50 protein-coding genes (2 of these 50 only partly in view) are annotated in these 57,118 nt (G+C 63.4%); 27 read left to right on the forward strand and 23 right to left on the reverse strand.

The window, feature by feature from the left end:
- The 6 genes from GYH35_RS31965 to mgtE form a co-directional block, all read left to right on the forward strand.
- Positions 1-631: the 3' portion of an LptA/OstA family protein gene (locus GYH35_RS31965; protein ID WP_161815597.1), read on the forward strand. It extends 125 nt beyond the left edge of the window; 631 of the gene's 756 nt are visible here — the last part of the coding sequence; its start codon lies beyond the left edge, outside the window; its stop codon occupies positions 629-631.
- Entirely contained in the window at positions 628-1,353 is a 726-nt protein-coding gene (gene lptB / locus GYH35_RS31970) for an LPS export ABC transporter ATP-binding protein (RefSeq protein WP_161815598.1), read from the forward strand. Before GYH35_RS31965 ends, lptB begins: the two co-directional genes overlap by 4 nt.
- Before the next feature lie 58 nt (positions 1,354-1,411).
- Positions 1,412-2,926 (forward strand): RNA polymerase factor sigma-54, encoded by a 1,515-nt coding sequence (locus GYH35_RS31975; protein WP_161815599.1) that lies wholly within the window; start codon positions 1,412-1,414, stop codon positions 2,924-2,926.
- Between the two features lie 36 nt (positions 2,927-2,962).
- Entirely contained in the window at positions 2,963-3,283 is a 321-nt protein-coding gene (hpf, locus tag GYH35_RS31980) for a ribosome hibernation-promoting factor, HPF/YfiA family (protein WP_161830492.1), read from the forward strand.
- 167 nt (positions 3,284-3,450) lie between these two features.
- The gene (gene rapZ / locus GYH35_RS31985) at positions 3,451-4,323 is read left to right on the forward strand and encodes an RNase adapter RapZ (RefSeq protein ID WP_161815600.1); all 873 of its coding nucleotides are present in this window, start codon (positions 3,451-3,453) and stop codon (positions 4,321-4,323) included.
- A gap of 45 nt (positions 4,324-4,368) precedes the next feature.
- Positions 4,369-5,721: a magnesium transporter gene (gene mgtE / locus GYH35_RS31990; protein WP_161815601.1), complete on the forward strand. Its 1,353-nt coding sequence runs from the start codon at positions 4,369-4,371 to the stop codon at positions 5,719-5,721.
- Here the strand turns inward: mgtE and GYH35_RS31995 are convergent.
- The gene (locus GYH35_RS31995) at positions 5,686-6,936 is read right to left on the reverse strand and encodes a patatin-like phospholipase family protein (protein ID WP_161815602.1); all 1,251 of its coding nucleotides are present in this window, start codon (positions 6,934-6,936) and stop codon (positions 5,686-5,688) included. The genes mgtE and GYH35_RS31995 overlap by 36 nt on opposite strands.
- 191 nt (positions 6,937-7,127) lie before the next feature.
- Between GYH35_RS31995 and GYH35_RS32000 the strand changes: the two genes are divergently transcribed.
- On the forward strand, positions 7,128-7,700 hold the full coding sequence (locus tag GYH35_RS32000) for a peroxiredoxin (RefSeq protein ID WP_202624921.1): 573 nt from the start codon (positions 7,128-7,130) through the stop codon (positions 7,698-7,700).
- 212 nt (positions 7,701-7,912) lie between these two features.
- On the opposite strand, the gene GYH35_RS32005 is transcribed toward GYH35_RS32000, so the two are convergent.
- The 7 genes from GYH35_RS32005 to tkt form a co-directional block, all read right to left on the reverse strand.
- Positions 7,913-9,088 carry a vWA domain-containing protein gene (locus GYH35_RS32005; protein ID WP_161830493.1) on the reverse strand — a complete coding sequence of 392 codons (1,176 nt, stop codon included), beginning with the start codon at positions 9,086-9,088 and terminating at the stop codon, positions 7,913-7,915.
- A gap of 9 nt (positions 9,089-9,097) precedes the next feature.
- Positions 9,098-9,949, reverse strand: coding sequence for an AAA family ATPase (locus tag GYH35_RS32010; RefSeq protein ID WP_161830494.1), 852 nt, complete (start codon positions 9,947-9,949; stop codon positions 9,098-9,100).
- Between the two features lie 78 nt (positions 9,950-10,027).
- Positions 10,028-12,433 (reverse strand): penicillin acylase family protein, encoded by a 2,406-nt coding sequence (locus GYH35_RS32015; protein WP_161830495.1) that lies wholly within the window; start codon positions 12,431-12,433, stop codon positions 10,028-10,030.
- 12 nt (positions 12,434-12,445) lie between these two features.
- Positions 12,446-13,879, reverse strand: coding sequence for a pyruvate kinase (gene pyk, locus GYH35_RS32020; protein ID WP_161815606.1), 1,434 nt, complete (start codon positions 13,877-13,879; stop codon positions 12,446-12,448).
- A 12-nt stretch (positions 13,880-13,891) separates the two neighbouring features.
- Positions 13,892-15,070 carry a phosphoglycerate kinase gene (locus tag GYH35_RS32025; RefSeq protein ID WP_161815607.1) on the reverse strand — a complete coding sequence of 393 codons (1,179 nt, stop codon included), beginning with the start codon at positions 15,068-15,070 and terminating at the stop codon, positions 13,892-13,894.
- A gap of 2 nt (positions 15,071-15,072) precedes the next feature.
- Entirely contained in the window at positions 15,073-16,086 is a 1,014-nt protein-coding gene (gene gap / locus GYH35_RS32030; protein ID WP_161815608.1) for a type I glyceraldehyde-3-phosphate dehydrogenase, read from the reverse strand.
- Between the two features lie 19 nt (positions 16,087-16,105).
- Positions 16,106-18,109, reverse strand: a complete 2,004-nt coding sequence (gene tkt / locus GYH35_RS32035; RefSeq protein WP_161830496.1) for a transketolase — start codon at positions 18,107-18,109, stop codon at positions 16,106-16,108.
- A gap of 364 nt (positions 18,110-18,473) precedes the next feature.
- Here tkt and GYH35_RS32040 point away from each other — a divergent pair, with 364 nt between their 5' ends.
- Both GYH35_RS32040 and GYH35_RS32045 read left to right on the forward strand, forming a co-directional pair.
- Positions 18,474-19,247: a metallophosphoesterase gene (locus GYH35_RS32040; protein WP_161815610.1), complete on the forward strand. Its 774-nt coding sequence runs from the start codon at positions 18,474-18,476 to the stop codon at positions 19,245-19,247.
- 47 nt (positions 19,248-19,294) lie between these two features.
- Positions 19,295-20,158 carry a TraB/GumN family protein gene (locus GYH35_RS32045; protein ID WP_161815611.1) on the forward strand — a complete coding sequence of 288 codons (864 nt, stop codon included), beginning with the start codon at positions 19,295-19,297 and terminating at the stop codon, positions 20,156-20,158.
- A gap of 113 nt (positions 20,159-20,271) precedes the next feature.
- Here GYH35_RS32045 and GYH35_RS32050 read toward each other — a convergent pair whose 3' ends face one another.
- Entirely contained in the window at positions 20,272-20,436 is a 165-nt protein-coding gene (locus tag GYH35_RS32050; RefSeq protein WP_116810406.1) for a rubredoxin, read from the reverse strand.
- Between the two features lie 138 nt (positions 20,437-20,574).
- Between GYH35_RS32050 and hemL the strand changes: the two genes are divergently transcribed.
- Both hemL and GYH35_RS32060 read left to right on the forward strand, forming a co-directional pair.
- The gene (gene hemL / locus GYH35_RS32055) at positions 20,575-21,843 is read left to right on the forward strand and encodes a glutamate-1-semialdehyde 2,1-aminomutase (RefSeq protein WP_202624923.1); all 1,269 of its coding nucleotides are present in this window, start codon (positions 20,575-20,577) and stop codon (positions 21,841-21,843) included.
- A 23-nt stretch (positions 21,844-21,866) separates the two neighbouring features.
- Complete coding sequence (locus GYH35_RS32060; protein ID WP_161830497.1) at positions 21,867-22,628, forward strand: glycosyltransferase; 762 nt, start codon at positions 21,867-21,869, stop codon at positions 22,626-22,628.
- A 4-nt stretch (positions 22,629-22,632) separates the two neighbouring features.
- Here the strand turns inward: GYH35_RS32060 and GYH35_RS32065 are convergent, their stop codons facing one another.
- On the reverse strand, positions 22,633-24,630 hold the full coding sequence (locus GYH35_RS32065) for a capsule assembly Wzi family protein (protein ID WP_161830498.1): 1,998 nt from the start codon (positions 24,628-24,630) through the stop codon (positions 22,633-22,635).
- Between the two features lie 13 nt (positions 24,631-24,643).
- Complete coding sequence (locus tag GYH35_RS32070; RefSeq protein WP_161815614.1) at positions 24,644-25,555, reverse strand: galactosyltransferase-related protein; 912 nt, start codon at positions 25,553-25,555, stop codon at positions 24,644-24,646.
- 232 nt (positions 25,556-25,787) lie between these two features.
- Here GYH35_RS32070 and GYH35_RS32075 point away from each other — a divergent pair, with 232 nt between their 5' ends.
- Both GYH35_RS32075 and GYH35_RS32080 read left to right on the forward strand, forming a co-directional pair.
- The gene (locus GYH35_RS32075) at positions 25,788-25,994 is read left to right on the forward strand and encodes a hypothetical protein (protein WP_161815615.1); all 207 of its coding nucleotides are present in this window, start codon (positions 25,788-25,790) and stop codon (positions 25,992-25,994) included.
- On the forward strand, positions 25,991-27,748 hold the full coding sequence (locus GYH35_RS32080; RefSeq protein WP_161815616.1) for a glycosyltransferase family protein: 1,758 nt from the start codon (positions 25,991-25,993) through the stop codon (positions 27,746-27,748). Before GYH35_RS32075 ends, GYH35_RS32080 begins: the two co-directional genes overlap by 4 nt.
- A gap of 49 nt (positions 27,749-27,797) precedes the next feature.
- Here GYH35_RS32080 and GYH35_RS32085 read toward each other — a convergent pair whose 3' ends face one another.
- Positions 27,798-28,208 (reverse strand): hypothetical protein, encoded by a 411-nt coding sequence (locus tag GYH35_RS32085; RefSeq protein WP_161815617.1) that lies wholly within the window; start codon positions 28,206-28,208, stop codon positions 27,798-27,800.
- Between the two features lie 187 nt (positions 28,209-28,395).
- Between GYH35_RS32085 and GYH35_RS32090 the strand changes: the two genes are divergently transcribed.
- Positions 28,396-29,265 carry a CPBP family intramembrane glutamic endopeptidase gene (locus tag GYH35_RS32090; protein WP_161815618.1) on the forward strand — a complete coding sequence of 290 codons (870 nt, stop codon included), beginning with the start codon at positions 28,396-28,398 and terminating at the stop codon, positions 29,263-29,265.
- A gap of 11 nt (positions 29,266-29,276) precedes the next feature.
- On the opposite strand, the gene GYH35_RS32095 is transcribed toward GYH35_RS32090, so the two are convergent.
- The 3 genes from GYH35_RS32095 to GYH35_RS32105 are packed head-to-tail and all read right to left on the reverse strand — an operon-like array spanning position 29,277 to position 31,783.
- Positions 29,277-29,858 (reverse strand): LON peptidase substrate-binding domain-containing protein, encoded by a 582-nt coding sequence (locus GYH35_RS32095; RefSeq protein WP_161830499.1) that lies wholly within the window; start codon positions 29,856-29,858, stop codon positions 29,277-29,279.
- Between the two features lie 17 nt (positions 29,859-29,875).
- A complete protein-coding gene (mpl, locus tag GYH35_RS32100) occupies positions 29,876-31,246 on the reverse strand; it encodes a UDP-N-acetylmuramate:L-alanyl-gamma-D-glutamyl-meso-diaminopimelate ligase (protein WP_161815620.1) in 1,371 nt (456 codons plus the stop codon).
- Between the two features lie 21 nt (positions 31,247-31,267).
- Positions 31,268-31,783, reverse strand: coding sequence for a hypothetical protein (locus tag GYH35_RS32105; RefSeq protein WP_161815621.1), 516 nt, complete (start codon positions 31,781-31,783; stop codon positions 31,268-31,270).
- 77 nt (positions 31,784-31,860) lie between these two features.
- Between GYH35_RS32105 and rnd the strand changes: the two genes are divergently transcribed.
- Complete coding sequence (gene rnd / locus GYH35_RS32110) at positions 31,861-32,991, forward strand: ribonuclease D (RefSeq protein WP_161830500.1); 1,131 nt, start codon at positions 31,861-31,863, stop codon at positions 32,989-32,991.
- 49 nt (positions 32,992-33,040) lie between these two features.
- Here the strand turns inward: rnd and GYH35_RS32115 are convergent, their stop codons facing one another.
- On the reverse strand, positions 33,041-34,009 hold the full coding sequence (locus GYH35_RS32115) for an adenylate kinase (RefSeq protein WP_235936896.1): 969 nt from the start codon (positions 34,007-34,009) through the stop codon (positions 33,041-33,043).
- 104 nt (positions 34,010-34,113) lie between these two features.
- Between GYH35_RS32115 and GYH35_RS32120 the strand changes: the two genes are divergently transcribed.
- The 3 genes from GYH35_RS32120 to GYH35_RS32130 all read left to right on the forward strand — a co-directional run bounded on the left by GYH35_RS32120 (position 34,114) and on the right by GYH35_RS32130 (position 38,205).
- Positions 34,114-35,421, forward strand: coding sequence for a 6-phosphofructokinase (locus tag GYH35_RS32120; protein WP_161830501.1), 1,308 nt, complete (start codon positions 34,114-34,116; stop codon positions 35,419-35,421).
- Between the two features lie 252 nt (positions 35,422-35,673).
- Positions 35,674-37,722, forward strand: coding sequence for a sodium-translocating pyrophosphatase (locus GYH35_RS32125; RefSeq protein ID WP_161815624.1), 2,049 nt, complete (start codon positions 35,674-35,676; stop codon positions 37,720-37,722).
- Positions 37,723-37,797: 75 nt separating this feature from the next.
- Positions 37,798-38,205 (forward strand): YbaN family protein, encoded by a 408-nt coding sequence (locus GYH35_RS32130; protein ID WP_161815625.1) that lies wholly within the window; start codon positions 37,798-37,800, stop codon positions 38,203-38,205.
- On the opposite strand, the gene GYH35_RS32135 is transcribed toward GYH35_RS32130, so the two are convergent.
- On the reverse strand, positions 38,202-40,514 hold the full coding sequence (locus GYH35_RS32135; RefSeq protein ID WP_161815626.1) for a bifunctional diguanylate cyclase/phosphodiesterase: 2,313 nt from the start codon (positions 40,512-40,514) through the stop codon (positions 38,202-38,204). The two genes, GYH35_RS32130 and GYH35_RS32135, sit on opposite strands and share 4 nt — an antisense overlap.
- Positions 40,515-40,706: 192 nt before the next feature.
- On the opposite strand from GYH35_RS32135, the gene GYH35_RS32140 reads away from it, so the two are divergent.
- The 6 genes from GYH35_RS32140 (at position 40,707) to GYH35_RS32165 (ending at position 47,439) form a co-directional block, all read left to right on the forward strand.
- A complete protein-coding gene (locus GYH35_RS32140) occupies positions 40,707-41,516 on the forward strand; it encodes a protein-L-isoaspartate O-methyltransferase family protein (RefSeq protein WP_202624925.1) in 810 nt (269 codons plus the stop codon).
- 19 nt (positions 41,517-41,535) lie between these two features.
- The gene (locus GYH35_RS32145) at positions 41,536-41,874 is read left to right on the forward strand and encodes a rhodanese-like domain-containing protein (protein WP_161815627.1); all 339 of its coding nucleotides are present in this window, start codon (positions 41,536-41,538) and stop codon (positions 41,872-41,874) included.
- A gap of 177 nt (positions 41,875-42,051) precedes the next feature.
- A complete protein-coding gene (locus GYH35_RS32150) occupies positions 42,052-43,470 on the forward strand; it encodes a TolC family outer membrane protein (protein ID WP_161815628.1) in 1,419 nt (472 codons plus the stop codon).
- Positions 43,471-43,559: 89 nt separating this feature from the next.
- Positions 43,560-44,099, forward strand: coding sequence for a (2Fe-2S)-binding protein (locus tag GYH35_RS32155; RefSeq protein ID WP_161830502.1), 540 nt, complete (start codon positions 43,560-43,562; stop codon positions 44,097-44,099).
- Positions 44,096-46,471 (forward strand): xanthine dehydrogenase family protein molybdopterin-binding subunit, encoded by a 2,376-nt coding sequence (locus GYH35_RS32160; protein ID WP_161830503.1) that lies wholly within the window; start codon positions 44,096-44,098, stop codon positions 46,469-46,471. The genes GYH35_RS32155 and GYH35_RS32160 overlap by 4 nt, the downstream gene beginning before the upstream one ends.
- 2 nt (positions 46,472-46,473) lie before the next feature.
- A complete protein-coding gene (locus GYH35_RS32165) occupies positions 46,474-47,439 on the forward strand; it encodes an FAD binding domain-containing protein (RefSeq protein ID WP_161830504.1) in 966 nt (321 codons plus the stop codon).
- A 4-nt stretch (positions 47,440-47,443) separates the two neighbouring features.
- On the opposite strand, the gene GYH35_RS32170 is transcribed toward GYH35_RS32165, so the two are convergent.
- Entirely contained in the window at positions 47,444-47,647 is a 204-nt protein-coding gene (locus GYH35_RS32170; protein ID WP_161815632.1) for a hypothetical protein, read from the reverse strand.
- Between the two features lie 94 nt (positions 47,648-47,741).
- Positions 47,742-49,004, reverse strand: coding sequence for an acyl-CoA dehydrogenase family protein (locus GYH35_RS32175; protein WP_161815633.1), 1,263 nt, complete (start codon positions 49,002-49,004; stop codon positions 47,742-47,744).
- Between the two features lie 174 nt (positions 49,005-49,178).
- Here GYH35_RS32175 and GYH35_RS32180 point away from each other — a divergent pair, with 174 nt between their 5' ends.
- Positions 49,179-50,123: a LysR family transcriptional regulator gene (locus GYH35_RS32180; protein ID WP_161815634.1), complete on the forward strand. Its 945-nt coding sequence runs from the start codon at positions 49,179-49,181 to the stop codon at positions 50,121-50,123.
- Here the strand turns inward: GYH35_RS32180 and GYH35_RS32185 are convergent.
- On the reverse strand, positions 50,075-50,680 hold the full coding sequence (locus GYH35_RS32185) for an ATP-dependent Clp protease proteolytic subunit (protein ID WP_161815635.1): 606 nt from the start codon (positions 50,678-50,680) through the stop codon (positions 50,075-50,077). The two genes, GYH35_RS32180 and GYH35_RS32185, sit on opposite strands and share 49 nt — an antisense overlap.
- Before the next feature lie 44 nt (positions 50,681-50,724).
- Positions 50,725-51,144, reverse strand: a complete 420-nt coding sequence (locus tag GYH35_RS32190; RefSeq protein WP_161815636.1) for a VOC family protein — start codon at positions 51,142-51,144, stop codon at positions 50,725-50,727.
- A gap of 120 nt (positions 51,145-51,264) precedes the next feature.
- Here GYH35_RS32190 and GYH35_RS32195 point away from each other — a divergent pair, with 120 nt between their 5' ends.
- Together GYH35_RS32195 and GYH35_RS35290 are read left to right on the forward strand one after the other, a co-directional pair.
- Positions 51,265-52,602, forward strand: a complete 1,338-nt coding sequence (locus GYH35_RS32195) for a hypothetical protein (protein WP_161815637.1) — start codon at positions 51,265-51,267, stop codon at positions 52,600-52,602.
- Between the two features lie 138 nt (positions 52,603-52,740).
- Positions 52,741-54,468 carry a methyl-accepting chemotaxis protein gene (locus tag GYH35_RS35290; RefSeq protein WP_161830505.1) on the forward strand — a complete coding sequence of 576 codons (1,728 nt, stop codon included), beginning with the start codon at positions 52,741-52,743 and terminating at the stop codon, positions 54,466-54,468.
- Between the two features lie 209 nt (positions 54,469-54,677).
- Here the strand turns inward: GYH35_RS35290 and gnd are convergent, their stop codons facing one another.
- Positions 54,678-56,132 carry a decarboxylating NADP(+)-dependent phosphogluconate dehydrogenase gene (gene gnd / locus GYH35_RS32205; RefSeq protein WP_161815639.1) on the reverse strand — a complete coding sequence of 485 codons (1,455 nt, stop codon included), beginning with the start codon at positions 56,130-56,132 and terminating at the stop codon, positions 54,678-54,680.
- Between the two features lie 83 nt (positions 56,133-56,215).
- A protein-coding gene (locus tag GYH35_RS32210; RefSeq protein WP_161830506.1) for a hypothetical protein crosses the window boundary here: on the reverse strand, positions 56,216-57,118 show its end. 1,539 nt of this gene lie beyond the right edge of the window; only the last 903 of its 2,442 coding nucleotides appear in the window; the start codon falls outside the window, past its right edge; the stop codon is at positions 56,216-56,218.

A 57,118-nucleotide genomic window follows, 5' to 3' on the forward strand; every position in this document is an offset into this window, starting at 1 on the left:
CTTTAGCGCCGATGTGGTCAGCACCGACTTTCGTAACGATACAGTCGATCTTTCCGGCAATGTGCGCGCGGCACAGGGGCCCATGTCCATCGAATCGCAGACGGCAAAGGCGCGCGACTTCCGCGCCCCCAACAGCCGATGGACCTTCGAGCAGGCCGTGCGCATCCGTAGTGCCGAGGCGGACCTGCAATCCAATCTCGCCACCGCCGCGTTCAACAACGGCGAGCTGTCCGATGTGCGCATCGAAGGCACGCCGGCGCGCTTCGAGCAGATCGGGGCCACGAACAACCGTCAGGTGCGCGGCCGGGCGGGCGTGATCGAATACGATATCAACACCGGCATCGTGAAACTCACCAACCAGGTGTGGTTCAGCAACGGCAAGGACGAGTTCCGGGGTGACGTGGTGATCTATAACGTTCGCGACGAGCGCGTGCAGATCAATCCGGGCGGCTCCTCGAACCGGGTGCGCGGCATCATCCGCCCGAATCAGGACAAGTCGCAGACCACCGGCAGCAACCCGGGCGCCGCGGCCATTGTCGAACCGACCTTCAATGAGAACGGCGATGCGCTTGAGCAAGAGCGTCTCGAGCCGAAGTTCGCCACCCAAAACAACCCCGGCGGCGGCGCATGACCCGGCTGCGCGTCGAGGGTCTCGCCAAAAAGTATCGCTCGCGGCAGGTCGTCAAAAGCCTGTCACTGGAAGTATCGAGCGGTGAAGTCGTCGGTCTGCTCGGCCCGAACGGCGCGGGCAAGACCACCGCGTTCTACATGATCGTCGGCCTGGTCCCCACGGACGCGGGCCGCATCCTCATCGACGAGCAGGACATCTCCAAGTTGCCGGTGCATCGGCGCGCGCGTCTCGGCGTGGGGTACCTCCCGCAGGAAGCGTCGGTGTTCCGCAAGCTCTCGGTCGAGGACAACATCCGCGCGATTCTCGAAGTGCGCCCCGAGCTGAGCCGCGACAAGCGCGACGAGATGCTCGAGTCGCTGCTCGACGAGCTGCATATCGGCCACATCCGCAACAGCGTCGGCCAGAGCCTGTCGGGCGGTGAGCGCCGGCGCGTGGAGATCGCACGTGCGCTAGCCGCGGAGCCCGAGTTCATGCTGCTGGACGAGCCGTTCGCGGGCGTCGATCCGATCTCGGTGCTGGACATCCAGCGCATCATCCGGCACCTCAGCGCACGCAACATCGGTGTCTTGATTACCGATCATAACGTGCGGGAAACCTTAGGAATTTGCGGCCGTGCCTACATTGTCAGCGGAGGCAGCGTGATCGCCGAGGGGACTGCGGAAGAGATCCTTGCAAATCAGCAGGTCCGTGAGGTGTACTTGGGTCAGGATTTCCGGCTTTAGGCATCCTGCTTGCAGGAGCGCCCGCCCGCCGGCCCGTTGACGACCACAAGCGAGACGAATGCTCAAGCCCGCCCTGCAGCTCCGACTCGGCCAGCAGCTGACCATGACTCCCCAGCTGCAACAGGCCATCCGCCTTTTGCAGCTGCCCGTGCTGGAGCTCCAGGCGCAGATCCGCGAGGCGTTGGAAAGCAACGTCATGCTGGAAGCCGAGGACGAATCCGGCAGCCTGGAAACCGGCGAGTCCGCGCTCGAGCCGCAATACGAGTCGACCTACGAATCGCCCGCGCCCAGCGCCGAGGCCAGCGCCAGCAACGAGCACAGCGAACATACCGAGCACACCGATAACGAGCGGGCCGAGTCCGCCGAGGCCGAGCAGCCGCTCGACATTGTCGAGGATCAGGACTGGAGCGACACGCCGGTCACGGGTCAATCCGACACGCCCTGGTCGGGCGATGACGATCATTCGCAGGATTTTTCCGACGCCCGCGGCGAGACCCTGCAGGAACATCTGACCTGGCAGCTCGAGATGTCGCGCCTCAACGAGCGCGAGATGCGCATCGGCGCGGCCATCATCGATGCGATCAACGACGACGGCTACGTCATCGAGCCGCTCGACGAGATCGCGCGCAATTTACAGCCTGAGCTGGTCGTCGCCACTGCGGAAGTCGAGCGCGTGCTCACGCATGTGCAAGCGATGGATCCTGCGGGCGTCGGCGCGCGCTCGGTCAGCGAGTGCATCGAGCTGCAGCTTCGTCAGCTGGACCCAGATACGCCGGGCCGCGACACCGCGCTGGCGATCGCCGCCGGTTATCTCGATCAAGTCGCCGAGCAGCAGTACGCACTGTTACGCCGACAGCTGCGCGTCACCGAAGAGGAATTGGAAAACGCGCTGGTGCTGGTCCGCGCGTGTCAGCCGCGCCCTGGCTCGAGCGTGCACTCCGTGCCCGCCGAGTACATCGTGCCCGATGTGTTCGTGCGCCGGACCGAGCGAGGCTGGGCGGTCGACATCAATCCCGCCAGCCTCCCGCGCATTCGCGTGAATCAAAGTTACGCGGGCCTCATCGGCCGTTCCGCCGATCACGCCATGCTCAGGACTCAACTGCAGGAAGCGCGCTGGCTGATCCGCAGCCTGGAGATCCGCAACGAGACGCTGTTGAAGGTGGCCCGCTGCATCGTGCAGCGTCAGTCCGCGTTCCTGGAGAACGGCGACGAATACATGCAGCCGATGATTCTCAAGGACGTGGCCGAAGCCGTGCAGATGCACGAGTCGACCATCTCCCGCGTGACGACTAACAAGTACATGCACACGCATCGTGGCGTGTTCGAGTTTCGTTACTTCTTTTCCAGCCATGTCGCCGCCAGCGATGGCACGGAGATGTCCTCCACCGCCATCCGCGCCAAGATCCGCAAGCTGGTGGCCGCGGAGGAGCCAGACAAGCCGCTTTCCGACAGCCGTATCGCAGAGATCCTGTCGCGCGAGGGCGTGCTGGTCGCACGGCGTACCGTCGCGAAATACCGCGAAGCGCTAGGTATACCTCCGTCCAGCGAACGCAAGCGAGTTTCGGTGAGATAGCCAGCAGTTCCCGTCCACCTCTGATAGGAGGCTTCCATGCAACTGAACGTCACTGGTCACCACGTCGATGTCACCACTTCCATGAAGGGCTACGTCGAAAAGAAGCTGGACCGCATCGTCAGGCACTCCGACCACATCATTGACGTTCACTGCATCCTTACCGTGGAAAAACTGCGCCACAAAGCCGAAGCCAAGGTCCTGCTGAACCGGGCCATGGTGTACGCCGACGCCGTCGACATGGACATGTACGCCGCCATCGACGCGCTGGCCGACAAGCTCGACCGCCGCGTGAAGAAGCACAAAGAGAAGCTGGCCGATCACCACGCGCTGGAAGTCCAGAAAGTCCGGCCTTCCTAGTCGGTCACCGCTGCCGGAAAACCACCGAACGGTTCACAAATCCGTCGGCGATCGGGCACATGGAGCGTGCCCCGTTGCGATACACGCCCGACTCGTTGCCGCCCGCGCGCCGCTCGCTGTAGTCTTTGCAGCTGCAGCCCCTACCAGCGCGTTTTCTGTTCGTACCCATGCGTCTCGTCATCGTCAGTGGCCTGTCCGGATCCGGCAAGAGCGTGGCGCTGCACATGCTCGAAGATCTCGACTATTACTGCGTGGACAACATTCCCGCGGGTCTGTTGCCGATGTTCATTTCCCATACCGTCCGCTCGCGCGAGTCGACGTATGGGTACACGGCGGTGGGCGTCGATGCGCGCAACCGGCCCGCGGAAATCGCCTCGGTGCCGAAGCTGGTCGCCGACCTGAAGCGCAGCGGGGTCGCCTGTGAAGTGCTGTTCCTGCGCGCCGACCAGGAAGTCCTGCTGAAACGCTATAGCGAGACCCGGCGACGCCACCCGTTGAGCCGCGACGGTCTGGGCCTGGCCGAGGCCATCAGCCAGGAGCAGTCCCTGCTCGAGCCGATCGCGGATGCGGCCGATCTGATCATCGATACCACGCGCACCAGCGTGCACGAGCTGCGCGAATTGATCCGCGACCGGGTCGGCGCGCGCGTCGAAGGACGCATGTCGATCCTGTTCGAATCGTTCGCATTCCGTCACGGCGTGCCGGGCGATGCGGACTTCGTGTTCGATGTGCGCAGCCTGCCGAATCCCTATTGGGAGCCCGGGCTCGCGCGGTTCACCGGCCGCGATCCCGCCGTGGTGGAATATCTCGAACGGCATCCGCAGGTGACCAAGATGTTCGACGATATCGTCGGCTTCCTGGAGCACTGGATTCCCGAGCTGGTACGCACCAATCGCAGCTATCTGACCATCGCCATCGGCTGCACCGGCGGCCAGCATCGCTCCGTGTATCTCGTGGAGCGACTGGCGCGACATTTCTCGGCAAAATTCCCGCAGGTCCACGCGCGCCATCAGGTCGCCGCCACCCACCGCGCCAGCTAATAACAACTTCGCGTGCGCGCCGCTCGCCGTTACACTGCGCGCGCCATGACCGAAGCCCAGGAACAAAAGCAGAGCCGACTCGCCGCGCTACGTAGCGCGCTCGAGCAGGGTTCGCTGCGCCATGGGCATCGGCTCATCAACAGCCTGCACCCGGCGGAAATCGCGTCGCTGATCGAATCGCTGCCGCCGGCCCGTCGCGAGATCGTTTGGGAATTCGTCGATCCGGAAGTCGAAGGCGACGTGCTGATCGAGCTCAACGAGGAAGTGCGCGCCGAGCTGATCGGCGGCATGGATGCCGAGGAGCTGATCGCGGCCACCGAGGGCATGGAAGTCGACGACCTCGCCGACTTGATCGGCGACCTGCCCGAGACGCTCAACGAGCGCGTGCTCCATTCCATGGACGCGCAGGACCGCGAGCGGCTATCGGCGATCTTGCAGTTCGAGCAGGACAGCGCCGGCGGTCTGATGAATCTCGACGCGGTCACCGTGCGCGCCGACGTGACGCTCGAAGTGGTGTTGCGCTACCTGCGCATGCGCGGCGAATTGCCGGCGCGCACCGACCAGCTGTTCGTCGTCAATCGCAACGACAAGTACCGCGGCGCTCTCGACATAACGCGCTTGCTCACCGAAGACCCCGAAAAGACCGTGGGCGAAGTGATGGACTCGGGCGTCGAGGGCATCCCGCCCGAAACGCCGGCGCGCGAGGTCGCGAAGCTATTCGAAGACCGCGACCTGGTCTCCGCCGCGGTGGTCACCAGCGACGGCAGATTGCTCGGCCGTATCACCATCGATGACGTCGTCGACGTGATCCGCGAGGAAGCCGATCACTCGGTCATGAGCATGGCCGGTCTCGGCGAGGACGAGGATATGTTCGCCGGCGTCCTCACCAGCGCGCGCCGTCGCGCCATCTGGCTGAGCGTCAACCTCGCGACCGCGTTCCTGGCCGCGAACGTCGTCGGCCTGTTCGAAGCCACTATCGAAAAGGTCGTGGCGCTCGCGGTGCTGATGCCCATCGTCGCCAGCATGGGCGGCATCGCGGGCAGCCAGACGCTGGTGCTGATCATCCGCGGTATCGCGCTCGGTCAGGTCGAACAGGCCAACGCGCGCTGGCTGTTGATTCGAGAAATCTCGGTGGGCCTGCTCAATGGCATCGCGGTCGCCAGCATGGTGGGAATCGCCGCCGGCATCTGGTTCGAGACCTGGACGCTCGGCGCCATCATCTTCGCCGCGCTGATGATCAATCTGGTCGCCGCGGCGCTGGCCGGCGTCGGGGTGCCGCTGATTTTGAAACGTTTGGGAATCGATCCTGCCCTGGCCGGGGGCGTGGTGCTCACCACGGTCACAGATACCGTGGGCTTCGCCTCACTTCTGGGCCTCGGCACGTTGTTCCTTACGTGAGTCCAGCCGCCGCAGGATGGCGGTAGCCCCCGTCGACGCAACTGAATAGCCCGCGAGGAACGACATCAGGTCGTCGGCCCGCTTCATCGCATCCTGGTAGCCGAGCGCAATCAACTCGCGCGTGTATGTGTCCTGGAACAGCAGGTAGCTCATCAGCTGGCCGCCGCCGGTATTCATCGCACCCAACGTTCTCAACAGCACGCGCAAAGTCCGCGGCAACGATTCGACGTGATGCCGCGCGATCTCCGATAGATCGCGGCTCGGCAGAATCACCAGCATGTCGATGCGTCGCAAATGAACGGCGCCGTCCGGATTGCTCACGGTGATGGGGCCCACCTTGTCGACGATTTGATTCAGCTGCGTGAGCCGCTCCAGGTCCGAATACATGCCGTCGCTGAACAGCGAATCCAGCATGTAGCCGAAGATCTGGCCGAACGTGGGACACAGCGGCGGCACCGCCATGGTCGGCGACACTTCGTTGCGTGTACCGATGACCAACAAGCGCTGCGCACCGAGATGAATGGCCGCGCTGAATGGATTCGCCTCGCGCATCGCGCCGTCGCCGTAGTACTCGTCGCCGAGCAATACCGGCGGAAACAAGAACGGCACGGCGACGCTCGCCATCAAATGCTCGACCGAGAGCTCCGTCGGCTCGCCCGCACGGCGCGTGCGCTTCCACGGCGCGCAGCCTGGTTTGGCTTCAAAGAAGGAGACGGAGCGTGTGCTGCCGTAGCCGGCGGTCGACATGGCGATGGCGTCGAGATGACCGTCGGCGATGGAGCGGCTGATGCGGCTGAAGTCGAACTGTTGCTTGAGCAGCTCGCGCAGCGGCGAGTTATCGAACAACGATTTCGGCGGCGGCAGCAACCAGCCGCCGGACAGCATCGCGAACAGCCAATGCAGACTGGCGCGCAGCATGCTGGCGGTATCGGCGCGAAACACCTGCCCGACCTGAAAATTGCGCCAGACGCGCTCGAGATTTCCAACCGCGACGCGGAAACGATCGGCGTGGACCGCGATGGCGGTGGCATTCACTGCCCCCGCCGAGGTTCCGGACACCACCGGAAAAGGGTTGATGGCCCGCGCCGGCAATAGATCCGAAATCGCCCGCAGGACGCCCACTTGATAGGCCGCCCGCGCGCCGCCGCCCGGCAGCACCAATCCCACCTTGGGTGGTCCAACCGAAGGCGCAGATGTCGGAGTGCGCTCGCTCATATGTTGAATCCGTGCCGTTATCGTTGGCGAAATTCCCGACGCTGTTGAATTGATCCGGGCGCTCGCCGCTGAGCGATTAGTATGGCACAGTGCCTCGGAACGCCCCGTGACACGCGTGTTATACGGCGTCGCGGACCGCCTCACCGGGTCCAGCACCTCGCGGCCGGACCGTAAGCTTCGAGGATTTGCCTATGCATCTGCGTCTCTCCCGCCTGAACATGCAAGCCTGGATGCGCTCCTGGGCGCTGGCTGTCACCTTTACCTGGCTCGCCGCCAACATCGCCGAAGCCGCCGCCGAAGGCCCGGCCGTGGGCAGCGCGGCGCCCGAATTCAAGCTGCAGGACCAAGCCGGCAAATGGCATGAGCTGAAGGACTATCGCGGCAAGTGGGTAGCGCTGTATTTCTATCCCAAGGATAAAACGCCCGGCTGCACCACCCAGGCGTGCGAGTTCCGCGACAACGTGTTTGCATTCCGCGACGCCAACGCGGTCATTCTCGGCGTGAGCGTCGATGACGTCGAATCTCACAAGGAATTTTCCGAGAAGCACGGCCTGCCATTTCCCATCCTCGCCGACGACAAGAAAGTCGTTGCGAAGGAATACGGCGTGCTGAAGCGCTTCCTCGGCGCGTTCGAGCTGGCCAAGCGAGATACGTTTCTGATCGACCCGCAAGGCAAGATCGTGCGGCACTACGCGGATGTCGATCCGAAGGGTCATTCGCAGATCGTGTTGAAGGACATCAAGGATCTGCAGGCAAAGAGCTGAGCGGGTTTTTGATTTCCGCTAAAGAAGACCCTCACCCCCTGGCCCCCTCTCCCGTTGGGAGAGGGGGAAAGTGTTTTTTATTTTTTGTCCTGCGGACGGCCTAAAAGGCAATGATCTGAGCGCAGGCGAACTCCGCTGTGATATCGGGCGGCGTCAGGGCGCTGCCTAGCCACCGACGCCTCCGATTCCGGCTCCGATTCCGATTCCGGGGTTCAGTGCAGCGCCTTGATCGCCTGCTCCAGTCCGCCCAGCGTCAATGGAAACATCCTGTTCTCGATCAGTTCCCGAGTGACCTGCACGGACGGCGTGTAATCCCAGCGCTGCTCCGGCTCCGGGTTCAACCAAACATGGTGCGGCCAGGTTTTCGCGAGGCGCTGCATCCACACCGATCCCGCCTCTTCGTTCCAATGCTCGATGCTGCCGCCGGGCTGCACGATTTCGTACGGGCTCATGGTCGCATCACCGACCACGATGAGTTTGTAGTCGTGGCCGTAAGTGCGCATCACTTCCATCGTCGGAATCTTCTCCGCGTGGCGGCGGCGGTTGTCCTTCCAGACGTGCTCGTACACAAAATTATGGAAGTAGAAATATTCCAGGTGCTTGAACTCCGAGCGGGCCGCCGAGAACAGCTCCTCGCAGACGCGGACGTGATAATCCATCGAGCCGCCCACATCGAGGAACAACAAGACCTTGATGGCGTTGTGCCGCTCGGGCACGAACTTCAGATCGAGCAGGCCGGCATTGCGAGCAGTCGCGTCGATGGTGTCATCCAAATCCAAGAGCTCGGCCGCGCCTTCGCGGGCGAACTTGCGCAGCTTGCGTAGGGCGATCTTGATGTTGCGCGTGCCGATCTCGACCGTGTCGTCGAGATTCTTGAACTCGCGCTGATCCCACACCTTCACCGCGCTCTTGTTGCGGGACTCGTCCTGGCCGATGCGAATGCCTTCCGGGTTGTAACCGTACGCACCGAACGGCGACGTGCCGCCGGTGCCGATCCACTTGTTGCCGCCCTGGTGACGCTCTTTCTGTTCGGCGAGACGCTGCTTCAAGGTTTCGATCAGTTTGTCCCAGCCGCCGAGCGCTTTGATCTGCGCCTTCTCTTCATCGCTGAGCGTGCGCTCGCCCATGCGCTTGAGCCATTCCTCGGGAATGGCCTTCATCATGGCTTCGAACAGTTCTTCGGCGCCCTTGAAGTGCGCGGCGAAGGCGCGATCGAAACGGTCGAAGTGACGCTCGTCCTTCACCAGGCAGGCGCGCGACAGATAATAAAAATCCTCCGCGCTGGCGCTCGCGACGCGGGCCTGCAAGGCCTGCAGCAGCGACAGGAACTCGGTGATGGACACCGGCACCCCGCCCTCGCGCAGCTTGAAGAAGAATGGCACCAGCATGATCGCCGCTCAGCGCCCGCCGCGACGGTTCAAGAACACCAGCTGCTCGAACAAGTGCACGTCCTGCTCGTTCTTCAGCAGCGCGCCGTGCAGCGGCGGAATGGATTTCTTCGGATCTTCGCTGCGCAAAGCCTCCGGCGGAATGTCTTCGGCGACCAGTAGCTTGATCCAGTCCAGCAGCTCCGACGTGGAGGGCTTCTTCTTCAGCCCGGGCATCTCGCGCACTTTGAAGAACGCGGTCAACGCCTCCGACAGCAACTCCTTCTTCAACGTCGGATAGTGCACGCCGACGATGCGCTCCATGGTCGTTGCATCGGGGAAACGGATGTAATGGAAGAAACACCGGCGCAGGAACGCATCCGGCAGCTCCTTCTCGTTGTTGCTGGTGATGATGATGATGGGACGATGGTGCGCCTTGATCCATTGGCGCGTCTCGTACACGTAGAATTCCATACGATCCAGCTCGTGCAACAGATCGTTCGGGAATTCGATGTCGGCCTTGTCGATCTCATCGACCAGCAGCACCGGCTGCACGTCGCTTTCGAACGCTTCCCACAAGCGTCCTTTGACGATGTAGTTGCCGATGTCGTGCACCTTGGCCTCGCCGAGCTGCGAGTCGCGCAGGCGGGACACGGCGTCGTATTCATACAAGCCCTGCTGGGCCTTGGTCGTCGACTTGATATGCCAGCGATACAGCGGGCGATTCAGCGAGCGCGCCACTTCTTCGGCGAGCTGCGTCTTGCCGGTGCCCGGCTCGCCCTTGACCAGCAGCGGACGGCCCAGCACGACGGCCGCGTTGACGGCCATCATCAGATCTTCAGTGGCGACGTAGTTGTCCGTGCCGGCGAAACGTGACGACATGAATACCCCGAGCGGAAGTCCAGCGAGACGCAACACCATACCACCGGCGGCCGGCGCTGCTAAATGACTTCCGGGGCTTCAGTTGGCCGCAGGCGACAATTTGAGGATGTATTTCGGCTCGCCCGGCAGCAGCGGCCGGGGCTCGCCGCGGGCCCAGGCTTTATGGCCCGCTCCGTAGAACGGCGACATCGGGTGGTCGACCGGCCCACCGGGCATCTGGAAATATCCCTGCGCTTCCCGTCCTGGCGACACCACCATGCGCTCGGACGCACCGAACGAAGGCCCCTGAACGCGCGGCATGAACGAATCGCCCGACAGCGGCTGCGCCGGCATGTCGAGCCAGTTCCCCACGAACGCCGGCATGACTTGCGACAGTGGATGTCTCATAGCGAGTGTGTTCTGCGCGCCCCAGGTGCACTGGCTCAGCGAGCCACACTCCTGCACCAGTTCCTTCAGCGCCGCATCGACCGACGCCAGCAACGCTGCATCCCAACTCGGATAACGCGGATCCAGCATATGCGCCGGCTGTCGCGTGACCAATTGCCACAGCGGACCTTCGAACTGCGCCGACGGCGAGAATTTGCTATCCGGATATTTGAGACGGGCCGCGGCGGTCAGCGATTCGAAAACGCTCTGACGTATCTGCAGGCGCATCGCTCGCACCAGTCGATAACCGACGTCCTCGGCCGCCGCTCGCGCCGACCAGTCTTCCAGGAATTTTCTGGCCTCGGCCCGCAGCGGCTGGCCTTGCACGGCATCCTCATCGAGCAGCTCGAGCAGGAAATCGCGCCAGCGAACCAGAAACAAAGCGCGGTCGTCCAACTGAATGTTGACCATGTCCGCCGGCGTCGCATTCTCGAGCGCCAACAGATCGTCACGGATCTGCGCGGCACGCGCGCCGTTGTCGTACATGCCATCGCCCATGAAGGACAACCACGTTTCGACATCGACCGTGCGCGCATTCGCCGTCCACAATCGGCCGGCCGTAGGATCGACGATGCGCGGATATTCCTCCGGCTTGCGCCAGCCGTTCCAACCCGCTTCCGGCGTGTTCCATAGATAAGGCATGGTCGAGTCGTAGTTGCCACGCACCGGCACCTGTCCCATCAGCGTCCAGCCGATGCGGCCATTCGCATCGACCGCCACGAAGTTCTGCACCGGCACGCCCGAACGATTCGCCACCAGCAACGCCTGCTCGACACTGTCGACGCGCTCCAGATCGAGCATTCGGAAATTGGTTGCTCGCGCATGGTGCGCGGTCCAGGCCAGCGCGAGCGGCCGATTCGAGGTGTCCTCGCGCACCACCGGGCCCCAACGCGTGCCAATCACGGTGAGCTTCTCGTCCTCGCCGTCTTTGACCTTGAGCACTTCCTCGTGCACGACGAACGGCTCGGAGCCTTCGGGTGTGAGATAGCGCGCGGCGTCCTGCGGATCGCGCTCGACGATGACCAGGTCGGTCCAGTCGCCGAAGCTGTTGGTGAACCCCCAGGCCACACGACCGTTGCTGCCAACGATCAGCACGGGCAATCCAGGCAGCGTGACGCCGACCAGATCGCGACGCGCATCGCCTTCGGCATCGACGATCATGCGCGCGCGATACCAAACATGCGGCAGGCGCAGGCCGAGGTGCATATCGTTGGCTAGCAAAGCGCCCTTATCGGCAGTGTGACTGCCGGCGACCGCCCAGCTGTTGCTGCCGACGTACACCTTTTCTTCCATCGTACCGGCCGTGCGAGGCGCCGACAGGGCCGCGGCTCGTGAAGCACCCTCACGCAGATCGAACACATCCGGCCCCGGAATCGTCGCGGAGCGAATCGTGCCGCCGGCAATGGGCGCGTCCCATTCGGTGCCCAGCGGCGCGATGAACGCAAACATCGCCGGCGGCAATGCATCCCGCAGCTGCAGGCGCGTCACTTCTTCGCTGCCGCTCGAATCGTTCAAATTGAGATACATGGAGAACGCGGCCAGCACCGAATCTTCGGGTAGCCAGGGCGCGGGCTCCGCGCCCAACAGCAAATATTCCCAAGGCTTGGCCGCTGCTTGCGACAGCGCGAAGTTCACGCCCGCCGAATAGGCATCCAGCAGGGCAACATCGCTGGCTGTCGCAGCGGCGACGACTTCGCGAGCGACCCGACGGAAGCCATGCACACGCAACTTGCGGTCGGTGTCGAGCACGGATGCGCCGAGCAACTCGGCCAACTCGCCGGCGGCCGCGCGCCGCATCAGGTCCATCTGGAAATAGCGGTCCTGTGCGTGCGCGAAGCCAGTGGCGAATGCGAGGTCGGCGCGAGTGCGGGCACGCAGCACCGGCGTGCCCTCGGCGTCACGCTCTATGGCGGCCGGCGCCGAGATGCGAGCGTCGGAAATATTGCCATCGAGCTTCGGCAGGCTGGCGCGGAGTGCCCAGTATCCGATCAGCCCGCCGACGACGAGAACGATCAGTAAGGCAAGGCCAACAACGCGCAGCGGCCGAAGCAAACGCATCTTGAATGGCGTTTAAACGCGCACCTCGAGAATCTTCATGGCATTGGTCTTGCCCGAAACGCCGGACAGCTCACCCTTGGTGAGGATGATGCGATCGCCCATCTCCACCATGCCCTGCTTGAGCATGAGCTTGAAAATGTCCGCGTACAACAGCTGTGCGTTGGCGTGAGTGATATCGAACGTCACCGGATACACACCGCGATACAACATCACGCGACGACGCGTCTCTTCGTGCCGGGTGAACGCATAGATCGGAATGTCGGCGCGAATACGCGACATCCACAGCGGCGTCGAGCCCGACTCGGTCAACGCCACGATGGCCTTCACCTTCAGATGATTGGCCGTGTACATCACCGCCATGGCGATGGCTTCGTCGGTCTTCTCGAAAATGCCGTGCTCGCTGCGCGCACGCACCGGCGTATGCGAGCTTTCGTACTTCTCCGCACCGAGGATGACCTGAGCCATCGTCGCCACGGCTTTGACCGGATACTTACCGACGGCGCTCTCGCCCGAGAGCATCACCGCGTCGGTGCCGTCCATCACGGCATTGGCGATATCCGAAACTTCGGCGCGCGTCGGCACCGGGTTGTGAATCATCGATTCCATCATCTGCGTCGCCGTGATGGCGACACGATTGCGCTTACGGCACGCGGAGATGATGTGCTTTTGCAGACCCGTCAGCTCGGCGTAACCGACTTCGACGCCGAGGTCGCCACGCGCCACCATGACGGCGTCGCTGGCTTGAATGATGCGATCGAGGTTCACCAGCGCTTCGCTGCGCTCGATCTTCGCGACCAGGTGCCCATGGCCACCCGCCGCGCGCAACAGCTGGCGCGCTTCCTCCATATCGTGACCGTCGCGAGCAAACGAAACGGCGAGATAGTCGACGCCCAGCTCGGCCGCGAGCTTGATGTGCTCGCGGTCCTTGTCCGTCAGCGCGCCCGCCGACAGGCCGCCGCCCTGCTTGTTGATGCCCTTGTTGTTCGACAGCTCACCGCCCACCACGACTTTCGTCTTGATGCGCGGACCGTCGACATCGTTCACTTCCAGGACGATCAGGCCGTCGTTCAACAACAGCGTGTCGCCCGCGCGGACGTCTCTGGGCAAGTTCTTATAAGCCACACCGACGGTCTGAGCTGTGCCCGCCGAGGAGTCCAGCGACACGTCGAGGACGAACGGCTCGCCCTCGTTCAAGAACACTTTGCCTTCGACGAAGCGATCGATACGGATCTTCGGGCCCTGCAGGTCGCCGAGCACGGCGACCCACTTGCCGACCTGCTCCGCCACTTCGCGCACCATCTTGACGCGATTGGCATGGGCCGCCGCCTCGCCGTGCGAGAAGTTCACTCGCACGACGTCGGCGCCGGCCCGCAGCATCTCACCAAGCACCTTTGGGTTGTCGGTGGCCGGCCCGAGGGTGGTCAGGATCTTGGTGCGACGGAGCATGGAAACCTCGTGTTAAGTGCGACTACGTTCTTCCAGAACCGCAACCGCTGGCAGCTTTTTGCCTTCCAGGAATTCCAGGAACGCACCGCCGCCGGTCGAGATATAGGAAATGTCGTCTTCTACACGATATTTCTCGATGGCCGCTAGAGTATCGCCCCCTCCGGCGATGGAGAAAGCCGATGATTTGGCTATCGCTTGCGCTAATGTCCGCGTGCCTTCGCCGAACTGATCGAACTCGAACACGCCGACCGGCCCGTTCCAGACGATGGTGCCGGCGCTCGCGAACGTGCGTGCAAACTTTTCCGCCGTGTCCGGACCGATGTCCAGGATCATCTCGTCGGCTTCCACTTTGTTCACCGGCTTCACGTCCGCTTCCGCCTTGGCCGAGAACTCGGTGGCCACCACCACATCCGTGGGCAGCGGAATGTTCACCTTCAACTCGGCCGAGCGCTTCAGCAGGCTCTTGGCGATGTCGATCATCTCCGCCTCGTGCAGCGACTTGCCGACCGGCAAGCCCTGCGCGGCGAGGAACGTGTTGGCGATGCCGCCGCCGACGATCAGCGTGTCCACCTTGGACAGCAGGCTCTCCAGCACCGTGAGCTTGGTCGAGACCTTGGAGCCCGCGACGATGGCGATCAACGGCCGCTTGGGTTTTTCCAGCGCGGTCTCGAGCGCCACCAGCTCGTTCATCAACAACGGGCCGGCGCAGGCGATCTTGGCGAACTTCGCCACGCCGTGCGTGCTGGCTTCGGCGCGATGCGCCGTGCCGAACGCGTCCATCACGAACACGTCGCACAGCTCCGCCATCTTCCTGGCGAGATCTTCCTTGTCCTTCTTCTCGCCCTTGTTGAAGCGCACGTTCTCGAGCAGCACCACTTCGCCCGGCGCGCATTCCACGCCATCCAGCCAGTGCTTCTCGAAGCGCACTTTGAAGCCCAGCAGCTCGGACAAGCGCTGCGCGACCGGCGCGAGCGAAAACTCTTCGTCGTACACGCCCTCTTCCGGGCGTCCCAGGTGCGACATGACGAGGACGCGCGCGCCCTTTTCCTTCGCCGCCTGGATCGTCGGCAGCGACGCGCGGATACGCGCGTCGCTGGTCACAACTCCACCCTGCACCGGCACGTTCAGATCCTCACGGATCAGCACGCGCTTGTCGCGCAGGTCTAAATCGACCATCCGCAGGACAGCCATGATCAGCCCGCCTTCGACCAGGCCACCGTGGTGTCGAGCATACGGTTCGAGAAGCCCCACTCGTTGTCGTACCACGCGCAGACCTTCACCAGCGTGCCGTCGATGACCTTGGTCATGGTGGCGTCGTAGGACGAGGAATGTGGATCGTGGTTGAAGTCCACCGACACCAGCGGGCCGTCGGTATAGGCCAGGATGCCCTTGAACGCGCCGTTGGCGGCTTCCTTCATCACGCTGTTGATCTCTTCGATCGACGTCGCGCGCTTGGCGACGAAGCTCAGATCGACCAGCGACACGTTGATGGTCGGCACGCGCACCGAGAAGCCATCGAGCTTGCCGTTCAGTTCCGGCAACACCAGGCCGACCGCGGCAGCCGCGCCCGTCTTGGTCGGAATCATCGACTGAGTGGCCGAGCGCGCGCGGCGCAGGTCCTTGTGGAACACGTCGGTGAGCACCTGGTCGTTGGTGTAAGAGTGGATCGTGTTCATCACGCCGGAGACGATGCCGATCTTTTCGTGCAGCACCTTGGCGAGCGGCGCCAGGCAGTTGGTCGTGCACGACGCGTTGGAGATCACGGTGTGGCTGGCCTTCAGCGTGTTGTGGTTCACGCCGTAGACGACGGTGGCATCGACGTCCTTCTCGCCGGGCGCCGAGATCACGACCTTCTTCGCGCCGCCCTGGATGTGCAGGCCCGCCTTCGCCTTGCTGGTGAACAGGCCGGTGCATTCGAACACGTAATCGACGCCGAGCTGGCCCCAGGGCAGCTTGGCCGGATCGCGCTCGGCGAGCACTTTGATGCGGTCGCCGTTGATGACCAGCGAGTCGCCGTCGACTTTCACGTCGCCGTTGAACTTGCCGTGCACCGTGTCGTAGCGCGTGAGATGCGCGTTGGTCTGCGCGTCGCCGAGGTCGTTGAGCGCGACGATCTGAATCTCTTTTTGACGATTCGCTTCGTACAGCGCGCGCAGGATGTTGCGGCCGATGCGGCCGTAGCCATTGATACCAACTTTGATGGGCATTCTGTTTACCTCGTTAGAATCACTGCAGCAGCTTCTGCACGGTGCGGACAACATTGTCCGCCGTGAAGCCGAAGTGCTTGAACAAATCCTTGGCCACACCGGACGCGCCGAACGTGGTCATGCCGATGATGGCGCCGCGCATACCGACGTAGCGGTACCACGTATCCGTCGCGGCAGCTTCGATAGCAACGCGGACTTCGACACCGCGCGGCAGTACCTGTTCGCGATACGCCTCGTCCTGCGCATCGAACACATTCGTGCTCGGCATGGAGACTACGCGCACTCGCTTGCCGTTCTGTTGCAACAGGCCGGCCGCTTCGACCGCGACGGCGACTTCCGAGCCGGTCGCGATCAGGATCACTTCGGGCGTGCCCTCCGAATCCTTCAGCACGTAACCGCCGCGGCGGATGTTCGCGATCTGCTGGTCGGTGCGAGACTGGGGCGGCAGCGCCTGACGGGTGAGCGCCAGCGTCGACGGGCCGTTGCGCCGCTCGATCGAATCCGCCCAGGCGAGGGCGGTCTCGGTGCTGTCGCAAGGACGCCAGACCGTCATGTTCGGGATGATGCGCAGGCTCGGCAGATGTTCCACCGGCTGATGCGTCGGGCCGTCCTCGCCCAGGCCGATGGAGTCGTGGGTCATGACGTAGATGACCCGCTGTTTCATCAGCGCCGACATGCGCATGGCGTTGCGCGCGTAATCGGAGAACACCAGGAAGGTGCCGCCGTAAGGAATCAGGCCGCCGTGCAAGGCCATGCCATTCATGATCGCGGACATGCCGAACTCGCGCACGCCGTAATGAATGTAGTTGCCGGAAGCGTCCGTGCCGGTGATGGAGCGCGAGTCCTTGCGATTGGTGTTGTTCGAGCCGGTGAGATCGGCCGAACCGCCCAGCAATTCCGGCAAGCCCGGGCCGTAAGCGTTCAACGAGGCTTGCGAGCTCTGGCGAGTCGCCAGCGGCTTGCTCTCCTTGGCAACGTCGGCGACGTACTTAGTGACCACATCGCGCCACGACGACGGCAGCTCGCCCGCATAACGACGCTCGTATTCGGCGGCGAGCTCCGGGAACTTCGACTTGTATGAGTTGAAGCGCTGTTGCCACTCGCCTTCGCGCTTCGCGCCTTGCGCTTTCGCATCCCAACCTTTGCGAATTTCCTCGGGGATGACGAACGGCTCGTACTCCCACCCGAGGTTCTTGCGCGTGGCCGCGACTTCGTCGGCGCCGAGCGCCGCGCCGTGCGTGGCTTCGGTGCCCTGCTTGTTCGGCGAGCCCCAGCCGATGATGGTCTTGCAGCAGATCAGCGAAGGCTTGTCCGCTTGCGCGACCGATTCGGCGATCGCCTTCTCGATGGCCGCCGGATCGTGGCCGTCGACATTCGGCACCACGTGCCAGCCGTACGCCTCGAAGCGCTTCGGCGTGTCATCGGTGAACCAGCCGTGGACTTCGCCGTCGATGGAGATGCCGTTGTCGTCGTAGAACGCGATCAGCTTGCCGAGCCCAAGCGTGCCGGCGAGCGAGCAGGCCTCGTGCGACACACCTTCCATGAGGCAGCCGTCGCCGAGGAACACCCAGGTGCGATGGTCGACGATGTCGTGCCCCGGGCGATTGAACTCGCTGGCGAGATGCTTTTCCGCGAGCGCCATGCCGACGGCGTTGGCCAGGCCCTGGCCGAGCGGACCGGTCGTGGTCTCGATGCCGAGGTGCGAATCGTGCTCGGGATGGCCGGCGGTGTGCGAGCCGAGCTGCCGGAATTTCTGCAGATCTTCGATCTTCAGCGGATAACCGGTCAGGTGCAGCAGCGAGTACAGCAGCATCGAGCCGTGGCCGTTCGAAACCACGAACCGATCGCGGTCCGACCACAGCGGATTACCGGGATTGTGCTTGAGGTGATCGTTCCACAAGACTTCGGCGATGTCGGCCATGCCCATGGGCATGCCCGGATGGCCGGAGTTGGCCTTCTGCACGGCGTCCATCGCCAGGGCACGGATGGCGTTGGCAAGCTGCCGGCGGTGCGATGTCTGCATCAGAAAATATCTCGAAAAGTGCGTGGAATGGCTGGCCGAAGCGTGATCGCGCGCGCCGCGGAAGGCCGCGCATTTTGGACTACTAGGCGAGGTGGGGCAATGCAGGCTGGGGACGGTCAGGGAACGAAACGCCGCTTCGCCAGTCGGAACCGGAACCGCGACGGCACGTTGTTGCGCTATGGGTCGTTCCGTTGCGACACCTGGAGTTTGTGAGACGAAGCGCAAAACTCGCGCTCGCAACGCCTGCGAGCCATGCGATTAGACACTGGTCACCTTTTCGCCCCGCCCTCGTTGCTACGATGATTGTGGCTATTTTGCCCCATTATGTCGCGCGCCCCAGGGTCAAGATTCGAAGACAGTAACGATGCAATCGGTCCGCCTCATTCAGTTCAGCGATCTGCACCTGTTCGGTGAAGCGGGCGGGCGCCTGCGTGGCGTTGCGTGCTTGCCGGCACTGCAGGCCGCGGTCGCCGATGCCCAGCGTCGCAGCCATCGGGCTGACGGCGTGTTGCTGACAGGCGACTTGGTGCAGGACGACCCAGAAGGCTATCGCTGGGTGCGCCACGTGTTCGGCGGCTCGCGGGTGCCGGTGCTATGCCTCGCGGGCAACCACGATCTTCCCGATCACATGCGCGCGGCCTTGCGCGGCGGGCCGTTCAAAGTCGGCGGTCACACCGAATTCGGCCGCTGGCTGGTGGTCATGCTGGATTCCTGGGTGGCCAACGACGCCGGCGGACGCGTCGGCGCCGAGCAGCTGGACTATCTGCGCGAGGTGCTGCGCACCCATCGCAATCATCACGTGCTGGTGTGCCTGCATCATCACCCGATCTCGATCCGCAGCCAGTGGCTGGATCAGGTCGGCCTGTATGACGCCGATGAGCTCATGACCATCGTGCGCGAGCACTCGAACGTGCGCGGCGTGCTCTGGGGCCACGTACATCAGTCCTTGGACAGCTTCATTCATGGCGTGCGCTTCATGGCGACGCCGGCCACCTGCGCGCAGTTCGTGCCAGGCAGCGTCGATTTCGCCATCGACGACCGCCCGCCCGGTTACCGCGTGCTGGAGCTGATGCCCGATGGCTCGATCGCGACCGAAGTCTGCTGGCTGGAAGCCTACGCTCAAAGCAGCGTCGCCTGAGGTGCGGTAGTCTTGCCCGCGACGGCTCGAGCCGCTGGGGACAAGGAATGAAGAAAATACTCATGGCGCTGTGCGCGCTCTGGCTCAGCGCGGGTGCCTGCGCCGCCGAACAGCACCACAGCCTGTGGTCGCTCCAGGGCAAGACCAATACCGTTTATCTGCTCGGCTCGGTGCATTTCCTCAACGAGTCCGAACAGCTGCCGGCGGCGCTCGACCAAGCCTATAAAGACGCCGAAGTGCTGCTGATGGAGATCGACATGGACGATCTCGATCCGGCCGAGACCCAGCAGGTCACGCTCGAGCTGGGCATGCTGCCCGCCGGCGAATCGCTCGAACAACAGCTCGGCAAGCCCACCTACTCCAAACTGAGCACGCGCGCGCAGGAAGTCGGCATCGATCCGCTGCTGCTCAATCGCTTCAAGCCCTGGTTCGCGGCCATGACCCTGGTCCAGCTGCAGCTGGTGAAGATGGGGCTCGCGCCGACGTCGGGCATCGAGCAGCGCTTCACGACGCGCGCGGTTGCGGACAAAAAGCCCATCCACGGCCTGGAAACATTGCGCGAGCAGTTGGGCATGCTGGCCGGATTGCCGGAGCGCCAGCAACGTGAGTTCCTGCTCTACAGCATCGAGGACACGGATCGGATTGCGGAGGAGATCGACGAGCTGCTGTCAGCCTGGCGCCGTGGCGACAGCAAGGCGCTGGCCGAGTTGCTGGCCGAAGGGTTCGAGCAATATCCCGATCTGTACCGGCCGCTGACCACCGACCGCAACCGCCGCTGGCTGGGCCAGGTGGAGCGACTGCTCGACGATCGCGACGATTATCTGGTGATCGTCGGGACGCTGCACCTGGTGGGCAAGGACAGCCTGATCGATCTACTGGAAAACAAGGGACACAAAGTCACTCAACATTGACGAGGGATCGGGCATCCTGCCACGACCCTCGTGCGAGTCGGCAAAAGGCGTGACTTTTGCCGCTCGCTCGCCGCCTGTGGCGGCGGGGTACATCCATGTACCCGACATTTCTATCAGACTTCCACCATCTCGAAGTCTTCCTTGCCGGCGCCGCAGTCCGGGCAGCGCCACGACAGCGGCACATCGTCCCAGCGCGTGCCGGCCGCGATGCCGGATGCGGGATCGCCTTTTTCTTCTTCGTAGACGTAACCGCAGATCACGCACATGTAGGCTTTCATTTCGCAGCGCCGACCGAACCTAGGTGAGACAAGGGGCCGGATTATAGGGAACTGCAGCCGGCGATGGGAGGCCGCTCGGGCCGTCGCGCCGGCGCTGGGTGATACACTTGCGCGTCCGAGATCATCCGGAGCTCTCCCGTGTCGTTATTTTCCGATGCCAGCCGCTACATTCCCGGCGGCGTGAACTCTCCCGTCCGTGCGTTCCGCGGCGTCGGCGGCGAGCCTGTTTTCATCGAGCGCGCCGCCGGCTCGCGGGTGTTCGATCAGAACGACCGAGGTTACATCGACTACGTCGGCTCCTGGGGCCCGATGATCCTGGGCCACGCGCATCCCGACGTGATCCGCGCCGTGCAGGAGCGCGCCGCGCTGGGCCTGTCGTTCGGCGCCCCGACGCGGATCGAGACCCAGGTCGCCCGGAAGATCTGCGAGATCATGCCGTCGATCGAGCTGGTGCGCATGGTGAGCTCCGGCACCGAAGCGACCATGAGCGCGATCCGCCTGGCGCGCGGCTTCACCGGCCGCGACAAGATCGTGAAATTCGAAGGCTGCTATCACGGCCATTCCGACTCGTTGCTGGTGAAAGCGGGCTCGGGCGCCCTCACCTTCGGCGTGCCGACGTCGCCGGGCGTGCCGAAGGAATTCGCGGCGCAGACCATCACGCTCAACTACAACGATATCGCTCAGGTGCAGCAGCTGTTCAACGACAGCGGCAACGAGATCGCCTGCATCATCGTCGAGCCCATCGCCGGCAATATGAATTGCGTGCCGCCAGTGCCCGGCTTTCTGGAAGCATTGCGCGCGGTATGCGATCAGCACGGCAGCGTGTTGATCTTCGACGAAGTGATGACCGGCTTCCGCGTCGCGCGCGGCGGCGCTCAGGCGCTTTATAACATCCGTCCGGACCTGACGACGCTCGGCAAGATCGTCGGCGGCGGCATGCCGGTCGGCGCGTTCGGCGGACGCCGCGACATCATGGAAAAGATCGCGCCGCTCGGGCCGGTGTATCAAGCCGGCACGCTCTCGGGCAATCCGGTCGCGATGGCCGCGGGCCTTGCGACACTGGAGCTGCTCGATCAGCCGCAGTTCTACGAACAGATCGCCGCGCGCACCACGCAGTTGATGGAAGGTCTGCAGCACGCCGCGAAGCTGGCGAACATTCCGCTCTCGACCAACCATGCATGCGGCATGTTCGGCTTGTTCTTCACCGACAAGACGCCGGTGCGGTATTTCCGCGAAGTGATGGCGTGCGACGTGGAGCGCTTCAAGCGTTTCTTCCACGGCATGCTGGATGAAGGCGTCTATCTGGCGCCGTCGGCATTCGAAGCGGGCTTCGTCTCGGCAGCGCACACGCCAGCTGACATCGACGCTACGATTGCGGCAGCGAAGAAAGTGTTCGCGACGCTGTGAGCCGCCTGCTGCCGGAGGTTCACATGTTCTGGCACGGGCCGCCGTTATCGCGGCTCGAGCAACTGTGCATGCGCTCGTTCGTCGCGAACGGCCATCGGGTGTCGCTGCATGTTTACGAGCCTCCCGCAAACGTTCCGAGCGGCGTGACGCTGGCCGATGCGAGCAAGATCCTGCCGCGCGACCGATTGTTCAAACACGCCAAGACCGGCTCGTTCGCGATGTTCGCCGACTGCTTCCGTTATCGGCTGCTGCTGGAGCACGGCGGCCTTTGGGTCGACAGCGACGTGGTGTGCTTGAAGCCGTTCGACTTCCCGACCACGGAAATCTACGGCTGGCAGGACGAGCGCGCCATCAACAACGCCGTGCTCGGGCTACCGAAAGGACATCGGCTCGCGCAATGGATGAACGATGTTTGCGAGCGGCCGAATCGCACGCTGCCCTATGACTCGATGAAGATGCGCCGACGCAAGCTGCTGCGCCGGTGGCTGCCGAACAGCCGCAGTCGCATGACCTGGGGTGAAACGGGGCCAGACGGACTCACCGAAGCTGCGCGACACTTGCATTGCACGGGCGCGGCCATGCCGTTCTGGTATTTCTATGCCATCGGCTACACGAACTGGCACACCGTGTTCGACTCGAGCCTGCGCGACAATCCCGGCCTCGTCGCAGGCGGCTATGGGTTGCATCTGTGGAACGAGATGGCGCGCCGCAGCCGGGGCTTCGACAAGAATGGGCAGTTTCCGGCCGACTCGCTGTTCGAACAACTGTGCGCGCGCTACCTCTGACGCGTCAGAAGCGATAGCTGGCCGATAGCGTATAGCTCGTGATGTCGTAGAAGCTGTCCGGCCGCGGCGTGGAGCCCGGATCGGTGGGCAGCAACTTGTCACGTGCGACCTTGTCGGCGTAACGCAGATCCAACCCCACATCCACGTTCGGCAGAAGGTTCTGCCACTGCACACCCGCGCCGAGGTAATAACCGTAGGCCGGCGTCGCCAGGTCATAGCGCGCCGCGCCGAGGAATCCCGAGAACGCGAGCGGCCCCCTGGTGCGATACCGGTAATCGAGCGCGCGCACCGCCAGGAACATGTGATCGTCGATGCGATCGAATTCCATGCGCACACCCAGATCGCTTCGCGACGACACCGCGCGCCGCGCGCCGATGCCGATGTGCGGAGTCAGCTCCATCGAGGTCGTCTCATTGGGGCTGCCATCGCCGAGATTGATCCTGACTTTCGACGCCGCGACGCCGGCATCGACGAACAGCTGCGCGCCGTTCGGCCTGCGGACCTCGCTGCCCCAGTCGCCGCTGGCGCCGCCCGAATCCCACTCATCGCCGAAACGGACGAAGCCGGCAATGCGGCTGAAACTATCGCCGAACGCATCCTGGCCGCCGGTGATCTCGGCGCCGGCCGTCACTCCCATCAGCGTGCGCGAGTAACTCAAGGAAACATCGTAGCCCCGCTCATAGTCCACGCCGCTATAGGATTCGTTCTCGACGGTGCGCGCCCGCAGTTGCATCAGGCCGCCGAAACCGGGCTCCCATCCCAAGCGCGCCATGAACGACTGCGCCCCCACCGCGTCGCCGAAAACACGCTGATCGGCGCCCCAGTGGCCGAGCACACGGCCGTTCTCGGTGAGACCGTCGCCGTACGCGTTGCTCACATACCATGCGTTCTGCCACTCCGACGCTTCGACCGTCAGGTCGAAATGTTTCCACAGCCGCGGAAAGTGCAGGCCGATGGACAGCGCGGAATTGCCCAGCCGATAGTTGCCAGAGAAGGAAGTATCTTCGCCGGCGTATTCCAGATACGCGGAGAAAGGCGTCGCGCCTGGAAAGATGAAACGAGTGGTGAACGAGGCCACCTGGTTGCCGAACTGGGTCTGCTGAGTGACGCCTTCGCCGACGTTGTCATATTGCCGCGGCTGCCACATCGCACGCAGGAAATCCGTGAACGAGCTTTCCCGTTCGCCGCCACCGAATTGCAGCAACCGATTGGCGCTGACCGACCAACCCGGCACGGGAGCGATGCCGATGCGCATGCCGCCGAGACGCGGCTTGCCTTCGGTGCACGTTTCTCCCTCCTGCGGCGGCGCAGCCACATTGCAGTTGTCGCCGAACTGGATTCGATCGCTAAATTCCATCTCCGCCATGAACAGCTCGTAGGTGAGCCCGAGACCGGTCATCGGTTTGTAATTCGACAGCGTGATCGAAGGCAGCGTCTGCGCTTCGGTGCTGATCAACATGGCGCTGTCGGTGAAAGGGGAATACCAGCGCGGTCGATAGCCCACGTCGACCTGCGCATATTCGGTGCCGAAACTCACCATCGAGCCGACCGGCGCAGCCTCTTCGTCGTCGGCGACGCCGCCCAGACTGACGATCAGGTAGCTGCTCGGCTGCCAGTGCGCGCTCGCCGAGACCTGGAACTCGCTTTCGTTCGCCATGCCATAGCGATTCGGCAAGGGCGTGGTCGAACCGTCGGCGACCGCGCCTTCGATGCTGGCGTGATCGACGCCGAGCTTGCGCATGTAACCATTCAGATAAGCGCGCACCCGTGTACACAGAGCCTTATCGACACGACACGCCTGCGGCAGGGCGTCCAGCACGGTGGCCGCGGCGATCGGCCGCGACATGATGGGCCGATCGGCCAGAATCATCACACGCTCGATCTGTCGCTCCATTTCCGGAGACAGGTTCAAGGGCAGATAGGGACTGACGCCACGCGCGCTTGCCAGCGGCGCCAGCAACGCGAGACCCACCGCGAACGCGGGCAACGAAGTGCGATTCAAAAGCTTTCGATCCTTACCAGCGGATGCGGATTTTTTCGTATGCCGGACCGTACTCGGCCGATCCGCCGCGCTCGACGACTTCATAGCGCAGGGTGTTCAGACCGTCGTCGGCGGGATCCACCAGGCCTCGCAGCAACAGACTGCGCCGCTGGCGGTTGCGCCGGACATGCGCCGGCGTCCACGGGTAACGGCGATGCACCTGCTGATGGGGCGGATTGGGCAAATCCTGATAGGTCCCTTCCAGATCGTAGTAGCACAGCAATTCGGTCAACAGCAGGCGGAAAAAGAAATCGTCGTCTTCCTTGCCCCAGCCCCAGTATTCGTTGGAGAAGCCGTTCGCGGCCTGCACCTGGTCCTTGCGGATCGAAACGGCGCCGGAGAAATAATGATCATTGTGCCGGCTCTTACCCTGCAAGCCAATGAGCTTGTTCACCAGACGCAACGGCTGCGACGGGCAGGCGTAGTTCGCGACGATGGGGACCGCGTCGACGTCGTGCAAACAGTAATAATCGGTCAGGTCCGCCGCGTAATGGATGCCGGCGTTCAGCAGCCGGCCGCGGTTGAATTTCGAACCGCTCTCCTGCTCCACCACCAGGATGCGATAATCGAGCCGCTGCTCGCGCAGCTTTTCCTGCAACACCGGCATCAGCTGGCGCAGATGCTGCTCGCGATCCCGATAAGGTATGACCACGGTGAGCCGACGGTCCTCGGCGAACGTAAGCGGCCGCGCGATGCGCGTGCTGAGCAGACTGCGGGCCACGCTGGGAATGAGCTTCCAGTTGGCGATGCTGACCGGCACGTAGCGCCCGTCCACTCGGAGCTGTTGCAACGGATCCAGGCGCAGGCGAACGCTGGGCCACCAGCGATTCAGCCAACGCCGGCGTCGCCTCAGTTCCTTGGGGGCGAACAGATACGAGACGGACAAATTTCACTCCTGCATGTCGGGCGGCGCCCGTCAGTCTACCGAAAGCCTCAACGCCGGCGCGAGGCTGCGGCACTTGGAATATTATCCCGTTTCATGCGCTCCAGCCTGTTCATCACGACCCTTGACCGGCCCCAGCCGACGCGGATCGGCGCCCGGACATACTGCTACTGCATGCCTGACCGGACGATGAAGGATTCGACGGGCACGTTCACGCAATCGCACCATCGCGAGCATGGACTACATAGTGTTGGTGGACGGCGACATGGTGTTGCACACTCCGGCGGGTGGACCCGCAGACCTGCAGCACCGCGCCCCTGCCAGGCCGCTGGAGAAGCTGCTGCAGGAAACTCTGGCGGCGCGTACGATCCGCTGCGATAAGGGCGCCATGGCCCGACTGCCCGGCCCGGTGGACGGCTCCGTGAGCGTGCCAGTTACATGACAAGCAAATTCATTCTGGTCGACCATTCCATGAGGGACCTTGGCGGGCATTACTACACGTATGCCAGCTGTGTGTTGCCCGCGGCCGAACGCGCCGGGTTGCAGCCGGTACTGGCCATGCATCGAGAATTTCGCGACCTCGCCGCGTTGCCGCCGAGCTGGCAATCGCACGCCATCTTTCGCAACAAGAGTTATTCCCAACGTTATATAGAGACTGGCGCCGGCAACGGCGCATTCGGCGGCTGGTGGTCGCGCACAAGAAACAAATGGCGCGCTCGCGAACGCCAGCGGATCGCGGCAAGCTTCGCCGAGGATTGCGCCACGCTGTGGCGCAAGGTGGCGCTCGAGGAAGGCGACCACGTGTTCTTCGCGTCCGCGTCGGAAATCGATCTGGAAGGCCTGACGATGTTTCTTGAGGACGCGCCCGCGGAGTACCGGCGCGTCCACTGGCATCTGCAATTTCACCTCGGCATCTTCGAAGGCCGCGATCCCGATTACGCGGAGCAGCGCCCGCGCCGGGAGTTCATGCGAGAAATCTTCCGGCATGCGCTGGCGCGGGCGCCCGACCATCACATTCATTTGTATTGCACGACACGTGAGCTGAGCGCGCAGTACGAATATCTCGACGTGGCGCCGTTCCATACGTTGCCCTATCCGGTGCATCCCTTGTTTCTTTTGCCAACGCCGCCGAAGTCGTCGAACGACAGCGTCCGCATCGCCTGCCTCGGGCACAGCCGGCGCGAGAAGGGCTACCGGGAGCTGCCCATCGTGGTCCGCAAATTGTGGAACGAATATTTGAGCAAGGGCCGCGCACAACTCGTGATGCAAACTCGCCGCCGTGACTTGATGCGCGCGCTCGACTCGACCGTGAACGATCTCGGCCCGCACAGCGCCACGCCGCCGATCGTGTACGCGCCCTTCCCGTTGGATCTGGAGCGTTACGCCGAACTCGTGCGCAGCTCCGATATCGGCCTGCTGCTCTATGACAGCACCCGTTACTACTCCCGCTGCAGCGGCGTGTTGCTCGAGATGCTCAGCGCCGGTGTCCCGGTGATCGTGCCGGGCGGCTGTTGGCTCTCGGAACAGATTCACACAGAGAACCAACGTCATCTGCGTGACATCGCCGCGCACGGCACGCCATTGAAACAAATCGGCAGTGACTCGCTCGTCTGGCAGTCCGGCGCCAGTGCCAACGGCTCGCCGGTTTCGTTCACAAACGTCCCCGCATCCTGTGAGTTCGATCTGGTTGCCGACGCTCGCTCATTGTTACTTCGCCTGCAGTGGCTGAAGCCGTCGACGCACGGCACATATGCGCATCTCGAGCTGGAGCAATTGGATGCGCAGGGTAAACAACTGTCGACATTCGCAGCGATCCTCGGTCCCGGCAGCGATCCCTCGGCGGTGTATTCGCTGTTCCATCTGCACGAGAACGCGCGCCGCGCGAGATTCCAGTGGCGCAATGCCTGGGACAACGGAGTGATTACCGTGGACGGCGTCGAATGCCGCTTGTTCAGCGAACATTTCCCAGCCGGCTCGGTCGGCCTCACCGCGGCCAACATGGACCAGAGCGGCGAATTGCTGGGCGACGTTCTGCTACACATGGATCATTACCGCCAACGCTCCGGAGCATTTGCCGCACGCTGCGCCGAATACTTCAATGCCGACCAGATCGTGGCCCGGCTCATGGCGGCTGAATCAGCCGCACTCGCAGCCGCCGCCCCACCGGTTCGATCCGCCGGCGCAGGCGAACGCTGAAGCGGCGACGTCCAACACGTCGCCACGGCGATTGGCGTGTGCTCCCGCCTCACGACTCAGCGTGATCGGCACGATAGGCCAGCGCACTACCCGCCCGCCCGCGCCACTGCAGCCCTTGCCCCACCTGCCGGCCATGCCGTTCCAGCCGCGCCTGAATGCCGGCCATGGTTCGGTCATGCGCCTGGGCGAGCTGCGCAATCGACTGCCCGGCGTCGAATCTTTCCAGCAAGTCACGATCCTCCTGTTCCGCCCACGGCTTGCCGGCATTGGCCGGCAGTCGCGCACGGTTGCCTCGCCCCTTGGAGCGGTTGCTCAACTCCAGGGCGCGGACCGCGACATACAATGCGCGAATCACGTCCGCGGCCTGATACGGCGAGTCGATCTCGAACATTTCACCGGTCTGCGGGTTGACGCCATTCGCCAGCGCGGACACGATGCTCAGAGCCTTGTTGTCATCCATGATGCTGTTCTCCATAAAAGCGTTGCACTCGATGAATCAGAATTCTTTCCGCCTCGGGGCGCGCGACCTCGAGGCCGACGGCAGTGTACGTGCGCCGAGGCCGCGCAAATCCGCCGTCTACCTCGCGATTCACCGAGAAATGACGCGCCTTCCGACGCGCGATCTGTTGTTGAGCGGTTGCTGACCGATGCGCGCCTTCGCCCTGTTCGTCGCGCTGCTCGCGGGCTCGCTGCTGGTCGCCGCGGTCTTCACCTATCCGGCCTGGTGGCTGGTCAGTCTCGTTTCCATCGAACCGGTCCACCGCGTCATGCATCGAATCGCCATGCTGTTGGCGCTGATCGGGCTGGTGGTACTGACGCGCCGGCTCGGACTGACAGATAAGGAGTCGCTCGGTTACGGCTTGCCGCGCCGTGATTTTCTGCGGCAGATGGGCATTGGCTTCGTGTGCGGCATCGGGTTGATGTTGCCGCTGACGGCGCTGTTGCTCGGACTCGATATTCGGGAAGTGAAGCCAGGCTTCGATGGTGCGTGGCTCGGCGTCATCGCTGGCGGCCTGCTCACGGGCGTGACGGTCGCGTTCATCGAAGAAACATTCTTCCGCGGCGTACTGTTTACAGCTGTCTCACGAACGTCAGGTGCGGCCGCCGCCGTGATCGCACCGAGCCTGCTGTACGCCTCGCTGCACTTCCTCGGCGGCAAGTTGCGAGTGCCACCGGAAGATGTGTCGTGGGAGCACGGCTTCGAAGTGCTGAGCAAGCTGTTCGAACGTTACGTGCAGCCGCTGACCTTCGCGGATTCGTTCGTCGCGCTTGCGATGTTGGGCGTGTTGTTTGCTCTCGTCCGGCTACGCACGGGGGCGATCGCGGGATGCATTGGCTTGCACGCAGCTGGCGTGGCGTTCATCGCGGTGCTTCGTGAAGCCACGCGCGTGAACCCGGACTCGCAATTCGAAGTGCTCGTCGGCTCTTACGACGGCGTCATCGGGTGGGCCGCGCTGGTGTGGTTTACGGTGATCGCGGCGGCGTTTGCTGCTTTGAGTCGGCGGCGCGCGAACTGAGAAGGCAAGCTTCAGGCTTGCCGGATATCCAAACGCTCGCGAAGCAGCCGCAGTCTCTCCACCGCGTTTTCCATCTCCAGGCACTGCTGCTTCTCGGGCATGGGCAACGGCAGGATCTCCGCCAATCTCATGCCCACCCAGCTCGCGTTCTCGAAGTGCGGCGGCTCGTCTCCGTACGCCGTTCCCACTTGCACGAACGCTTGCTTCAACAGCTCGGCCAGGATCGCCAGGTCGTCCGGAATCTCCATCGCCGGCTCCTCCGGAAGCAGCTCGACGTCGGCGACGTTCAAGCCATCGGCCTGCGTTTTTAGATCGACGATGCTGAAGCGTTGCTCGCCCCGCGCAGTGATGCCGAGCAGTCCATCGTCGAGACGCTCGAAGTCGACGATGCGCGCAGTTGTGCCCATGACCGTGGTGCGCGCTGTGCCTCCAGCCTCGCGCCCCTCAGTGATCAGCGCTACGCCGAAGCTGCTGTTCTCGCGCATGCAGCGGCTGATCATATCGAGATAGCGCGGCTCGAAGATGCGCAGGCGCAGCGGACCGCCCGGGAACAGCACGGTGTTCAACGGGAATAAAGGCAGGACCACCGACATGAGTCCTCCTTGCGCCCTCAACGCTTCCGCAAACGGTCCAGCAACTTGCCGTGGATGCCGCCGAAGCCGCCATTAGACATGATGAGCACGTGATCTCCGCTTACCAGGGACGCGTCGAGCTGGGCGATCAGCTGATCCAGATCCCGCACCGTCTCCGCGCGCTTGCCGAGCGTCGCGACCGAGCCGGCGACATCCCAAGTGACATTCGGCCCTTGATACATCCATACATGATCGGCCTGTGACAATGCGCCCGCCAGAGCCGCGGAGTGCGTGCCCAGCTTCATCGTGTTGGAGCGCGGCTCCAGCACAGCAATCAAACGCGCCGAACCGATCTTTCGTCGCAAGCCATCGATGGTGGTCGCCACCGCCGTCGGGTGGTGTGCAAAATCGTCATAGACGGTAATGCCATTGACCACACCGCGCACTTCCATTCGCCGACGCACGCCCTGGAATTCCTTCAACGCCGCGACCGATGTTTCTATCGGCACGCCGGCGCTGCGCGCGGCGAGAATGGCAGCCAATGCATTTTCGGCATTGTGACGGCCGAGCATCGACCAGTTCACTTCGGCGACGGCAGCGTTGCCTTGCATGATGGAAAAAGTGCTGTAGTCCCCGCCTGCCGGCGCGATCGCATACCACGCCGTGTCGCCATGCATGCCGCTGGAGAAACGCTCCACCGGCGTCCAGCAGCCCATGTCGATCACGTGCATCACGTTCGGGTCGCCCGAATTGGCGACCACCAGGCCGTGCCTCGGCACCATGCGCAGCAGTTGATGGAACTGCCACTGGATGGACGCCACGTCGGGATAGATATCCGCGTGGTCGTGCTCGAGATTGTTGATGACGGCGGTACGCGGCCGGTAGTGCACGAACTTGGCGCGCTTGTCGAAGAACGCGGTGTCGTATTCGTCGGCCTCGACCACGAAATGCTGACCCTTGCCGAGACGCGCGGTGACATTGAAATTGCCCGGCACGCCGCCGATCAGGAAGCCGGGCTCGAGCCCGCCGTATTCCAGCAGCCAGGTGAGAATGCTCGATGTGGTGGTCTTGCCGTGCGTGCCGGCGACCGCGAGGGTCCAGCGCTTGTTCAACACATGCCGCGCCAGCCACTCCGGCCCCGACGTGTAGGGAATATCGCTTTCCAGCAGCGCCTCGATCAGCGGATTGCCGCGGCTCATGACATTGCCGACGACGACCACGTCGGGCTTCAGCTTCAGCTGCTCGGGACCGTAGCCCTCGATGATGTCGATGCCCAGCTCGCGCAGCTGGTCGGACATGGGCGGATAGACGCTCTGGTCCGATCCGGTAACGCGATGGCCCGAGGCGCGCGCCAGCGCCGCGATGCCGCCCATGAAGGTGCCGCAAACGCCAAGAATGTGAACGTGCATGAATCCTCTATCTTTCCTGGCTTAACCGCGCAGATCGAGCATCAGCTGCACGACCGCCTGAGTGGAATAAATGATTGCGACGGTGAGCGCGATGCCGGTGATCAGGCCGCGGTCCAGCGCCAGCATGAAAACGCGGCCGAGCACCAGCGCGACGACCAGGAACCGCGCCTTCAGCCAGGTCATCGACAACTCATCGCTCCAGCCCAGCGCCAGCTGGGCCGAACGGATCGTCACATCGAGCAGCAATACCAGCAGACCGACGCCGAGCGTCGCCGTGATGGTCTGCACGAAACGCTGACGGCGCCCGAAGAACGCCAGCACCAGCCACAGCCAGGCGCCGAGCATCAATGCGTCGACACAGATGAACAACAGCGCGGTCGGCCGGTCGAGCGTGAACAGCCGCATGCGCATGAAGCCGGTGCTGAGATAAGCGATCAGCGCCAGTATCGCCAGAGCGGTCGAAGCCGGCAGGTCCTGCGGTCCCTTTCGCCAGAGCGCGATATCCAGGAAGCTTTGCAGAAATCGCAAAATGACCATGAGCGAAAACGCGTGTTGAGCCGGCGAGCCATGCCGGCGGACTCCCCTATAATGCGATGAATTGTACACGCACGCCCATGCAGCCACCGCCAATAGTCACCACGTCCGCTGAACTTCTACACGCACTCGAACAGCTGCGCGCCGCCGAGTTCGTCGCGTTGGACACCGAGTTCATGCGTGAGAGCACGTATTTTCCCAAGCTCTGCCTGGTGCAGATGGCGACGCCTGGGCCGGATGGAACGACCCGATGCGCGCTGGTCGATCCGCTGGCGGTGCCCGACCTGCAGCCGTTATGGGATTTTCTGAACGACCGCGCCCGGATCAAAGTCGTGCACGCCGCGCGTCAGGATCTGGAAGTCCTGGCGGTCGCCATGCGTGACTCGCTCCAGGGTCCGATCTTCGATACCCAGATCGCCGCCGCGCTGCTCGGCCTGCCGGCGCAAATCGGCTACGGAGCACTGGTCGCCGCGCGGCTCGAGCACCAGCTGGAAAAAGGCCATACACGCACCGACTGGTCGCGACGGCCGCTGAGTCCCGAACAATTGCAGTACGCCGAGGACGATGTGCGCTATCTGGTGCCGCTGTATCAGAACCTGCGCGACGCCCTGCAAGAAGCCGGACGCATTCCGTGGCTCTATGAAGAGACACGCGAGCTGGAATCTCCCGCGCTCCATCGCACCGAGCCGGAGGCGGCCTGGAAGCGATTGAAGGGATTGGATCGATTGCGTCCCGAGCAACGCGCCACCGCCAAACTGCTCGCGCACTGGCGCGAGGAAACGGCGATCAAACACGACAAGCCGCGCGGCTGGATTCTGGCCGACGATGCGTTGCGCGAGATCGCCGAACGGCTGCCGGGCAAAGCGGCGGATTTGGAAGGCATACGCACGCTGCCCGCCGGCGTGGCGCGCCGACGCGGCGAAGAATTGCTGGCGTTAGTCACTCGCGGCCGCGAACTGGCGCAATCGGAGCCGGCTGCATTCATTCCACCGAAGCCCGAGGCTCAGCAGCTCGCGCTAGTCACGAAGCTGATGAACCTCGCGCGCACGACGGCGGAAGAATTGAAAGTCAGCCCGGAAATACTCGCCACCCGACGCGACGTGGAACAGCTGGTGTTCTCACGCCGCACCGATCGCCTGAGTACCGGCTGGCGCAAAGAGGTGATTGGCGACCGGTTGATCGAAGTCGCAAGCGCTACGGCGCGAACGTAGCACTCTCAGCAGGCTGAGCGCGCCATGGCGCGCCAGCCGGCGATCGAGATTATTTCTTCTTGCGAGCCTTGGTCGGGCGACGCGCGGCTTTCTTCGCCGGCGCCTTGCGAGCGGCCTTCTTGGTGCTGCGCGCAGCCGCTTTGGAAGATTTCTTCGCCGACTTCCTGGCGGCTTTGCCTTTCGCCGCCGGCGCCTTGCTCTTGGCAGCAGACTTCGGCTTCGACTTCGTCTTGGTCTTGGCCTTGGAAGACTTCGCCTTCGACGCAGCCTTGCTCGCACCCTTGGCCGCCGGCTTGGCCGACTTGACCGCCGGGTTCTTGCGCTTGGCCTGAGCAGGCGTCTTGGTGACTTTCACTTTGGACGCCGGCACCGGCTTGGCCAGCGCGGCGGCTTCCATGCGCTCGGACACTTCTTCCAGCTCGCCCTCGCCCGCGACTTTGCGCAGCAGGCCCAGCTTGGAATAGTGCTCGATCAGCGGCTTGGTCTGCTGGTCATACACGGCCAGGCGCTTGCCGATGACTTCTTCCTTGTCGTCGGGGCGTTGATACAGCTCGGTGCCGTCCTTTTCGCAGGTCGTGGCGCCGGCCGGCAGTGAATGAATGTTGTAAACCGTGCCGCACTTCGGGCAGATGCGACGGCCGGCGAGGCGTTGCATCAACGTCTCGTTGCGCACGTCGAGCAGCAGCACCGCGTCCAGCGGCTGGCCGATTTCTTCCAGCAGCGCATTCAGCGAATTCGCCTGGTCGATGTTGCGGGGAAAGCCGTCGAGGATGAAACCATTGGCGGCATCGGCACGGCTCAGGCGCTCGCGGATCAGGCCGAGCACGATGTCGTCGGACACCAGCTGGCCGGCGTCCATGACCGATTTGGCTTGTTTGCCGAGCTCGGTGCCCCGGGCCACGGCATCGCGCAGCAGATCGCCGGAGGAAACCTGCGGCACGCCATATTTGCCCATGAGGCGCTGCGCCTGAGTTCCCTTGCCCGAACCGGGTGCCCCCAGTAATACGATCCGCATCATTTTTGAATCCGACCTCCCGAGAAGAGCGCAGGAGGGTACAGAAAGCGCCGTTCGAGCGCTATCCTTCGCGCCGACGATCTTGGTTCTATTGCACAGGTCGAAACATGCCAAAAAAGACTGGGACGAAGAAAACTCCCCCGAAGAAGACTGCCCGCCCCCGCAACGCCTTTTACGCCCAGTCCGGCGGTGTTACCGCTGTCATCAACGCGTCGGCGGCTGGCGTCATCGAGGCCTGCCGCCGCGCCGGCAGCCGCATCGGCAAGGTTTATGCGGGCCGCAACGGCATCGTCGGCGCTTTGACAGAAGACCTGATCGACACCAGCAAGGAGTCGGCCGCGGCCATTCGCGCCCTGCGTCATACCCCCTCGGGCGCCTTCGGCTCGGCGCGTTTCAAGCTGAAAAAATTCGAGGACAATCCGGCCCAGTACCAGCGCCTGATCGAAGTGTTCCGGGCGCACGACATCGGTTATTTCTTCTATAACGGCGGCGGCGACTCGGCCGACACCTGCCTGAAGGTCTCGCAGCTGGCCGACAATCTCGGTTATCCCATTCAGGCCATTCACGTGCCGAAAACCGTGGATAACGACCTGCCGATCACCGACTGCTGCCCCGGCTTCGGCTCGGTGGCGAAATATGTCGCGGTATCGATCCGCGAGGCGGGCTTCGACGTGGCCTCGATGGCCAAAACCTCCACCAAGGTGTTCATCATGGAAGTGATGGGCCGCCATGCAGGCTGGATCGCGGCCGCCGGCGGGCTCGCCGCGGAGAAGGAAGGCGATTCGCCCCACATCATCCTGTTCCCGGAAATCACATTCGACGAGGACAAGTTCTGCGCGCGCGTCAAGGAGTGCGTGGAGAAGTACGGCTATTGCGCCATCGTGGTGTCGGAAGGCGTCAAGACCGCGGACGGCAAGTTCCTGTCCGATGCCGGCCTGCGGGACGCGTTCGGTCATGCGCAGCTCGGCGGCGTCGCGCCGGTGATCGCGCAGCTGGTCAAATCCAAGCTGAATTACAAATATCACTGGGCTGTCGCCGATTACCTGCAGCGCGCCGCTCGCCACATCGCTTCGAAGGTCGACGTCGAACAGGCCTATGCGGTCGGCAAGGCGGCGGTGGAGCTGGCGCTCAAGGGTCACAACTCGGTGATGCCGACCATCGTGCGCACCTCGAGCAGCCCGTACAAATGGAAGATCGGCATGGCGCCGCTCGACAAGGTCGCGAACCAGGAAAAGATGCTGCCGCGTGATTACATCACCGAGGATGGCTTCCATATCACCGCGAAGGGGCGCAAATATTTGAGCCCGCTCATCCGCGGCGAGGACTATCCGCCATATAAAGATGGCCTGCCCCAGTACGTGACGCTCAAGAACGCCGCGGTGAAGAAAAAGCTCGACACCCCCTTTGTGTTATAGTTTCGCGACTTTTTTCCAGCACTTATCGGTTGCTATCGCGCTCCTTCAGGCTTGCCACGGCTGACGCCGGGCAAGCTGGTTTGAGATAGTCCGCGCCCGGCGTAGCCGGGCGCACACATGTATGGAATCGCGCGCGCCGGCGACAGCCCGGCGCGAGCCAGGTCCAACGTTTCATTTGGAATTGCCTTACTGACGATCTGCCTGCTTTAAAAATTTGCTCACAACGATGCACCCGCAAGGGGGAGGAAGTTGATGTCCACAGATGTCGCGCTTTGGCTCGCGATCGGCGCCGGTGTTCTGGCCGTGCTGTATGGCGTAATTTCGGTCGGTTGGATCAACAAGCAGCCCGCGGGCAATGAGCGAATGCAGGAGATCGCCGCGGCGATTCAGGCAGGCGCCAAGGCATATCTCAATCGTCAGTACTCCACCATCGCCATCGTTGGCGTCGTTCTGTTGATCGTGCTCGGCCTGGCATTGGACTGGGCGACTGCCGGCGGCTTCGCGGTCGGCGCCATCCTCTCGGGTCTGGCCGGCTACATCGGCATGAATGTTTCGGTGCGCGCGAACGTGCGTACCGCGCAGGCTGCCAGCGTCGGCTTGAATCCCGCTCTGCAAGTCGCCTTCCGTGGCGGCGCAATCACCGGCATGTTGGTGGTCGGCCTCGGCATGATCGGCGTCGCCGGTTACTTCACGTTCATGCGTGGAATCATCGGCGATGAGCATGCGTTGCACTCGCTGGTCGGCCTCGCATTCGGCGGCTCGCTCATCTCCATCTTCGCGCGTCTCGGCGGCGGCATCTTCACCAAGGGCGCCGACGTGGGCGCGGACCTGGTCGGCAAGGTCGAAGCCGGCATTCCTGAAGACGATCCGCGCAACCCGGCCGTGATCGCCGACAACGTCGGTGACAACGTCGGCGACTGCGCCGGCATGGCCGCTGACTTGTTCGAAACGTACGCGGTGACCGTGGTCGCGACGATGGTGCTCGGCGGGTTGATGTTCACGGCCGCCGACGGCGGTCTCGATATCCGCTACATCATTTATCCGCTGGTGCTCGGCGCGGTCTCCATCGTCGCCTCCATCATCGGTTCGTACTTCGTGAAGGCGCGCGAAGGCGGCAAGATCATGAACGCGCTGTATCGAGGCACCGCCGTGTCCGGCGTGCTGGCGCTGATCGCGTTCTATTTCGTGACCCCGATGATCATGGGTCCCGAAGTCGCCAGCGATCTGTTCGCCTGCGCCGTCATCGGCCTGGTGCTCACCGCGGCGTTGATCGTGATCACCGAGTACTACACAGCGACGGAATACGCACCGGTGCGTTACGTCGCTGCCGCTTCACAGACGGGGCACGGCACGAACGTCATCGCGGGCCTCGCGGTGTCGATGAAGTCGACCGCGCTGCCGGTGCTCGCCGTGGTCGCGGCCATCTGGGGCGCTTATTACATCGCGGACCTGTACGGCATCGCCGTCGCGGCCACCTCGATGTTGTCGATGACCGGCATGATCGTTGCGCTCGACGCCTACGGCCCGATCACGGACAACGGCGGCGGCATCGCCGAGATGTCGGGTCTGCCGAAGGACGTGCGCAAGATCACCGACGCGCTCGATGCGGTCGGCAACACGACCAAGGCTGTCACCAAGGGTTACGCGATCGGCTCCGCCGGTCTCGCCGCGCTGGTGCTGTTCGCCGACTACACCCACAACCTCGAAGCTGCCGGCAAGCTGCAGGTGTTCTCGCTGTCCGATCCGGCCGTGATCATCGGCTTGTTCATCGGCGGCCTGGTGCCCTATCTGTTCGGCGCCATGGCGATGGAAGCCGTCGGTCGCGCGGCCGGCTCGGTGGTTGTGGAAGTGCGCCGTCAGTTCCAGGAAATCAAAGGCATCATGGAAGGCACGGCCAAGCCGGACTATTCCAAGGCCGTCGACATGCTGACGCGCGCCGCGATCAAAGAAATGATCGTGCCGTCGATCCTCCCCATCCTGGTACCGGTGGTGGTGGCGTTCGGCATGAACTTCCTGATGGGCCCGGGCGCGGGCATTCGCGCACTGGGCGGCCTGCTGATCGGAACGATCGTGACCGGCCTGTTCGTCGCCATCTCCATGTGCACGGGCGGCGGCGCATGGGATAACGCCAAGAAGTACATCGAGGAAGGCAACTTCGGCGGCAAGGGCTCGGACACGCACAAGGCGGCTGTGACCGGCGACACGGTTGGCGATCCGTACAAGGACACGGCGGGCCCGGCGATCAACCCGCTGATCAAGATCATCAACATCGTGGCGCTGCTGCTCGTGCCACTGCTGTAAAAACTAGCAGCCGTAGATACAAAAGGGCGCAGCTTGGCTGCGCCCTTTTTGTTTCGGCTGGGGCAAACTGCACCGATGGATGACACCCGCAAACCCCTGCCTGTAGTAGTGCGCTACCTGCTGCTGGTCCTCGCGGTCGTGTGCCTGGTGATTGGCGTGGTCGCGCTGTTCGTGCCTGGAATACCCACGACCGTGTTCATTCTGATCGCCGGCTGGGCGGCGGCTCGCAGCTCACCGCGATTTCACGACTGGTTGATCAACCATCGCCACTTCGGCCCGATGCTGCGGGATTGGAGAGCGCACGGCGCCGTGAGCCGTCGGGCCAAGATCCTGGCAACGGTGATGATGACGGGCTCGGCCGTGATCTTCTTCATGGTGAGTCCGCGAAGATGGGTCGCGGAACTCCTCACCGCCCTGATGGCGCTCGTGCTGATGTGGCTGTGGCTGCGGCCCGAGCCGCCGCCGAAAGTTCAAGAACCTTAGCCGATGCTCCGCGCCGGCACGACGCGCGCGAGCGGTTGTGGCCGCCCCAGATAGAAGCCCTGCAAGAAATCGACGCCCATCTTCTTGGCGGCGTCCAGCGCGCCGGCATCCTCGACCTGCTCGGCGATCACCTGGAAATTCAGCGTGCGCGCCAGCTTGATCATCGCGGCGACCATCGCCTGGTTCACCGAATCCACCGCCAGGTTGCGAATGAACGTGCCGTCGATCTTCAGATAATCGAGCGACAGGTTCTTCAGATTGCCGAACGACGACAGCCCGCGACCGAAATCGTCCAGCGCGAACTGACAGCCCATGCCGTGCAATACGCCGATGAAGCGCTGCGCATGTTCGATGTTCGTGATCACGGAGTTCTCGGTGACTTCGAAGCACAGCTGCGTCGGCGCCACGCCGGTGCGATCGAGCACGTCGACGACGAACTCGAGGAACTGCGGATCGCCAAGAGTCTGGCCGGAAAGATTGATCGCAAGACTGCGGCTCGACGGCAGGCGAATGCCGCCGCGACCCAGCGCAGTCAGCGCCGTCTGCACGACCCAGCGATCGACATCCGCCATCAAGCGATAACGCTCCGCCGCGCGCAGGAACTCCGCCGGCGAGATGCCGCCCGGCACATTCTCATCCTGCAGACGAAGCAGCACTTCGAGCGCCGGCCCCGTTTCGGTCGCCGAGGACGCGATGATGGGCTGAGCCATCAGCTCGAAACGATTGTCCTTGAGCGCCGACTGCAGACGCTGCAGCCACTGGATCTCGCCCCTATGACGCGCAACCGCTTCATCGCGCGCCGAGTAAACGTGGACGTGATTGCCCTGCTTCTTGGCGACGTAGCACGCCGAGTCGGCCGCGCTCATCACTTCATCGGGCGCGCCACTCTCGCGTGAGATCTCGATCAAGCCGACGCTGATGCCGATGTTGAAGATCTTGTCCTTCCACACGAAGCGGTAGTCACTGATCTTCCGCACCACGTCGTCGGCGATCTGCCGCGCTTTGTCGAGCGGACAGCCGACCAGCAGCAGACCGAACTCGTCGCCGCCGAGACGGCCGACGGTGTCGGAGTCGCGCACTGTTTCTTTGATGAGCGCGGCGACCTCGCGGAGCATGCCGTCGCCGGCCATGTGACCGCAGGTGTCGTTCACTGCCTTGAAGCGATCGAGGTCGAGATAGCACAGCACGTGCTTGGCTTCGTTGGTGTGCGCCGTCTGCAGCGACTCTTCCAACCGACGCTCGAACTCGCGGCGATTCACCAGACCGGTCAGTGCATCGTGACTCGCCTGATACGACATCTGCTTGGTGATGCCGCGCAGCTCGCTCACGTCGCGTACGACGATAACCGTGCCGACCAGATCGCCCTTCTGACCCTTCAACGGCGTGACGGTCAGCTCTACCGAGCGCTCTTCAGTGCCATCGCGCGAGATCATCAAGCCACGGCGGCCGGCCGTCACTTTCGACTGGGTCGCGAGGCAATGACGCACCGGATCGCCGAGCGAACGGCGGTCGCCCTCGTCCAGCAATTGGATGATGTCGGTGATGCTCTTGCCGAGCGCATCGACGGCGCTCACGCCGATCAACTGCTCGCCGGCTTGATTCACGTAGTCGATGCGGCCGCTGACATCCGTGGTGATGATGCCTTCGCCGAGCGAATCGAGCGTTTCCCACGCGGTGGGCCGGCCACTGCGCGCCGGTGTCGAAGCCGGCAAGGAACGCGGCCCCATCTCGATCAGCGTCAATAACAAAGCCGGGCCGCCCTGATAGTCGATGCGCACTGCGGTGAGCTCGACGCGCGCGGTGCCGCCTTCAGTGTCGGGATGCAGCTCGATCTCCAACCGCTCCAGCCCGGGCTCGGCGGCGAGCGAGCGACGCAGGTGTTCGACGACCAGCTCGGTGTAATCGGGATGCAGCAGCTCGGCGATCTTCTTGCCGGTGAGATGCTCCGCGGCCGTGGCGCCGGTGAGTGCGGCGAAGCGCTCGTTGGCGAACACGATGTGATCGCGATGGACGGCGACCGCTTCCTGCAGGCCCGCCAGCAGACCGACCAACGAGCGCTCGCGCTCGCCGATCATCAGATCCTTCATCGCCATCTGCTCGAGCAGACGGTTGGCATTCTCCGCGAACTCCGACGCCGGGCCGCTGCCGCGGACGCGCTCGGCGAATTTTCCGGAGCGAACGATAGCCTCCAGTTGTCCGGCAGCGCGAGTCAGCGCCGCGCTCCGGCGCTCCCGCCAGAGGATGAAACCCAGCAGCAGCAAGACCGCGACGGCGAGAGAAATGGTCAAAGTCCCCAACAGGGCACTCACATGAAAACGCTCTTTGCTTCGATCCCCTAGGTTGCCGCGGCAAGCCCCGGCACCCGGTAAATTGGAGTGGCGCTGAGAAGATACGAGCGCAAGCACCTAAGTAGCCGGGAAAGGAGCATAGCGAACGGCTGAACATCTGCCGGCGGGATTGACCATATTGTATGCGGCAAGCAGGTAAATATTGGCCTGAATGTGGCCCTGAAGAAGATTTCAGGGTTCCCTGCAGGCGTACCGGCACTGCGCCACGGCTCGGCCGGGAGCTGTCCAGCCTTTAACTTGTACCGCCGAATCAAAGCCCGTACCCTTGCCGCCGCCAGCCTATCCGGCCTGATTTGTCTACGAATATTGCCTATGAATATCGAGTTGGCCCGCCAGCAGATGATCGAACAGCAGGTGCATGCCTGGGACGTGTTCGACGAGCGGGTGTTGAGCACCATGCGCACGGTCCGGCGCGAACAATTCGCCCCGGCGCCCTTCAGCCAGGTCGCCTTCGCCGACGCCTCGATTCCGCTCCCGGGCGGCCAGTCGATGCTGCCGGCCAAGGTGCACGGCCGCATCCTGCAGGCGCTGTTGCCGAATCCGGCCGACGTCGCGCTGGAAGTCGGCACCGGCAGCGGTTATCTGAGCGCCTGCCTGGGCCTGCTGGCCGCTCGCGTGCGCACCGTCGAGATCCTGCCCGAGCTGGCCGAGATCGCCCGCCGCAACCTGTTCGCCGCCGCGGTCAACAACGTGGCCGTGGAAGTGGGCGACGGCATGCAGCTCACTGAACAGTCCAGCTACGACGTGATCGCCGTAACCGGCTCGCTGCCGTTGTACGACGAGCGCTTCCAGCAGGCGCTGCGCATCGGCGGCCGCTTGTTCGTGGTGGTCGGCCAGGCGCCGGTGATGGAAGCCTGGAAAGTCACGCGCGTCGGCGAACGTGAATGGCAGCGCGAGAGCCTGTTCGAAACCGTGCTCGCACCGTTGCTGAACGCGCCGCGCCCGTCCGAATTCGTGTTCTGATCAAAGTCTCCCCGCCATCATGAGCACTCCACAGATTGCCGAGATCACCCCGACCGAATTCGTCGCCCGCCGCCAGCGCGGCGATGTGCTGACGCTGCTCGACGTGCGCGAAGCCTGGGAGCTCGGCGTCGCCAGCGTGCCGGCCGATCAGCAGGCCGTGCACATTCCGATGGGCGAAGTGGCCGAGCGCATCGGCGAGCTCGACCCGAGCAAGGAAGTCGCGGTGTTGTGCCGTTCAGGACGGCGCAGTCTCGAAGTCGCCAAGTTTCTGCAACAGAATGGTTTCCGCACGGTCAACGTGACCGGCGGCATCCTCGCGTGGTCACGCGAGCTGGATGCAACCATTCCGACTTATTGAGCGTCTCAAGCCGCATCACTGACCTGGCAGCTCTATGTAGCACCCATGGACGGTGGCTGAACGCGCCGGGTCTGTGGCATGAATGGTTAAGCTCGTCCGGCGCGCGTGGTCTAGACATAAATTAATTCGCCAGCGTGTCATCATCCGGCGAACGCAACTGGGACTGGAACGAACAAGATGAAAGTACGCGCTCCGCTCATCGTCGCCGCTTGCAGTCTGATATTGGCTTCGGCGGCGGCCGATGCCGCCGACCTGCTCACTGTTTATCAACGCGCCTTGCAGAACGATCCGCAGATCCGCGAGGCCGACGCGAACCGTCTGGCGAGCCGCGAATCCAAGCCGCAAGCGCTGGCGGCGTTGCTGCCGCAGGTCGAAGTCGGCGGCTCGTACAGCAAGTTCGACGAAGACAGCGGCCGTACCACGCTGACCCGCAGCGACCCGTCCAATCCGCTCAGCCCGCTGGTGCCGATCGACATCACCAGCACCTCCGACATCACCGCCAAACAATATGACATCACGCTGCGCCAGAGCCTGTTCCGCTGGGATCAGTGGATGACATTGAAGCGTGCCGATGCGGAAGTGGCACAGGCCGAGGCGGATTATATGTTCGCCCAGCAGGATCTGATTCAGCGCACCTCGGTGCGCTATTTCGATGTGCTGGCCGCGCAGGACACGGTCGACGCCGCCGAAGCAGCGTTGGAAGCGTTCTCACGTCAGCTCGAGCAAGCGAACAAGCGCTTCGAAGTCGGCTTGATCGCCATCACCGACGTTCAGGAAGCCAAGGCCGCCCACGACCAGGCGGCCGCCGCCGTGATCGCAGCCAAGCGCACGCTGGCGACGGCTCGCGAGCTGTTGCGTGAACTGACCGGCGAATCGTTCGATACATTGGCGACGCCAGTGGATGACATGCCGCTGAAGACTCCCAATCCCGAGAATGAAGAGCAGTGGGTGAGCCAGGCGCTGGAACAGAATCTCGCGGTCATCTCGGCGCGGCTGGCAACCGACATCGCCAAACAGGATGTGCGCGTCGCGCGCTCCGGCCACCTGCCCGCCATCGACCTCGTCGCGAGCCGTGGCGATCAGGATTACACCGGCGATCAGATCGGCCGTAATGAAGCCGGCGTGTCGCGCGCGCCGGCGGATCAAACGCAGACGACGGATTCGATCGGCATTCAGGTCACCATCCCGATCTACTCCGGTGGCGCCACCTCCTCGCGCGTCCGTCAGCAGGTTTATCTGCATCGTGCCGCTCGCGAGCGCCTGGAGCGGGCCAATCGCGAAACCGAACGCTCCGCTCGCGACGCTTATCTCGGCGTGCTGAGCGAGATCTCACGCGTTCGCGCGCTCCGTCAGGCGCTGGAATCCAGCCGCACGGCGCTGCAAGCCACCGAGGCGGGCTTCGAAGTAGGAACTCGCACCACCGTCGACGTGCTCGATGCGCGCCGTAGGTTGTTCGAGGCGCAGACCAACTACGCACGCAGCCGATACGACTACATCCTGAATGTATTACAGCTGCAGTTCTCGACCGGCACGCTCGACCGGGCCGACCTGGAAGAGATCAACGCCTCGCTGAGAGAACGAACGATCACGCGCTGATCCAACGGAACTCGACCCGCATCGGAGCGTTGCCGTTTTATCACGCTAGGGACCTGGCGCCGAAGGATCGGACTTCGACGGAGGCTCTCATGAGCGTCGCTACTCAGCACCCGCCTGGCCGCGAACAACTCGGGACGTTCGGTCCCGAGCCGCAGCCCTTGTCCTTGCTCGTCAACGGTGAAGTGCGCACCGCGCTCGCCGATCCCGCCACCACGCTGGTGGAATTCCTGCGCGACGCGCTGGGCCTCACCGGCACCAAGATCGGCTGCGATCGAGGCGCCTGTTCGGCGTGCACGGTATGGATCGATGGCGAGGTCGCGGCCAGCTGCATGACGCTCGCGCTCGATGCGCGCGAACGCAATATCACCACCATCGAAGGCTTGAGCCGTGAAGGCGAACTGCATCCAGTGCAGCAGGCCTTCATCGACCACGACGCGCTCCAGTGCGGCTTCTGCACGCCCGGCATGGTGATGAGCTGCGCGCAGCTCGTGAACCGGAATCCCGATTGCACGCTGGACGATGTGAAGACCGCCATCTCCGGTCATCTGTGCCGCTGCGGAACCTATCCGAACATCTTCAAGGCCACGCTGGCCGCCGCAGCCGCCAGCCGCAAAGGCCAGGCGAAATGAGCGCCGACGCTTTCGAACAGCGCTCGCTGTCCGCCGGCATCGTCGGCGCAGCCGTCAAACAGGTCACTCGCAAAGTCCCGCAAGGCGAGCCGCCTCCGTGGCCTGCAAACGCGGAGCTGCAGGTTGTCGGCAAAGATGTGCCACGCATGGATGCGCTGGACAAGGTCACGGGCCGGGCACGCTACACATTCGACGTGCAGCTGCCGGGAATGTTGTACGCGCGGACACTGAACAGCACGCTGCCGCACGCTCGTATCAAATCAATCGATACCTCGCGGGCGGAAAAGCATCCCGGTGTCCGCGCCGTTCATGTGCTCGACCGCTTGCTGATGGCTGCCGAACTGCGCGATCCCGGTGACGAAGCGAGGGAGCCCTATCCCATCGTGCGCTTCACTGGGCAGCCGATCGCGGCCGTCGCTGCGACATCGGCGCGAGCCGCGGAAGCGGCGCTCGCATTGATTCGAGTCGAATATGAGCCCATGCCTCATGTCACGGAGTTCGAGGCCGCGATCGACCCGGGCTCTCCTCCGGTATTTCCTGGCCCCACCGAGCAGCAAGCGACAGCTGGTGGCGGCGGCGCGGCGAAAGGATTGCCGCAGAAAGGCAACCTGCGCGGCCCAAGCAAAGGCGGCTCACGCGGTGAGATCGAGCGCGGCTTCAAAGAAGCCGATGTCGTCGTCGAAGGCGAATATCGCACTCAGGTTCAGACTCACACGCCGCTCGAACCTCATGGTGTCGTCGCCGATTGGCGCGACGAAGAGTTGACGATCTACGCATCGACCCAGCACGTCATGAGCGTGCGCGATGAGGCTGCTGAGATATTCAAGCTGCCGAAGGAAAAGATCCGCGCCATCAGCGATTACACCGGCGGTGGGTTCGGCGCGAAATATGGCATCGGCAACTACGGCACGCTTGCCATTCACCTGTCGCGCAAGGCACGTGCTCCCGTTCGCCTGGTGCTGGATCGACGCGAAGAACATGTATCGGTCGGCAATCGTCCGAGCACCCTGCAACGTCTGAAGATCGGTGCCAAACGCGACGGCTCGCTGACGGCCATCGAGCTGCACAGCTTCGGCACTGGCGGCGTCGCCGCTGGCGCCGGCGTCGGCATGTGTCATCACAGCATGTATCCGTGCCCGAATGTAAGCATCGAGCACTACGATGTTTTCACGAACGCCGGTCCCTGCGCTGCATTCCGCGGTCCCGGTCAGACACAAGGAATATTTGCGTTCGAGCAGGCGATTGACGCCGTCGCCGCCCGCCTCGGCATCGACCCGGTTGCCATGCGAGACAAGATCGACACGCGCGATGCCGACGACGTCCGCGCTCGAGCGGCGGAGCGTCGCATCGGTGCGGAAAAGATCGGTTGGTCGCGTCGACGTGCGCCGGGCAGCGATGCAGGACCGATCAAGCGCGGCATCGGCATGGCGCAGTCCATGTGGCCGTACATTGTGAACAGCTACACCACTTGTGAGATACGCATCGCAGGCGATGGCACGGTCGAAGCCTTCTGCGGCACGCAGGACATCGGCACGGGCACGCGAACTGTGTTTGCTCAAGTCGTCGCCGAAGAATTGGGACTCCGAGCGGAAGATGTGCGAGTTCATGTGGGCGACTCGCGCTTTCCTCCCGGCCCGCCCTCCGGCGGCAGTCGCGTCACCAGCTCGCTGACGCCCGCCGCGCGTAATGCAGCTCATGCAGCGGCTCGTGACATTGCCTCGCGAGTGGCGCCGCTGCTGAAAGCACCGCCTGACGAACTCATCTTCAAGAACGGCCGCATCGAACGTCGCGGCGATTCGAAAACCTCGCTCGGTTTCGCCGAAGCATTACGGCGCGCCGGCATCGAGACGCTCGTGCATCGAGCCGATCGCCGCGACGACTACGAAGGTTACGCCCGCAAGGCCGGCGAGCTGAATATCAGCCCGCACGCCATCGGCGGCGTGCAGTTCGCCGAGGTCTGCGTCGATACCCAGACCGGCGCGGTCAAGGTCGAGCGCGTCGTCGCCGTGCACGATTGCGGCCGGCCCATCAATCCCAAGCTGGTCGAGAGCCAGATTCTCGGCGGTGTGACTCAGGGCGTGAGTTACGCGCTGTACGAAGACCGCCGCCTCGACGCCGCCACCGGCGTGCAGCTCAACGCAAACATCGACCAATACAAGATCGTCGGCTCTCGCGAGACGCCGCAGATCGAAGTGCATTTGATCGAACTGCTCGGCGGACAGTCTTCCACCGACGCCCGCGGCGTCGCAGAGCCCGCAAATGTTGCAACGGCGGCCGCGATCGCCAACGCGTTCTTCAACGCCACGGGCAAGCGCATCTATACGTTGCCCATGACACCCGCGAACGTCCTCGCGGCTTTGCGGGCGGAGTGATCATGCGAAGCTTCGAGTGGGTGGATGCGCAGTCGATCGATGAAGCGGCCACACTGCTGGCTGCAACGACGGCGAACGCGCCGGTGATTGCCAAAGCGGGCGGCATGGATGTGCTCGACCTGATGAAGGAAGGCATCGTCCAGCCGACGCGCGTCGTGAATCTCAAAGCGATTCGCTCGCTCGGCGATGTGAAACTCGATAACTCAGGGATGCAGCTGGGCGCCCTGGCGACTCTGGCTCAGATCGAACGCCACGCTGGAATTCGATCGCACTACCGAGCCTTGGCCGAAGCGGCAGCTCACGCCGCCACGCCCCAGGTGAGAAACGCCGCGACCATCGGCGGCAATCTGCTGCAACGGCCGCGCTGCTGGTATTTCCGCAACGAGCATTTCCATCGCGTCGCCGATCCGGACCATAGCGAGCATCAGCATCACGCGATCTTCGAGAACCAGCAAACAGTGATGGTTCACGCGTCGACGCTGGCCACGCCGCTGCTTGCTTACGACGCGAGCGTTCATCTCACATTAGGGAAAGGCTCCTCACGGAGCGTTGAGCTGAAGGACTTCCTGCTGCCGCCGTCGATGAAGCGGGATCGTGACACCATCATCGCCGATGGCGAGATCCTGACTCACATCAGCGTGCCACCGATTCACCCGGCCACGCGTTGCGCGTATCACAAGCAAACCGAGCGAGACAGTTACGACTGGCCGATTTGTGACGTTGCCGTCGTGCTGCAGATGAATGGCGATACGGTAGCGAGCGCGAAAATCGTTCTAGGCTGGGTGGCGCCGGTCCCACGGCGAGCCGTGGACGCCGAGGAAATATTGATCAGCCGCCCCCTCGACGACCGCTCCGCCAGCGAAGCCGCAGCGGCGGCGGTGCACGGCGCGACGCCGCTGGCGAAGAACGCTTACAAAGTGCCTGTGCTCGAAACCGTGATCAAACGGACGATCCTCGCCGCGAGATAGAGCGTCAGCCCCGATAGCCCAACAGGCGAGCCGGCAGGAACAGCACGGCTTTGATGAAGGCCAACAACGCCTCCAAAACCACCGCCACCGCCCGGAACGGCAGCGACAGCAGCCACAGGAGCGGCAGCAGGAAAATGGCGAGCAGCGCCAGCGGCCAGGCAACCACGAACAGCACGCACCAGACGAGCACTACCAGCACGAAAGACATTGCCATCTCCTTCAACGGCGCCGCCAATCCGGCGCTCTCGTTGCTTGAGACGTGCCACCGCTGCCTAAGGTTGCAGCGGTGGCGAAACCGCCGGTCAACTCCCGCGAGTAACCGGCATCTCCACCTCAGCTCCCGGCCTCGGGACATGCCGCGCCAACTCCAACTTGGCGATCGCGTTCCGGTGAACCTCATCCGGTCCGTCAGCCAGGCGCAGCGTCCTCTGCCCCGCCCACAACTTCGCCAGCGGGAAGTCATTCGACACACCGCCCGCGCCGTGCGCCTGAATCGCCCAATCCAACACCTGCAGCGTCATGTTGGGAACAACGACCTTGATCAGCGCAATCTCCTGCTTCGCGACCTTATTCCCAACCGTGTCCATCATGTACGCCGCACGCAGCACCAAAAGCCGCGCCTGATCGATCATGCAACGTGCGTCCGCGATGCGCTCGTGCCACACCGACTGCGCCGACACCGGCTTTCCAAACGCCACACGCGAGCTCAACCGCTTGCACATCAACTCGATCGCCCGCTCCGCGACGCCGATCGACCGCATGCAATGATGAATGCGCCCCGGCCCCAAGCGACCCTGCGCGATTTCAAAGCCCCGTCCCTCGCCGAGCAAGATGTTCGACGCCGGCACACGCACATCTTTGAGATCGACTTCCGCGTGACCGTGAGGCGCATCGTCGTACCCGAACACCGGCAGATGACGCATCACCGTCACGCCCTTGGCATCCGCCGGCACCAGAATCATCGACTGTTGCTGATGTTTGCCCGCCTCGGGATTGGTCTTGCCCATGACGATGTAGAGCTTGCAGCGGGGATCGTTCGCGCCGCTCGACCACCACTTGCGGCCGTTGATCACATACTCGTCGCCCTCGCGGCGAATGCTGCATTCGATGTTGGTCGCATCCGACGACGCCACCGCCGGCTCCGTCATGAGAAACGCCGAGCGGATCTCTCCCTTGAGCAAAGGCGCCAGCCACTTATCCTTGTGAGCCTCAGTGCCATAGCGCTCGATCGTCTCCATGTTGCCGGTATCCGGCGCGGCGCAATTGAACACTTCCGGCGCCCAGGGCACGCGGCCCATGATTTCGCACAGGGGCGCGTATTCCAGATTCGACAAGCCTTCCGGCGCTCGCGGCGAATGCGGCAGGAACAGGTTCCACAGGCCGGCGGCCCGCGCTTTGACCTTCAACTCCTCGATGATCCCGGTCGGAATGAACGCATCGCCGTTGCGGCGGTTCTGCGCCACTTCGTTCTCGTAGACCTTTTCGTTCGGATAGATGTGCTCATCGAAGAACTTCAGCAGGCGCGCCTGCAGTTCGCGCACGCGTGGGCTGTATTCGAAATCCATGCTCGTCTCCCCTCGAGGGTTGCTTGAATCGGTCGATGCGCTAACTTGCCGCCTGGCCCGGCCGGGGCGCCAATGCATTGTCTGAATGCAGCTGGATCAGCGGTATGCATAGTGCCCCTCATACCGGAGAATATGGCCGGACAATAGCGCCAGACCAGGGGCGCCGGAGGCGCTATGCAACTGTCCAGGATCGATCTCAACCTGTTTACCGTGTTCGACGCGATCTACCGCGAGGGCGGCATCACGCCGGCCAGCCGGCGTCTGCACTTGTCCCAACCCGCGGTCAGCCATGCGCTCGGCCGCCTGCGCGAGCTGCTGAACGATCCGCTGTTCGAACGCCGGGGGCACGAGATGATCCCCACGCCGCTGGCCCGCTCGCTGGCGGACAGCATCGCCAGCTCGCTCGGCAACCTGGAACAAATGCTCCAGCGCGTCGGCCACTTCGAGCCCGGCACGGCGCAACGCTGTTTCACCATTGCCGCCCGCGAATCGCACGAGCTGACCTTCCTGCCTGCGCTGATGAGCCGCATCGGCGCCGAAGCCTCGCACATCGACATCGCCTCGGTGCGCATCGACCGCCGCGATCTCGAAGAAGATTTGCAAAGCGGCGAGATCGACCTGGCGATCGACGTGGCTTTGCCGCTATCGAATGACGTACGCCGCGAGCGCATCGGCGCCGAGCCGCTAGTGGTGCTGGCGCGCGCCGATCATCCGGTTGTGCAAGGAAAACTGGACATCGAGACGTATACGTCCCTGTCGCACATTCTGATTACCGGCCGGCGCCGGGGCGGCGGCTATGAGGACGGCGCGTTGGCGCGATTGGGAATGTCACGGCACATCAAGATGCGCTGTCAGCATCATGCGGCCGCGAGTCAGGTGGTGAGTCGGTCGGACCTGCTGGCTACGATGACTCGCAGCCAGGCAGTGATCGTCAATCGGGCAACCGGCAATCAGCTGTTGCCCTTTCCTGCCGAAGTGCCGCCGTTGGAGTCCTTCCTGTACTGGCACTCCAACGTCGACGAGGACCCGGCTTCGCAATGGTTCCGGGCGCAGGTGAAGGAGTGTCTCGGTCAGGCGAGATCTTTGTACGACTCGACCACGCGCGACACGATGCCGTAATCGATGGCTTCGTTGGCGCTCATCCAGAAGTCACGTTCGAGATCGACCACGACCTTCTCGTACGGCCGGCCGGTCTGCTTCGCGATGGTGCGCGCGATGCGCTCGCGTGTACGCAGGATTTCCTTGGCCTGAATGGCGATGTCGGCCGCAGGACCGCCCGCGCCGCCGGCCGGCTGATGGATCATGAAGCGCGTGTTCGGCAGGCACACGCGGTTCTGCTTTTCCGCCGCCAGGAAAATATGCGTGCCGGCGCTGGCCACCCAGCCCGTGCCGATGGTGATGACCGGCGCATTGATGAAACGAATCATGTCGTGAATGGCGTCGCCGGATTCGACGTGGCCGCCGGGCGACGAAATGAGCACGCGGATCGGTGCATCCGATTGCTGCGACAACGCGATCAACCTTTCGCACACGCCGCGCGCGACCGTGTGATTGATCTCGCCGAACACCAGCACGAAACGCGACTTGAACGACAGCTGCTCCGCCAGCGTCTCCGGACGGTCGGTCTTCTCGGGCTGCTTCTCTTCTCGGTCGGCGTTGAAGATGGGGGCGGACATGGAACGGACTCCTTGGAGCATGCAATCTTGGCCGGACGCGGATTCTACCACTCGCCGGTGTTGCCCATGGACTTCCAGGGCTCGCGCGGCTCGAGCGAGCCGCCCCGCTGCAACAGCTCGACCGAGATATTGTCAGGTGAGCGCACGAACGCCATGCGGCCGTCGCGCGGCGGACGGTTGATGGTCACGCCATGATCGATCAGGCGCTGGCAGGCCGCGTAGATGTCGTCGACTTCATACGCCAGATGACCGAAAGCACGCCCGATCCCGTAGTTTTCCGGGTCCCAGTTGTAGGTCAGCTCGACCTGGGCGTGCTCGTCGCCAGGCGCCGCCAGGAACACCAGGGTGAAGCGCCCCTTCTCGTTATCGATGCGGCGGATTTCGCGCAATCCCAGCGCCTCGCAGTAAAAGCGCAGGGAAGCGGTCAGATCCGTGACGCGCACCATAGTGTGCAGATACCTCATGGGCGATACCCTCGAGCGACGAACAAGACTGGGCATGATAAACGGACCTGCGGGCCCACAAGGAACTCCGGCAATGCGATTGCGTTGATTTCCCCGAGGCTACCGGCAAAAACAGGACATATGGGTGCGGATGCGCCAAGACTCAATGCAGTTCCACAGCGGTGGTTATCGCCCCTGGCGATAGCGCTGGCGCTGTTGTGGCTCCTGATCCGGAGCACCCCGGCCCTCGCGCAAACGCCCGAGCCCGGCGCCGAGCCGCCGCCCCCGCAGGATGAACCTGTTCAGCCCGAACCCGATATCCCAGACGACGCGCCGGAGCAACCCGAGCAGCCGGGCGACAAGCCCGAGCCCAACGAGCAGGATGTGAATCAAGGTCCGTTGCGCGACCCGGTCCTGCAACAGGACGAAGCCGAGCCGGCCACGCTGGAACGCGAGCCGCACACCGAAGATCCCGCAGCCGCAGGGCCGCCGCAAGATAAAAAAGACGAAACGGGGCCGATGGAGATCTGCGCACAGCCGCCCGCGGGCGATGTCGGCGTCCTACAGCGCGTGCGTCGCAGCCTCACGGTCGGTGCCTGCGCATCGTCCGCGTGGCTCGATGGTTTGTTCGGCAATCAGATCTACCGCGACGAATATCACGCAACCTACGGCACCGTGACGACCGGCCTGCTGTGGAGCGAGTACGACGGCTTCGATCCACGACTGCGCTTCCGGGCGCGCCTGCAATTGCCGCAATGGGACGAACGCATCTCCGCATTCGCCGGCCGCGTCGGCGAAGAGGATTACATCAGCGACACCGAAGGCGACTTCGACGCGTTGCCGACCCGTCAGTTCGGCACGCTCGAAGACGAAAGCGTGCTGGTCGGCTTGGGATATTCCAGCCCCGAGCGCACCGGCAACGATTTCGATGCAGGCGTCGGTGTTCGCATCGACCTGCCGCTCGACCCTTATGCGCGCGCTCGATATGAAATCGTGCGGTCCTTCGCCGAGCGATATGTCTTCAGCGCGCGCGAGACCGTGTTCTGGCAGAACACCGAAGGCTTCGGCACGACCACGCGCATCAATCTCGATCGCGTGATCTCCGATCGTTTCCTGCTGCGTTGGAGCAACCTCGGCAAGTTCACCGAGGAGACGATCGGCCTGGAGTGGTACTCGCAATTGACTTTGTTTCAAAGCGTCGGCCAGCGCACCGGCCTCGCGTGGCAGGCGCAGGTCGAAGGCGAGACCGACAACGAAGTCCAGATGACGCGCACGGCCGCACGCCTGATCATGCGCCGTCAACTCACGCCCGAGTGGCTGATCCTCGAGCTACGCGGCGGCGTTTCCTGGCCACGCCGGAAGCTCAGCGAAGAACGTGAACCCAGTCCCGAAATCGGCATCGCCATCGAAATGCAATTCGGTCAGAAGCGCGATCGGCTGCGCCCGCCGCCGCCCAGCCAGCCGATGATTAAGCAATAGTCCTACGCAGCCGCGCTCATCGACCGATGAGGCCCGGCCTGAATTCGCAAAACTCGCATTCAGATGGTGCATAGCGCGCCGATGCGAGCCATGTAGCGCCACGTTTCGTGGCGACGAATTCATGTCGAGGTATCGAAAATGAGTATGTCCCACCTCAGCGTCAAGGCGCGTCTGATGATGACGCTAAGCGTGCTGGCGCTGGCCATGTTCGGCGTCGGCCTGCTGGGTCTGAACAGCCTGCAGCAGTCCAACGCCCGAATGGATGAAATGTACGGCAATCAGTTTCAGTCGGCCGCGCTGTTGAACAAGATCGGCGCGCTACGCCGTGACAACATTCGCGCGCTCGACGTCGCGCTGATGATGGGGACCGCGGAGTCGCTCGCGGATTATCGCAACCGGCAGGACCAGAACACCCAGATCATCGACGCGAGCTGGACGAAATACACGACGCTGCCGGCGGGCCAGGAAGAACTCAGCCTGGCGGCGACTTTGCAGAAGCAGACCGAAGAGTACCGCGCGGCCCGCGACGCGGTCGTAGCGAAGATCCAGGCCGGCGCGATCGATGAAGCACGCCGCTTGCGTACGCATGAGCTACGCCCCGCCATCCAGGGATTGATCGACGCCACCGACAAACTGGCCGACTTCCAGGACCAGGTGGCCAGCAAGAGCAACGAGGCGAACGCGGCCGCTTACAGCAGAGCCACGATGATTTCGTGGGCGTCGATGCTGATTGCGGGCGCGATCGCCGCCGTGCTCGGCATGATGTTGATCCGCTCGATGATGAGCTCGCTGAACACGGCGGTGAGCACCGCCGAGCAGATCGCCAGCGGCAAGCTCGGCAACCGGATCGAAATCACGGGCACCGATGAATTCGCCCGCCTGTTGCGCGCCATGCAGGACATGGACAACAAGCTGAACGACATCGTGGGCTCGGTGCGACTTGGCGCCGACTCGGTCGGCTCGGCTGCGCGCCAGATCTCCAGTGGCAACGACGATCTCAGCCAGCGCACGCAGGAACAAGCTTCCGCGCTCGAAGAGACTGCCTCGTCCATGGAAGAAATGACGGCGACCGTGAAGCAGAACGCCGATAACGCCCGTCAGGCGACCCAGCTCGCCGTGGGTGCGCGCGAGCAGGCCGATCGCGGCGGTTCCGTAGTAAGCCGCGCAGTCGGCGCGATGAGCGAGATCAGCGACTCCAGCAAGCGCATTGCCGACATCATCGACGTGATCGATGAGATCGCGTTCCAGACAAACCTGCTCGCGCTGAACGCTGCAGTGGAAGCGGCGCGCGCCGGCGAACAGGGCCGCGGCTTCGCGGTCGTTGCGAGCGAAGTGCGCAACCTCGCACAGCGCAGCGCCACCGCTGCCAAGGAGATCAAAGATCTGATCAACGACTCGGTCGCCAAGGTCCAGGCCGGCACGCAGCTGGTGGACGAATCGGGTAAATCGCTCACCGAAATCGTTGCCAGCGTCAAACGCGTCGCCGACATCGTGGCGGAAATTTCGGCGGCCAGCGAAGAGCAGGCCAGCGGCATCGATCAGGTGAACACCGCGATCACGCAGATGGACACGACGACGCAGCAGAATGCGGCGCTGGTCGAAGAAGCGGCGGCTGCGAGCAAGACGATGGAACAACAGGCGCAGGCGCTGGTTGAGAAGGTGTCGTTCTTCTCGAACACGAACGGCAGCGGCTACCAGTCTGCGGCGCCGGTTTCGTTCACGTCGAATGTTTCTTCCGCTCCGCGCGCGACCGTGCGCCCGATGCCGACGCGCAAGGCTGCGAAGCCGATCAGCCGCCGTCCGACTGCGGCCGCGGCGCCCATGGCCAAAGCGAGCGGCGACGATTCGAGCTGGCAGGAGTTCTAAGAAACAAAAACGGACGCCGCGGAGTCAAAGCTCACCGTCACGAGCTTTGTGGTCCGCGGCGCGCCGACACCCAGCAGATCCGTTGCCGGCGGTGTTCTCCTTCAACTGTCACACTGGGAGGAGTGACACCGCCACCCTGTCCGATCGGCGGGCGATATTCAACACATATCGCCCGCCGTATTTTTTTCGATGACTGGGAAGCAACGACACTAAGCGCTATAGGAACGCGATGTCGTAGCACCGCCGTGCCCGGTCCAATCCGTATGGAAGAACTGGCCGCGCGGCTGATCGATGCGCTCGTAGGTGTGCGCGCCGAAGAAATCCCGCTGGGCTTGCAACAGGTTCGCCGGCAACCGCTCCGCGCGATAGCCGTCGAAATACGACAAAGCGGCACTCATGCAGGGCACTGGAATGCCACTCTGAACCGCCGCGACGATGGCTCGCCGCCAGCCGGCCTGGCGGGTCGACACCGCATCCCGGAAGAAAGGATCCAGCAGCAGGTTGACCAGCTGCGGATCGCGCTGGAAAGCTTTCTTGATGTCGCCCAGGAATGCCGAGCGAATGATGCAGCCCGCGCGCCAGACCAGCGCGATGCCGCCGTAGTTCAGATTCCACTGATAGGTCTTCGCAGCCGCGCGCATCAGCTGATAACCCTGCGCGTAGCTGATGATCTTCGAGGCGTACAGCGCCTGGCGAAGATCGTCGATGAGCTGCTTGCGCTCGCCTTTGAACTCGCTCACCACCGGCTTGAGTTGCTTGGACGCATTGACGCGCTCTTCCTTCGCCGCCGATAGCGCGCGAGCAAACACGGCCTCGCCGATGAGCGTGAGCGGAGTGCCTTCATCGAGCGACTCGATCACGGTCCACTTGCCCGTGCCCTTCTGGCCGGCCGCATCGAGGATCTTGTCGACAGTCGCTTCGCCGTTCTTGTCGACGAAGCCGAGGATGTCGCGCGTGATCTCGATCAGATAACTGTCCAGCTCGGCGCTATTCCATTCGGCGAACACGTCGCGCATCTCGGCATTGCTCATGCCCAACACGCGCTTCATCACATCGTAGGTTTCGCAGATCAGCTGGATGTCGCCGTACTCGATGCCGTTGTGGACCATCTTCACGAAATGGCCGGCGCCGTTCTCGCCCATCCAGTCGCAACACGGCTCGCCGTCCGGAGTGCGCGCGGCGATCGCTTGAAAAATCGGTTTGATGTGCGGCCACGCGGCGGCGCTGCCGCCGGGCATCAGTGAAGGCCCATGCAATGCGCCCTCCTCACCGCCCGACACGCCGGAGCCGACGAACAACATGCCGCTTTCTTCAACACGCTTGGTGCGACGGATCGTGTCCGTGAACAGGCTGTTGCCGCCATCGATGAGAATGTCGCCGCGCTCCAGCAGCGGCAGCAGCTGATCGATCAATTGATCGACGGCCGCGCCGGCCTTCACCAGCATCACGATCTTGCGCGGCTTTTGCAAAGACCCGACGAATTCCTTCAAGTCATGCGTGCCAATGAAGCGCTTGCCCTTGGCGCGCCCCTGGATGAAATCGTCGACCCGTGCAGTGGTGCGATTGAAGACCGCGACGCGAAAGCCGCGACTCTCCATGTTGAGCGCCAGGTTCTCGCCCATCACCGCGAGGCCGATCAAACCGACGTCTGCAAACTCACTCATACCTACCTCCAATCGCTGCGCCGGTTATACGAGACTTGGTAGCGCAACGCCAGGAATGGACGTGCGTACTTTGATTCACCAATTCACGATCCAGACGCGGGTGTACCCCGGACATCCAGTCGCAACACCTGGGTCGTCAGTCGCAACGGACGCAGCGGCTGATTGCGAGCGTCGCCCGTGGCCTGCCAATCGCTGAACGGCGCCGCGCGCTCGTCGGCTTCGCTGTCCGGATCGATGATGTCCATCACCCCTACCAGGTCGTAACCAAAGGGCGCCGCCGCGCCAACCTGAAAGCTCACCTTCTGATTCCAGCGCGCACCGGTCTTGCGCGCCGTGTTCTCACCGGCGACGGTGCCGTTGCCGAAGCGAGGATGCGTCACGATCTGTGTGTACTCGAATGCCGTTCCGGGAGCGGTGGCATCGACGACGACCCGCCACAACCCGGCGCGCGGTGTCGGAACCACCAGGGTTTTTGTTACAGGTCGCGTAAAGACTTCACTGCCCCACAACTTGCACGCGCCGCTGGCGCAGTCATACAAATAAAGGCCGATGCGGGCCCGCCCGTCGGGCGGAGACGCCGCGACTCGCAACGTCGTGCTGCCGGGCTCGACTTCGATATTGTAGGCACGCATGCCGCTCGCCCCGCCAACATCCTTCAGCATGCGACGCGCACCGACCTCGGTGACGATCTCGCTCCGCTGCAGAGGCGCGTAGATATTGTTCAGCCAGAACGTGGTCGAGTTGACGCCCGGCACCTTGTCGTCCAGTTGCGAATCGACATAGCGAATGGATGCAGCGACGCTCACGTCTTTCGCCCCGGCAGCGGTCGGCAGCACGGTGACTTCATACACGCCGGGCGGTGGATACGGCACGAGCAACACCGCCGGCTGATTCGGCGCAATGATCTTCGATGGCAACTGATCGAGCTCGCCGCCGGTGAGCCTCAGTCGCATCTGCCCGCCACCGACGCCCGCATCCAGCCGCAG

Source organism: Steroidobacter agaridevorans (genome assembly GCF_009932555.1).
In the GTDB taxonomy this organism is placed as follows: Bacteria; Pseudomonadota; Gammaproteobacteria; order Steroidobacterales; family Steroidobacteraceae; genus Steroidobacter; species Steroidobacter agaridevorans.

What these genes read in the sequence shown, in the direction of transcription:
- GYH35_RS32145 (WP_161815627.1), top strand. Translation starts at nt 41,536, where the DNA reads ATGAGCACTCCACAGATTGCCGAGATCACCCCGACCGAATTCGTCGCC.
- GYH35_RS31975 (WP_161815599.1), top strand. Translation starts at nt 1,412, where the DNA reads ATGCTCAAGCCCGCCCTGCAGCTCCGACTCGGCCAGCAGCTGACCATG.
- GYH35_RS32170 (WP_161815632.1), bottom strand. Translation starts at nt 47,647, where the DNA reads ATGTCTTTCGTGCTGGTAGTGCTCGTCTGGTGCGTGCTGTTCGTGGTT.
- rnd (WP_161830500.1), top strand. Translation starts at nt 31,861, where the DNA reads ATGCAGCCACCGCCAATAGTCACCACGTCCGCTGAACTTCTACACGCA.
- GYH35_RS32125 (WP_161815624.1), top strand. Translation starts at nt 35,674, where the DNA reads ATGTCCACAGATGTCGCGCTTTGGCTCGCGATCGGCGCCGGTGTTCTG.
- GYH35_RS32165 (WP_161830504.1), top strand. Translation starts at nt 46,474, where the DNA reads ATGCGAAGCTTCGAGTGGGTGGATGCGCAGTCGATCGATGAAGCGGCC.
- GYH35_RS32130 (WP_161815625.1), top strand. Translation starts at nt 37,798, where the DNA reads ATGGATGACACCCGCAAACCCCTGCCTGTAGTAGTGCGCTACCTGCTG.
- GYH35_RS32010 (WP_161830494.1), bottom strand. Translation starts at nt 9,949, where the DNA reads ATGTCGTCACGTTTCGCCGGCACGGACAACTACGTCGCCACTGAAGAT.
- mgtE (WP_161815601.1), top strand. Translation starts at nt 4,369, where the DNA reads ATGACCGAAGCCCAGGAACAAAAGCAGAGCCGACTCGCCGCGCTACGT.
- GYH35_RS32045 (WP_161815611.1), top strand. Translation starts at nt 19,295, where the DNA reads ATGAAGAAAATACTCATGGCGCTGTGCGCGCTCTGGCTCAGCGCGGGT.
- gap (WP_161815608.1), bottom strand. Translation starts at nt 16,086, where the DNA reads ATGCCCATCAAAGTTGGTATCAATGGCTACGGCCGCATCGGCCGCAAC.
- GYH35_RS32180 (WP_161815634.1), top strand. Translation starts at nt 49,179, where the DNA reads ATGCAACTGTCCAGGATCGATCTCAACCTGTTTACCGTGTTCGACGCG.
- GYH35_RS32120 (WP_161830501.1), top strand. Translation starts at nt 34,114, where the DNA reads ATGCCAAAAAAGACTGGGACGAAGAAAACTCCCCCGAAGAAGACTGCC.
- GYH35_RS31995 (WP_161815602.1), bottom strand. Translation starts at nt 6,936, where the DNA reads ATGAGCGAGCGCACTCCGACATCTGCGCCTTCGGTTGGACCACCCAAG.
- GYH35_RS32060 (WP_161830497.1), top strand. Translation starts at nt 21,867, where the DNA reads ATGTTCTGGCACGGGCCGCCGTTATCGCGGCTCGAGCAACTGTGCATG.
- rapZ (WP_161815600.1), top strand. Translation starts at nt 3,451, where the DNA reads ATGCGTCTCGTCATCGTCAGTGGCCTGTCCGGATCCGGCAAGAGCGTG.
- GYH35_RS32150 (WP_161815628.1), top strand. Translation starts at nt 42,052, where the DNA reads ATGAAAGTACGCGCTCCGCTCATCGTCGCCGCTTGCAGTCTGATATTG.
- GYH35_RS32175 (WP_161815633.1), bottom strand. Translation starts at nt 49,004, where the DNA reads ATGGATTTCGAATACAGCCCACGCGTGCGCGAACTGCAGGCGCGCCTG.
- GYH35_RS32015 (WP_161830495.1), bottom strand. Translation starts at nt 12,433, where the DNA reads ATGCGTTTGCTTCGGCCGCTGCGCGTTGTTGGCCTTGCCTTACTGATC.
- GYH35_RS32085 (WP_161815617.1), bottom strand. Translation starts at nt 28,208, where the DNA reads ATGGATGACAACAAGGCTCTGAGCATCGTGTCCGCGCTGGCGAATGGC.
- GYH35_RS32105 (WP_161815621.1), bottom strand. Translation starts at nt 31,783, where the DNA reads ATGGTCATTTTGCGATTTCTGCAAAGCTTCCTGGATATCGCGCTCTGG.
- GYH35_RS32025 (WP_161815607.1), bottom strand. Translation starts at nt 15,070, where the DNA reads ATGGCTGTCCTGCGGATGGTCGATTTAGACCTGCGCGACAAGCGCGTG.
- lptB (WP_161815598.1), top strand. Translation starts at nt 628, where the DNA reads ATGACCCGGCTGCGCGTCGAGGGTCTCGCCAAAAAGTATCGCTCGCGG.
- GYH35_RS32040 (WP_161815610.1), top strand. Translation starts at nt 18,474, where the DNA reads ATGCAATCGGTCCGCCTCATTCAGTTCAGCGATCTGCACCTGTTCGGT.
- GYH35_RS32095 (WP_161830499.1), bottom strand. Translation starts at nt 29,858, where the DNA reads ATGTCGGTGGTCCTGCCTTTATTCCCGTTGAACACCGTGCTGTTCCCG.
- hpf (WP_161830492.1), top strand. Translation starts at nt 2,963, where the DNA reads ATGCAACTGAACGTCACTGGTCACCACGTCGATGTCACCACTTCCATG.
- GYH35_RS32050 (WP_116810406.1), bottom strand. Translation starts at nt 20,436, where the DNA reads ATGAAAGCCTACATGTGCGTGATCTGCGGTTACGTCTACGAAGAAGAA.
- GYH35_RS32005 (WP_161830493.1), bottom strand. Translation starts at nt 9,088, where the DNA reads ATGCTGGTGCCATTCTTCTTCAAGCTGCGCGAGGGCGGGGTGCCGGTG.
- GYH35_RS32190 (WP_161815636.1), bottom strand. Translation starts at nt 51,144, where the DNA reads ATGAGGTATCTGCACACTATGGTGCGCGTCACGGATCTGACCGCTTCC.
- GYH35_RS32090 (WP_161815618.1), top strand. Translation starts at nt 28,396, where the DNA reads ATGCGCGCCTTCGCCCTGTTCGTCGCGCTGCTCGCGGGCTCGCTGCTG.
- GYH35_RS32155 (WP_161830502.1), top strand. Translation starts at nt 43,560, where the DNA reads ATGAGCGTCGCTACTCAGCACCCGCCTGGCCGCGAACAACTCGGGACG.
- GYH35_RS32195 (WP_161815637.1), top strand. Translation starts at nt 51,265, where the DNA reads ATGGGTGCGGATGCGCCAAGACTCAATGCAGTTCCACAGCGGTGGTTA.
- GYH35_RS32160 (WP_161830503.1), top strand. Translation starts at nt 44,096, where the DNA reads ATGAGCGCCGACGCTTTCGAACAGCGCTCGCTGTCCGCCGGCATCGTC.
- GYH35_RS32185 (WP_161815635.1), bottom strand. Translation starts at nt 50,680, where the DNA reads ATGTCCGCCCCCATCTTCAACGCCGACCGAGAAGAGAAGCAGCCCGAG.
- pyk (WP_161815606.1), bottom strand. Translation starts at nt 13,879, where the DNA reads ATGCTCCGTCGCACCAAGATCCTGACCACCCTCGGGCCGGCCACCGAC.
- tkt (WP_161830496.1), bottom strand. Translation starts at nt 18,109, where the DNA reads ATGCAGACATCGCACCGCCGGCAGCTTGCCAACGCCATCCGTGCCCTG.
- GYH35_RS32075 (WP_161815615.1), top strand. Translation starts at nt 25,788, where the DNA reads ATGGACTACATAGTGTTGGTGGACGGCGACATGGTGTTGCACACTCCG.
- GYH35_RS32115 (WP_235936896.1), bottom strand. Translation starts at nt 34,009, where the DNA reads ATGATGCGGATCGTATTACTGGGGGCACCCGGTTCGGGCAAGGGAACT.
- GYH35_RS35290 (WP_161830505.1), top strand. Translation starts at nt 52,741, where the DNA reads ATGAGTATGTCCCACCTCAGCGTCAAGGCGCGTCTGATGATGACGCTA.
- GYH35_RS32000 (WP_202624921.1), top strand. Translation starts at nt 7,128, where the DNA reads ATGCATCTGCGTCTCTCCCGCCTGAACATGCAAGCCTGGATGCGCTCC.
- gnd (WP_161815639.1), bottom strand. Translation starts at nt 56,132, where the DNA reads ATGAGTGAGTTTGCAGACGTCGGTTTGATCGGCCTCGCGGTGATGGGC.
- mpl (WP_161815620.1), bottom strand. Translation starts at nt 31,246, where the DNA reads ATGCACGTTCACATTCTTGGCGTTTGCGGCACCTTCATGGGCGGCATC.
- GYH35_RS32080 (WP_161815616.1), top strand. Translation starts at nt 25,991, where the DNA reads ATGACAAGCAAATTCATTCTGGTCGACCATTCCATGAGGGACCTTGGC.